This window comes from Serratia sp. Res13-Sevr-LER1-36-b (genome assembly GCF_015673035.1).
In the GTDB taxonomy this organism is placed as follows: domain Bacteria; phylum Pseudomonadota; class Gammaproteobacteria; order Enterobacterales; family Enterobacteriaceae; genus Chania; species Chania fonticola_C.
Window position 1 is genome coordinate 171,835 of record NZ_JADACK010000037.1, and the last position, 49,279, is coordinate 221,113.

The window sequence follows — 49,279 nt, forward strand, 5'->3', positions numbered from 1 at the left end:
CCATTGGCGTCATCAACGTGCCGCAATAGCCGGAGAACATGCCGATAGCCGCCATCACCGCGGGGTTACCACCATGTTGCAGTACCAGGATCGGAATACCGATACCCGCAGTGACAATCGGGAAGGCCGCAAACGCGTTCCCCATGATCATGGTCAACACGGCCATACCGATGGCATACACCGCTACGGCGATAAAGCGGTTATCTACCGCCAGGTATTCCTGCGTTAAGTGGGAGATGGCCGTACCAACGCCCGCAACGGTGAACAGCAGGCCAAGAGTAGCCAGGATCTGCGGCAGGATGAAGGCCCAGCCGATGGAATCCAACAGACGACGAGCTTCCTGCACTGGCTGCGACATTTTCTCACGGGTCATCTTCACCGCAATAACCAGGCCAAGCAAACAGCCGAGGGTCATGGAGAACAGCGTGATCAAGGTGGAGTGGTTACCGCTGCCAAACACCGCCTGTTGCAAGGCCGGGATATTATTGAACAGCAGCACACCGATCACCGTGACGACCGGGATCGCCAGCGCCGGGATAAACAGACGGTTGCCCAAGCGTTTGGCACTGGTTTCGCGCTCTTGCTGGCTGCGCTGATGATAGCTGCCAAGACGCACACCGCCAAAACCGGCGATCAGAGCCATCACCACCACCAGAACCCCCACGGTGATATGCAGCTGACGTTTGGCTTCGGCCCCTGAGCCAAACAGCCCATAAGTCCAATCCCCCACCAGGAAGATCAATCCATACAAGGCCCAGAACAGACCGGTAGAGATACGACGTGGGTTGGCCTTATCGCCAAACGACATCGCGGCGACGATCAGTAATACCGCGCCCGCCAGCCAATAGAGATATTGTTGTTGGAATATCATTGGCCTTCTCCCTTGGCCTGCAACGCAGCCTGGTTAAGTTTGCTCAGTTCAGCGTTGAGTTGCTTGTCCATGCGGTACAAACGGAACGAGTGGATCAGGAAGGCAAAGATCGCCGTTGGGATCCCCCACAGCGCAATGTGCAGCGGTTCGGTCTGAATACCGCCGGATTCCAGCATAAAGTTATGCATAAAGATGATCGCGCCAAAGGCGACAAAAATGTCTTCGCCAAAGAACAGCCCGACGTTATCGGTCGCGGCAGACATTGCCCGCAGACGATAGCGCACACGTTCCGGCAGTTCCCCATAGCGGTTTTCCGTGGCCCCCTCCGCCATCGGTGCCAACAGCGGACGTACCATCTGAGGTTGGCCGCCCAGGCTGGTCAGCCCCATTGCCGCCGTCACTTCACGCACAAACAGGTAAACGATCAGTAAACGCCCTGCGGTGGCACTTTTGATTTTGGCAATCCACGCCTGCGCACGCTCTTTCAAGCCGTGGCGCTCTAACAGCCCGATAATCGGCAGCGGCAACAGCAGGATCAGCGGCAGGTTACGGGTATTGAGAAAGCCCTCGCCGAGCTTTTCCAAAATGACATCCAGCGGCATCAAAGCTGCCAGCCCGGTGATAATACCGGCGGCGATCACCACCAGCACCGGGTTAAAACGCAATACAAATCCAACCACGATGGCAGCGATGCCTATCAGTGGCCAGAGGTTTACCGCTTGTTCCATATTAACGTCCCTCTTGTCGCCCTCGGTCTTACGGGCAATGTTGTGTTTGCTGTAGTCATTATTTTTTTATGTGGCGCTGACGCCAATCTGCTGCTGAGCAAAGCTCTCTCTCAGCTTCCTGGCATAGGCCAGCGCATGTTCCCCGTCGCCGTGCAGGCAAACGGTTTCAGCCTTGACGGAGGCCCAGCCCCCCTCAATGGTTCGTACACGCTGGTGGCGAACCATTTCCAGCGTCTGTTGCAATGCCAGTTCATCACTGGCGATCAGTGCCCCAGGTTGCCCACGAGGTACCAATGTTCCATCGGCCTGATAGCCACGATCGGCAAACACTTCCTGCCGCGTCGCCAACCCCAGTTTTTCACCTGCGCGGATCAGCTCACTGCCAGCCAACCCCACCAAGCGTAACGAAGGATCTACCGCATACACTGCACGAGCGATGGCTTCGGCCAGTTCAGGCTCCACCGCAGCCTGGTTGTAGAGCATGCCGTGCGGTTTCACATGCACCATCACGCCGCCTTCAGCACGGGTAATGGCGGCCAGCGCACCCAACTGATACACCACTTGGGCATACACCGTTTCTACCGGTAACTGCATCCGGGTGCGGCCGAAGTTTTCCCGATCCGGGAAACTGGGATGGGCACCAATCGCCACACCGTATTGCAACGCCCAGCGCACCGATTGGCGCATGGTCTGGGCATCCCCGGCATGGAAGCCGCAGGCAATATTGGCCGAGCTGACCAACTGCAACAACGCTTCGTCATTGGCGCAACCTTCACCGAGATCGGCATTCAAATCGACGATCATTTAACCCCCCAGGCAATCTGTTGAATAAAGTGATCCTGCTCAGCCTTGGCGCGCTGCGCCTCTGCCAGGGTGCAGGGGATAAAGTGAAGCGCATCCCCCAGGCGGATCTGCGCCAAGTGGAACAGATCGGCCTCGATCACGCAGGCAATACGCGGGTATCCCCCGGTAGTCTGAGCATCGGCCATCAAGACGATAGGCTGACCGTTGTGTGGAACCTGGATGACGCCAGGTATCAGGCCATGGGAGAGCATTTCCCGTTCAGTGGTGCGCGTCAGGGCACTACCACCGTGCAGGCGATAACCCATGCGGTTACTCTGCGGACTGAGCTGCCAAGCAGTGCGCCAGAAATCGTCCTGCGCCTGTTGGCTGAACTCGTCATATTCCGGCCCGGTCAACACCCTTATCCGGTTGCTGAACAGCGGCTGTTTCACGCCGATGACCGTAGTCGGCAGCGCCTGCGGCTTACCCGCTGGCAGCAGGTCGCCTTCCTTCAACTGCCGACCTTCCAATCCACCAAAGCCCGCTTTCAGATCGGTGCTGCGTGAGCCCAGCATCTCCGGCACATTGATGCCACCAGACACCGCCAGATAGCTACGCATCCCGCGTTTAGGCATCTTCAGCGTCAGTTGCTGGCCTTTTTTTACCGGATAGCGCCAGCCCGTCCACAAAGATTTGCCGTCCAACTGAGCATCGCAGCCCGCACCGGTCAGCGCAATCCACCCATTATGGGTAAATTCGGCACTGAATTGCCCCAGCGTGATCTCTAACCCGGCCGCTTCAGCCGGGTTGCCCACCAGCAGGTTGGCTATTTTCAGCGCGGGGATATCCAAAGCGCCGCCCTGGCTGATGCCCAAACGCCGGAAGCCGTTACGCCCCAGGTCCTGGACGGTGGTGTAAATACCAGCTCGCAAGATCTTCAGCATACGCCCCCCTTTTGCGGTACAAAGCGCACGTTATCGCCCGGGCGCAGCAGCGTCGGCGGCATTTCATTAGGATTAAACAGCGCCAGTGGCGTGCGGCCAATCAGTTGCCAACCACCCGGCGTAACCAGCGGATAGATCCCCGTCTGGCCGCCACCGATCCCCACAGAACCCGCAGCAACAGACAGACGCGGTTCCGCTCGGCGAGGAGTGGCCAGACGCTCTGGCATCCCTCCCAGATAGGTAAAACCAGGTTGGAAGCCCAGGAAATAAACCACATACGCGGTCGATGAATGGCATTCCACCACCTGTTGCGGCGTCATGCCGGTATGGCGCGCCACCTCATCCAGGTCTGGGCCATATTCACCCCCATAGATCACCGGGATATCGACATCGCGGGACTCTGGCACCAGACTTTCGTTGCCTTCCCATCCTTGACGCAGCAGTTCCAGCATCGCCTCGGCATCGGCCTGCGGCGTATACAGCAACAGCGTCAGGTTATTCATTCCCGGCACCACTTCCCGCACGTCAGTGTGGTGATTTAACTTTTCTGCCAATGCCCAGATGCGCTGCTGACTTTGCAGCGTCACCGGGGGTGCCAATTCAAGCACTACAGCGCGTTCCCCTAGCAGGTAATATTGTGCTCGTTGCACCCCTATCTCCTTATACTCGTCGTGTTTCAAGCCGCAGCATGACTGACCGCTCACGAACGAATGAGCGGGTCACTGGGTAGCAACTTGAAGTTCACAGGGTATTTTATTATTTGAAAAGCGTATCAGTTATGCGGGACGTAACGTCGGCTGTCAAGAGAGCAACCTTCGGGAATATAAGGGATTAGCAGCGCTAAAGGGTTCGTTTTACCGAACCCATAGGCAAATCAGGCCGGATTGGGGATATCGATAAAGGTGACGTCAAAGCCGTGATGTTGCGCTAACCACTCGCCTAACGCCTTGATCCCACCGCGTTCCGTCGCGTGATGGCCGGCGGCAAAAAAGTGCACCCCCATCTCCCGCGCCGTATGAATCGTTTGCTCAGAAACCTCTCCGCTGATAAACGCATCAACGCCAAATCGCGCAGCGCTGTCGATAAATCCCTGGCCGCCACCGGTACACCAGGCCACCCGACGGATTGCCTGCGGAGCATTATCGCCACAGTGCAGTACCGCGCGGCCAAGACGGCTTTCGATACGCTGTTGCAGTTCACCTGCACTGAGCGGTTGCTCAAATTCTCCGTGCGGCACCAAAGGCTCGATCTCGCCGATCACGCGGATGCCCAACGCCTTTGCCAACTGCGCGTTATTACCCAGTTCCGGGTGTGCATCCAGCGGTAAGTGGTAGCCATACAGATTGATATCATTGCTCAGCAGAGTTTTCAGCCGGTTACGCTTCATGCCGCGCACCGCGGGTGCTTCGTTTTTCCAGAAGTAACCATGATGCACCACTATGGCATCCGCCTGATGTTCCACCGCCGCATCCAACAATGCCTGGCAGGCCGTCACTCCCGTCACAATGCGCTGCACATGCGCCCGCCCTTCCACCTGTAGGCCATTTGGCGCGTAGTCCTGGAAGGCCGCACAGTTGAGTTCGCTGTTGATCAGATGTTCCAGATCTAGGTTATGCATAGTCATCTCACTCTCATTCAAAATTGTTGCCGATCGCCCTGTTCCATCAGGATAAATTTCACCCCCAGATCGTTGCCCTGATCCAGCTGTTGCTTGATGGTAGCACGCACATCTTCTCCCTGTTTCAAGCTGGGCTTGATGTGGCTGATGATCACCGGCAGATCTTTTAACGATCCCTCTCCGCCGCTGTACTGCTGTAGATTTTTCAGCTCTTTCAGTAGCCAGGCCGGGGTCAGATGACCATACAGGTGCTTGTCATCCACCTCGTTCGGGTAAGAGGCTTCGATAATCATGCCCTTTAGCTTCTTCTGCTCAATCAGCGGCCCCAACTCGCGCCAGGCGCTATCCAAATTACGAGACTGCTCCAGCGCGTCCGGCCCGGTATCGCCAAAGTAGGCAAATGATCCTTCACGGTCGGCCACCAGCAACATCGATGAGGGATAGCGATCGTGGCTAAGGGGGTACATCACCCCGCTCAAACCGGTCAGGCCCAGGGTGACACGCTGCAGCGGGCGTACCGTTTGCAAACGGTAAGTGCCCAGCCGCGAGCCATTACCGGCATCGGTAAAGTTGGGCCAGGCTTTCCAGTTAAAATAGTGATTGCGTAGCGTCAATACGGTATCGGCCTGCGCATAAACGGTTTTCTTACTGTCTTGCGGTGAACCGAGGATCAGCCCAGCGACGTGATCCAGATGGCCGTGGCTAATGAAGTAACCGCCAATCAGTTGACGGAAAATATAGCCCTGTGGGGTGTAGGGAGCCGCCAGCTCGGGTGTGACCTGAGGAAAACTGCCCTTTTCCAGCCCTTTGGCAATCCCCGGCAGCAGCGTCCCGGCATCCAGTGCCAGATACTGCGTCTGGCTATCACTGCGGATCAGATAAGAAGTCAGATTGCCGTCGCTGACGCCACCGTCGACGCCCAGCGCCACTACGTCAAAACCGGCCACGGCCAACGCGGAATAGCCGCCCAGGCACAGGGCCAGTAGTTTCTTCATCATCAGGAAGCTCCTTGCTGTTACTTTAAAGTCCCCCTCGCTTGGCCGCTTCAAAAGCCGCCAACGTCTCCAGCCGAGCCTGCTGGTGTTGGACTATCGGCGGCGGATAATTCAGAACCTGCTGCTGCTTTTCCGCCCAGCGATGGGGTTGATGGAGCTCATTGTCCGGTACATCCGCCAGTTCAGGCAACCATTTACGGATAAAAGTGCCTTTTGGATCAAAACGTTCGCCCTGAGTGGTCGGGTTAAAGATGCGGAAATAAGGTGCGGCATCGGTGCCAGTAGAGGCGGCCCACTGCCAGCCACCGTTGTTGGCGGCCAGATCGCCATCCAGCAATTGGGACATGAAATACTGTTCACCTGCGCGCCAGTCGATCAGCAAATCCTTGACCAGGAAGCTGGCCACGATCATCCGCAGGCGATTATGCATCCAGCCGGTTTGATTGAGCTGACGCATGGCAGCATCGACAATCGGGTAACCGGTATTGCCCTGTTGCCAGGCCAGTAACGCCGCGTCGTTGCGTTGCCAGCATACCTTATCCGTCCAGGTGATAAAGGGACGGTGCTTGCATAACGCAGGATACGCCACCATCAGATGACGATAAAATTCTCGCCAGATCAGCTCATTAAGCCAACAGAAAGCACCACTTTGCGGATCTTCCAGCACATCAGGGCACTCGACGCGCAGACGGTTGACGCACTGGCGCGGGGAAATAACGCCAATAGCCAGATAGGGTGACAGATTGCTGGTGCCGGCAATGGCGGGCAAATCGCGCTGTGCGGCATAGTCTTGCACCTGCTCGCGGCAGAAAGCACGCAGCCTGTGCAATGCTGCCTCTTCGCCTGCGGGATAGGCCTCTCCCACTTCAGCCAAGGGATAATCGAACGCCGCCGCTGCGGTAAAACCAACGGCTTCCCCACGCGGGCGTGGGGCTGGCAGAGAGCTCACATCGGACTCGGTCAACCGCTGGAGAAAGGCTTTGCGAAAGGGCGTATAGACCTTGTACATCTCGCCGTTGCCGGTTTGCACGCTGCCGGGGGGCAACAGCAGGCTATCATCAAAGCTGTGGCAGCTCACCTGCCCGGCCAACGCCTGCTCAAGGCGGGCGTCACGTTGACGCTCATTGATTTCATACTGACGGTTGTAAAACAGGGCCGAGACCTGCTGGCGCTGGCAGAACTCCACCAGCCAGTTAACCGAACCGGCAAAATCGTCGCCCTGATGGCAAATCAGTTCAATGCCCCGAGCCGCCAGCGCCGCTTGTACCTGTAGCAGATTAGCGTGAATAAACGCCGCCTGGCGTGGTGCCATATTGTGCTGCCGCCATTGCGCGGGTGTAGCGATAAATACCGCCATTACCTTGGCTTGCGGATCGCTACAGGCGGCGGAGAGGGCTTTATTGTCCGTAATGCGCAGATCGTTACGCAACCAGACCAGATGCGTGGTCATAACACTCCTTGCGGGTTAATGGCCGTAGCGCAGGCGCAGCGCCTCCGGGTAGGGCTCAAAATAGCGCTGTTGCGCCAGATAGCTATCAGGATATTCGGCCATGTAATGTTTTAACAGCGTAATCGGTGCCAGCAGCGGTTGCATGCCCTGGCGATAGTGGTCGATAAGCCTGGCCAATTCCTGGCGCTGAGAGCTGCTGAGCTGGCGGCGGAAGTAACCCTGAACATGCATCAAGACGTTGGTGTGGTTGCGCCGTGTCGCCTTGTGTTGCAATAGCCTCATCAGGCGCTGGCGATATTCCACCGCAAAAGCGTCCAGCGACTCCCAGCGTTCAATATCCGCGACGAAACGCCCCAGCTCCCGGTACTCCGGCTGTGAATGCGCCAACAGTGAAAGTTTATAACGGCTATGAAAAGCGATCAGCCCGCCACGAGTTAACCCCTGGCCCCACAGCATATTCAGTTCATAAAGGGCAAACACCCGTTCGACAAAGTTTTCCCGCAGCACGGGGTCGGTCAGACGACCATCTTCTTCTACCGGCAACCACGGCATTTGCTGGAGCAGTTCAGCGGCAAACAGCCCAACGCCACTTTTACGCGCCCCCAGGCCGTTCTCGTCCCAGAGCTTGACCCGCTCCATTCCGCAAGTAGGCGATTTTGCGCAGACTATGTAACCGCATAAATGTTGCAACTGGCTAACCCGCAGCTCAGAGAACTGTTGCATCCGTTCGGTAAGATCTACATTGGGGTCATTGCTGTGGAGCAGCCGCGTCTGCTGTTGGTTTTTAACCAAACGCAGTGCAGGCCGTGGCGTTGGCAAGCCAATCGCCATTTCGGGACAAATCGGCTCAAACGTGACATAGGGCGCCAATTGTTCCACGGCAAATTCGCAGCGTTTATGGCCGCCATCGAAACGCACCGCACTGCCCAACAGGCAAGCGCTGATTCCGATAGGGATCTTGTTGCTCATATCTTGTCTCCCACCAACGGGTTAATGCTAGAAGTGTAGAGGAGTTAATGCGTTACTGCGGCTTAAAACGCAAAAACCCCCGCCAAAGGGGCGAGGGTTCTTAGTATTGCAACGGGCCAGGATTAATAAAAATCGCAGGACGCCGTTTCTGCCTGTTGCAGCCAGACCGGTTTATTGCTGGTTTTTGACCAGACGCGGTGTAAATAGCTGTAAAAACGTGCGCGATCGGCACGGAACAGCATCACCGGCAAGGCAAGAACACCGACCAGAATCACTGCGCTACGGCGCAGGAGGACCCGATGCAACGGATAGGCTTGGTAGTTAGACATACGAACCTCCTTAAAAACATCCACGCCAGGTTGTCAGGACCCGACGCAATGCAAAACGATAAATGATGGCCAATTGGAAACTGAACAAAATATTACCGCATAGGGTGTAATTTTACAACTCATCCGACCACTAAAATGCGCAAAAAGAGCACAAAAAAGGCCTCCGCAACGTAATTTTGTTACATCAAGGTTAATAACTAACTTAACATTGGTTACATTGTGGTTTCTTGGCGTTGCCGGGGTCGTTAAACGGATTTTTATGCCAACACCCCCTCCGCCCACGCCCTTGCTGCGTATAAAACCGCCATTTTTTGCCGTTATTTCAATCATTTTTATACTTTTTTTACACCCGGCCACGCTATTTTTTCATCTTCTTTCTACTGCCCTCCCTACACTCAGGCTATCAAAAACAACACCTCTGGAGGTGTCCCGTGAGTTTCAGCGTTATTGGTGGTGCGCTGTTGGTTCTGCTGCTGTTGGGCTATCTGGTTTATGCCCTGTTTAATGCGGAGGACTTCTGATGGCAGCTTCAGCCTTCTTGTTGATCGCCAGCTTTGTGCTGGTGCTTCTGGTGCTGGCCCGTCCCCTGGGCAGCTTTATGGCTCGCCTGATCGAGGGAGAGCCGCTACCGGTGCTGCGCCATGTGGAAGCAGCCGTCTGGCGTTGCTGTGGTAATGACACCGCCGAGATGACCTGGTGGCAATACGCACTGGCGATCCTGTGGTTCAATATCCTCGGTTTGGTGCTGCTGTTGGTGCTGCTGATGGCACAGGGTTCCTTACCGCTCAACCCGCAAGGGTTCCCCGGTTTATCTTGGGATCTGGCGTTCAACACCGCCGTCAGCTTCGTCACCAATACCAACTGGCAGGCCTACAGCGGGGAAAACACCCTCAGCTATCTCAGCCAGATGGCCGGATTGACGGTACAGAACTTCCTGTCTGCCGCCACCGGTATCGCCGTTGCCTTTGCCCTGATCCGGGCCTTTGCACGCCGTTCCAGCGCCACCATCGGTAACGCCTGGATTGATATCCTGCGCATTACTCTCTATGTGCTGCTACCGCTGTCACTGCTGATCGCGCTGTTCTTCGTCAGCCAGGGAACATTGCAGAACTTCCTGCCTTACCTGCATGTGACCACGCTGGAAGGAGCACAGCAGACCTTGCCAATGGGGCCAGTGGCTTCTCAGGAAGCGATCAAGATGCTCGGCACCAACGGTGGCGGCTTCTTCGGTGCAAACTCGGCGCATCCGTTTGAAAACCCCACCGTATTGACCAACTTTGTGCAGATGCTGGCGATCTTCCTGATCCCTTGCGCCCTGTGCTTCGCCTTTGGTCAGGTGTCTGGTGAAAACCGTCAGGGTCACGCGCTGATCTGGGCCATGGCGCTGATCTTTATCGTTGCGGTGATCGTGGTGATGAACGCTGAACTGGCTGGCAACCCGCATCTGAGCGCGCTTGGCAGTAGCAGCAACATCAATATGGAAGGTAAAGAGTCCCGCTTTGGCATTCTCGCCAGCAGCATGTTCTCAGTGGTGACCACTGCGGCCTCCTGCGGTGCGGTCAACGCCATGCATGACTCCTTTACCGCGCTGGGTGGCATGGTGCCGATGTGGCTGATGCAGATTGGCGAGGTCGTGTTCGGCGGCGTCGGTTCCGGCCTGTACGGCATGCTGCTGTTCGTGCTGCTGACGGTGTTTATCGCCGGGCTGATGATTGGCCGCACGCCGGAATATCTCGGCAAGAAGATCGATGTTTATGACATGAAGATGACCGCGCTGGCAATCCTGGTGACGCCGACCTTGGTACTGCTGGGCACCGCGTTGGCAATTGCTACCGACGCTGGCCGTGCTGGCATCCTCAACCCAGGGGCGCATGGCTTCAGTGAAGTGCTGTATGCCTTCTCTTCGGCAGCCAACAACAACGGTAGCGCCTTTGCTGGCCTGAGCGTCAACACGCCGTTCTACAACCTGCTGCTGGCCTTGGCGATGTTTGTTGGCCGCTTCGGGGTGATCCTGCCGGTGCTGGCCATTGCGGGTTCGCTGTGTGTCAAAAAACGCCAACCGGCGGGTAACGGCACGCTGCCAACCTACGGGCCACTGTTTATCGGCCTGTTGGTCGGTACCATCCTGCTGGTCGGTGCCTTGACCTTTGTCCCAGCACTGGCGCTAGGCCCGGTAGCCGAACATTTACAACTGTGGTTGGCCAATTAACAGTCATAACAGAGAGAAGAACAAGATGACTCGCAAACAACGCGCACTGTTTGAACCGGCACTGATGCGTACCGCGCTGATCGATGCGGTGAAAAAGCTGGACCCACGCGTTCAGTGGCGTAACCCGGTGATGTTCGTGGTGTACCTCGGCAGTATCCTGACTTCAGTCATTTGGCTGGCGGTGCTTTCAGGCAACGCCGAAGGTAGCGCGGCCTTTACCGGCAGCATCGCCATGTGGCTGTGGTTTACCGTGCTGTTCGCCAACTTCGCCGAGGCGCTGGCGGAAGGACGCAGCAAGGCTCAGGCAGAAAGCCTGAAGGGCACCAAGAAAACCAGTTGGGCGAAGAAACTCGCCACGCCTAAGCGTGATGGTGCCACCGAGAAAGTCTCGGCCGAGAGCCTGCGTAAAGGGGATATCGTGCTGGTAGAAGCTGGCGATACTATCCCTTGCGATGGCGAAGTGCTGGAAGGCGGCGCATCGGTCGATGAAAGCGCCATCACCGGTGAATCTGCACCGGTGATCCGTGAATCCGGTGGTGACTTCTCCTCCGTGACCGGCGGGACGCGTATTCTGTCCGACTGGCTGGTGGTGCAGTGTAGCGTCAACCCAGGGGAAACCTTCCTCGACCGCATGATCGCCATGGTCGAAGGTGCCAAACGCCGTAAAACCCCAAACGAAGTGGCGCTGACTATTTTGCTGGTGGCGTTGACTATCGTGTTCGTACTGGCAACCGCAACCCTGTTCCCTTACTCGCAATACAGCGTGGAAGCCGCAGGCAGCGGCAGCATAGTGTCGATCACCGTGTTGGTGGCCTTGCTGGTCTGCCTGATCCCGACCACCATCGGTGGGCTATTGTCCGCTATCGGCGTCGCCGGGATGAGCCGCATGCTGGGGGCCAACGTGATTGCCACCAGCGGGCGCGCCGTTGAGGCCGCCGGTGACGTTGACGTATTGCTGTTGGACAAGACCGGCACCATCACCCTCGGTAACCGTCAGGCATCCGAATTCCTGCCGGCTCCTGGGGTAAAAGAGCAAGAGCTGGCGGATGCAGCCCAACTCTCTTCGCTAGCCGATGAAACGCCGGAAGGCCGCAGTATCGTGGTGCTGGCCAAGCAGCGCTTCAACCTGCGCGAACGTGATTTGCAGGCGTTGAATGCCACCTTCGTGCCTTTCTCTGCGCAAACCCGTATGAGCGGCGTCAACGTGCAGGACCGGATGATCCGTAAAGGGGCGGTGGACGCCATTCGCCGCCACGTCGAATCCAATAATGGCCACTTCCCACGTGCAGTAGATGAGTTGGTGGAAAGCGTCGCTCGTACCGGCGGTACGCCGTTGGTGGTCGCCGAAGGACCACGCGTGCTGGGGGTCGTGGCGCTGAAAGACATCGTCAAAGGCGGGATTAAAGAACGCTTTGCCGAACTGCGCAAGATGGGTATCAAGACGGTGATGATCACCGGGGATAACCGCCTGACCGCCGCCGCCATCGCAGCTGAAGCCGGTGTGGATGACTTCCTTTCGGAAGCCACGCCAGAGGCCAAACTGGCGCTGATCCGTCAGTATCAGGCGGAAGGACGCCTGGTTGCGATGACCGGCGACGGCACCAACGACGCCCCTGCACTGGCGCAGGCCGACGTGGCGGTTGCCATGAACTCGGGGACGCAGGCGGCCAAGGAAGCGGGCAACATGGTCGATCTGGACTCCAACCCGACCAAGCTGATCGAAGTGGTGCATATCGGTAAGCAGATGCTGATGACGCGTGGTTCACTGACCACCTTCAGTATCGCCAACGATGTGGCGAAGTACTTTGCCATTATCCCGGCGGCCTTCGCGGCAACCTATCCGCAGTTGAATGCGCTGAACGTGATGCAGTTGCACTCCCCCGCCTCGGCGATTATGTCGGCGGTGATCTTCAACGCTCTGGTGATCGTCTTCCTTATCCCACTGGCGTTGAAAGGGGTGAGTTACAAAGCAATGAGCGCCGCTGCTCTGCTGCGCCGTAACCTGTGGCTGTATGGTGTGGGTGGCCTGCTGGTACCGTTCGTGGGTATCAAGCTGATCGACCTGCTGCTGACCGCGCTGAATATGGCCGGCTAAGATAACGAGGAATTTATGATGTCTTATTTACGTCCTTCTCTGGTTATGCTGATCCTGCTGACAGCGATCACCGGTATCGCTTACCCATTACTCACCACTGGGCTGTCACAGTTGCTGTTCAGCGGAGCGGCCAACGGCTCGTTGCTATATCAAGGGGATAAAGCGGTCGGCTCGGCGTTGATTGGCCAGAACTTCACCCAACCGGGTTATTTCTGGGGTCGTCCTTCTGCCACCAGCGATTCGGCCTATAATGCGATGGCATCCGGCGGCAGTAATCTGGCTGCCACCAACCCGGCGCTGGATAAAGCGATCGGTGAGCGGGCAACGCAGCTGCGCCAGGCTAACCCAGCGATGAGCGGGCCGATCCCGGTCGATCTGCTGACCGCTTCCGGCAGTGGCCTGGATCCGCAGATTTCGCTGGCCGCCGCCAAGTACCAGGTAGCGCGTGTCGCCAACGCACGTCAGTTGCCACAGGAGCAGATTGCCAAACTGATTGATGAAAACACCGATCGTGCCACGCCCAATTTTATGGGGGAATCGGTGGTCAACGTGCTGAAGCTGAATATGGCGCTGGATGCGTTGAAATAACTGAAGACGTGATAAAAAGTAGCTAAATAAAGGGTTCGGCATTGCCGAACCCGCTTTGCATGGGTAAACAAGGAACTCTGATGGTGGATGACGAACTGCAACGCCCCGACCCAGACAGCCTGCTGGCGTTAGCCAATGAAAAGCCACGCGGCAAACTGAAAGTCTTCTTCGGGGCCTGCGCCGGGGTAGGTAAAACCTACGCCATGTTGCAGGAAGCTCAGCGGCAACGGGCGCAGGGGCTAGACGTGCTGATTGGCGTGGTGGAAACCCACGGCCGCCAGGAAACGGCAGCGTTGCTGCAAGGGCTGTCGATCCTGCCAGCAAAACGCATCCAACATCGTGGCCGCCAGGTGCAGGAGTTCGACCTCGATGCCGCTTTGGCACGCCATCCGGCCCTGATCCTGATGGATGAGCTGGCGCACAGTAACGCCCAAGGTTCACGCCATCCCAAACGTTGGCAGGATGTGGACGAACTGCTGGATGCCGGTATCGATGTGCTGACCACGGTTAACGTCCAGCATCTGGAAAGCCTGAACGACGTCGTCGGCGGCATCACCGGAGTACGGGTCAGGGAAACCGTGCCTGACCACGTGTTTGACGAAGCGACCGAAGTGGTGTTGGTGGACCTGCCCCCAGACGATCTGCGTCAGCGGCTCAACGAAGGCAAGGTCTATATCCCAGGCCAGGCTGAACGCGCCATCGAGCATTTCTTCCGTAAAGGTAACCTGATCGCCCTACGTGAGCTGGCACTACGCCGCACCGCCGACCGCGTTGACGATCAAATGCGGGCCTTCCGCGATAACCAGGGGCGTGAAAAGGTCTGGCACACCCGGGACAGCATCCTGTTATGCGTCGGCCATAACAGCGGTAGCGAAAAGCTGGTGCGCATCGCAGCAAGGCTCGCGGCACGCCTTGGTTGCCACTGGCATGCCGTGTATGTCGAAACCCCGAAGCTGCACCGCCTGCCGGAGAACCAACGGCGAGCCATCCTGCGCGCGTTGCGGCTGGCGCAAGAATTAGGGGCTGAAACCGCCACCCTTTCCGATCCTTCTGAAGAACGCGCGGTACTGCGCTATGCCCGGGAACATAACCTGGGCAAAATCATTATTGGCCGCCGTGGTGAACAGCGCTGGAAGCTGCGCGGCAGCTTTGCCGATCGCCTTGGCCAGCTTGGGCCGGATCTCGATCTGGTGATTGTAGCGCTGGATAACGATACGCCGCAGCCGCAGATAAAAGAGCACGATAATCGCGCCTTTAGCGAAAAATGGCGTTTCCAACTGCGGGGCTGCGCCGTCGCCGTAGCTTTGTGCGCTATCATCACGCTGCTGTCGCAATGGTTACTACCAGGCTTCGATTCGGCCAACCTGGTGATGGTTTATCTGCTGGGCGTAGCGATTGTTGCCCTGTTCTTTGGCCGCTGGCCTTCGGTGTTAGCCGCGGTAATCAACGTCGCCAGCTTCGATTTGTTCTTCGTGCAGCCCGAATGGTCGTTCGCCGTCAGTGATATGCAATATCTGCTGACCTTTGCCGTGATGCTGACCGTCGGTATCACCATTGGTAATCTGACCGCCGGGGTACGTTATCAGGCCCGGGTAGCACGCTATCGCGAACAACGGGCGCGCCATTTATATGAGATGTCTCGTGGGCTCAGCCAGGCGTTGAGCAGAGAAGATATTGCCAAAACCAGCCGTCATTTTATCTCCAGCAGCTTCCAGGCCAAAACCGTGCTGCTGCTGCCGCAGGAGGATGGCTCCCTGCAACAGATGGTGGGTGAAGAAGGCGGCTTGCTGTCGGTGGATGAAGCCATCGCCCGTTGGAGCTATGGCAAAGGTTTGCCCGCCGGGGCCGGTACCGACACCCTGCCCGGTGTGCCGTACCAACTGCTGCCGCTCAGCACCTCCAAACAGACCTTTGGCCTGCTGGCAATTGAGCCGAACAATGTGCGCCAGTTGATGGTGCCGGAGCAACAGCGGCTGTTACAGACCTTTGCGGTGCTGATCGCCAGCGCGCTGGAGCGCCTGCATCTGGCCCGCAGTGCCGAAGAGGCCAAGCTGGATGCCGAACGCGAACAGCTACGTAACTCGCTGCTGGCCGCCCTTTCTCACGATCTGCGGACTCCGCTTACCGTGCTGTTTGGTCAGGCAGAAATCCTGACGCTGGATCTGGCCACCGAAGGCTCCAGCCACGCCCCACAGGCCAGCCAAATCCGCCAGCAGGTGCTCAGTACCACCCGCCTGGTAAACAATCTGCTGGATATGGCACGCATTCAGTCCGGTGGTTTTAACCTGCGTAAAGAGTGGCAATCGCTGGAAGAGATCGTTGGGGCCTCGCTGCATATGCTGGAACCGCTGCTGGTATTGCACGAGATCAAAGTGGAATTGCCGCCAGAGATGGTGTTGATCAACTGTGATGGCAGCCTGTTAGAGAGGGTGTTCACCAACCTGGTGGAAAATGCCAATAAATATGCCGGTGCCGATGCTATCATCGGGATCCGCGCCCACGCAGTAAAGGACTGGCTGGAAGTGGAGGTTTGGGATAATGGCCCCGGCATCCCAGAGGAACAGACGCAACTGATATTTGACAAGTTCTCCCGTGGCAATAAAGAGTCGGCGATCCCCGGCGTCGGCTTGGGGTTAGCGATTTGTCGTGCCATTATTGAAGTACACGGCGGCCGCATCTGGGCGGAGAACCGCGCCGAAGGCGGAGCCAGTTTCCACTTTATGCTGCCGTTGGAAAAGCCACCCGAACTGGATGGAGCAGATTTTGACTTGTAACCAAAGAGTAGAGGCCCCGTGACCACATCGCCGACTAACATTCTGATTGTGGAAGACGAGAAAGAGATCCGTCGCTTCGTGCGCACCGCGCTGGAGAGCGAAGGGTTACGGGTATTTGAAAGTGAAACGCTGCAGCGTGGGCTGATAGAAGCTGGCACGCGCAAGCCGGATCTGATCATTCTTGATTTGGGGTTACCCGATGGCGACGGGCTGGACTACATTCGCGATCTGCGCCAATGGAGCGCCGTGCCGGTGATTGTCCTTTCCGCTCGCCATGCCGAAGAGGACAAGATTGCCGCGCTGGATGCGGGGGCCGATGACTATCTGAGCAAGCCGTTCGGCATTGGTGAACTGCTGGCTCGGGTGCGGGTTGCGCTACGCCGCCACGCCAATAGCCAACAGGAAAGCCCGTTGGTCAGCTTCTCCGATATCACCGTCGATCTGATCAACCGCAGCGTCATGCGTAACGGTGAAGATCTGCATCTGACGCCCATCGAGTTCCGTTTACTGTCCGAGTTGCTGGCCAACTCCGGTAAGGTGATCACCCAGCGGCAGCTACTCAGCCACGTCTGGGGACCCAATTACGTCGAACACAGCCACTATCTGCGCATCTATATGGGTCATCTGCGGCAAAAGCTGGAAAACGATCCGGCGCGGCCCAGGCATCTGCTTACTGAGACCGGCGTCGGCTATCGGTTTATGCCTTAATCCTGCGACGATGTTGGCCCCTTTTTCAGTCCGACCATAAACGCCTTAAACGAGTCACGCAGTGGCTCAAACAACGGATGCTTACGGTTTTCTATCATCACTTCTGAGAACAGCTTAAGCCCGACGGCAAAGGCCGCGCTGTTCTGTTCGCCAAAGTTCAGATCCTCTCGCCCTTGAATGCGCTCAACAATGGCCAGAATATCGTCGTGATTTTCTACCTCAAACACCAACTCCGGCTTGTCGACGGGTTCGCCTTTACGATCGGTCAGGGCTTCTACGGTAATGCGGAAACGGTGGCCTGGCATCAGTTATCCTCCTGTGGCTGTTTTGGCGATACCATTTCGGCTTCGATAGCTTCCACGGCGGTCAGTAGTGCCTGATTGATACGCCCGACCTGCTCCTGAGACAAATCCGCACGCATCATGTTGCCGCGCAGCAGATAGCGCAGGCGATTCATCACTTCGGAGATCCCTTCGGCCAGATTGCCCTCATGGCGATGGTCACGCCCAGCGCCAGCCAGGCGGGCAAAAATCACTTCGATGGCCGCCTGATGCTTTTGCAGCTCCTGCTTGCCGAGTTCGGTAATTTGGTAGCTCTTACGGCCATTGCCAGCCACCGCGGGCTCCAGGAAGTCTTGTTCTTCCAACAGCGTGAGGGTTGGATAAATCACACCTGGGCTTGGCACATACAGGCCGGAAGAAGCTTCTTCGATCGCCTTGATCAGCTCGTAGCCGTGGCTAGGTTTACGCTCTACCAGCGCCAGCAGCACCAAACGCAGATCGCCGTGCTCAAACAGGCGATGACGCCCGCGCCCGCCCCGGCCCTGTTCTTCACCACCACGGCCATGTTCTCCGCGGCCAGCAAAATGATGACGGCCGCCACGGCGGTGGTGGCAATGCCCCTCTTCCCGTTGGTCGTGGTGACGTGCAAATCGATTAAACATCATGATTGTTACCTCTTGATTGATGATATGAGCATCGACGCATTTAGATATATCTAACTACGTCGATGGCTCTAATCTAGATCGATATATCTAAATGCGCAAGAGGTAACCTGAAATTAGATATATCTAAATTACAGGCATAAAAAAAGCGCTGTAAAAACAGCGCCTTTTCATTATCGAGGGAGAGATTACTTGGCTGAAGCTAACACTTCGCTGACGATCTCGACCGCTTCATGCTCGATCTTCTCGCGGTGCTCGGCACCCAGGAAGCTTTCACAGTAGATCTTGTAAGCCTCTTCGGTACCCGATGGGCGAGCGGCAAACCAGCCGTTGTCGGTCATCACTTTCAGGCCGCCGATGGAAGCGCCGTTACCCGGAGCTGCCGTCAGACGCGCAGTGATAGGATCGCCCGCCAGGGTGCTGGCCTTGACCATTTCCGGTGACAGCTTGGACAACGCCGCTTTCTGTGCGGAGGTTGCCGGAGCCTGGATACGGTTGTAGCTTGGCGCGCCGAAGCGTTTGGCCAGATCGTTATAGTGATGCTGCGGGTTTTCACCGGTGACCGCGGTGATCTCTGCCGCCAGCAGGCACATGATGATGCCGTCTTTGTCGGTAGACCAAGGCGTGCCATCGAAGCGCAGGAACGAAGCCCCGGCGCTCTCTTCGCCGCCGAAGCCGAAGCTACCGTCGAACAGGCCGTCAACAAACCATTTGAAACCGACCGGCACTTCCACCAGCTTGCGGCCCAGATCGGCCACTACGCGGTCAATCATCGCGCTGGAAACCAGCGTTTTACCCACGGCAACGTTGGCACCCCATTGCGGGCGATGCTGGAACAGGTAATTGATGGCAACGGCCAGGTAGTGGTTCGGGTTCATCAGGCCCGCAGGCGTGACGATACCGTGGCGGTCATAGTCCGGATCGTTGGCAAACGCCAGATCGAACTTGTCGCGCAGGGCCAGCAGGCCCGCCATTGCCGATTCGGACGAGCAGTCCATGCGGATGATGCCGTCATGGTCGAGGTGCATAAAGCGGAAGGTCTGATCGATGGAGTCATTCACCAACGTCAGATCCAGCTTATAGTGCTCGGCAATCCGCTGCCAGTAGGCAATGCCGGAACCGCCAAGCGGGTCGACGCCCAGTTTCAGGCCCGCACGCTGAATGGCTGGCATATCGACGATGTCCACCAGCCCTTCCACGTAAGGTTGCACCAAATCCTGCGCATGCAGATGGCCGCCAGTCCAGGCTTTATCCAGCGATTGACGCTGTACGCCCTGCAGCTTGAGGCTCAGCAGTTCGTTGGCACGCTTTTCAATCACGGAAGTCAGGTTGGTATCGGCTGGGCCACCGTTTGGCGGGTTATATTTGATGCCGCCGTCTTCAGGTGGGTTATGCGAAGGCGTAATCACGATGCCGTCTGCCTGCGCGCCCCCTTTGCGGTTGAAGCACAAGATAGCGTGTGACACGGCAGGGGTTGGCGTAAAGCCGTTATTTTCCTGCACCACCACGTCAACGCCGTTGGCGGTCAGCACTTCCAGCACGGAAATAAAGGCGGGTTCGGACAGCGCATGGGTGTCTTTACCCACGTAGCAAGGGCCAGTGGTGCCCTGTTGACGACGCACTTCGGCAATGGCCTGAGCAATCGCCAGGATATGTGCTTCGTTAAAGCTCTGACGAAGCGCGCTGCCACGATGCCCTGAGGTACCGAATTTCACCGCATGTGCAGCATTACCGGCCTCTGGTTGCAGCACATAATACTGCGACGTCAGCTGGGCTACGTTGATCAAATCACTTTGCTGAGCGGGTTGCCCGGCACGTGGGTCATTAGCCATCGACTACTCCCTAAAATGCCAGTACTGTGGCCGGGCAATGAGTCGCTTACGGCCACCGTGACGGGCTGTTCGCTAAATTAGACGGTGCCGCAAACTTTCTCGATCAGTTCCGCTGGGAACTGCATGGCCTGCATGATGTGTTCGATCATGCTGCGTTTGCGGCCGGTGTTGGTATTGGTGATCACCCAGTAAGGCGTACCTGGCACATGCTTGGGCTTGGTATGCGTTCCGTTGGCCAACAGCGTTTGCTGATCGCCAGCAAAATAGGTACGGGTACGGCCATGCAACGAATCCGTTGCCGCGGCAAAGCCCGCCGCATCGAGGGTGTACAAGGTGGAAAGTACCAGCATAAAACGATTTACAGCTTTGCTCTGTTCGGCATATTCGTCCGATAGCAGCAGCTCGCGCACCGCACGCACGCGATCGCGTGGACGCTGTGCTGCAACGGCAGCCGCTGACGGCTCTGCCTGGCCACTGGCAACCACAGGAGCCGTGCGCACAGGCTGTCCTGCGGTAAACTTCAACATACGCCGTAAAATATCAGACGCACTTTCACCGATATGTTGCGTGTGGCTGGCAATATAACGGTAAAGTTCTTCGTCGACTTCAATAGTTTTCATCTTTATCCAGTACGTTTTTTCTACTTATGAACCTGAAGCCAATTGGTGCATTCAAGCCATGGGATTATAAGGTTAAAAGCGCGGGTGCGAACACTACAATGTTCTCCCAAACGGCAAAAGCAGACTTTAGCCAACCGCCTTGGCCGCCAAGCCCTCACCATACCATGAAATATCGGCAAAATTCTGCGGACCAACCAATAATCTCTCTAGCCATGTTAACCTAACTCATTATCTCAAGATCATGAACTTCACCATGAAATTACATTATCAATTATTGGCCGCAGAGGCTGCCACGCCAGCGAGCCTACCGATCGTGCTGATCCACGGCCTGTTTGGCAATCTGGATAACCTGGGCGTTCTGGCACGCGATCTGAACCAGCAGCATACGGTGATCAAGGTCGATCTGCGCAATCACGGGCTGTCACCGCGCGCGGCGGAGATGACCTACCCGGCGATGGCGCAGGATCTGTTGACGCTGTTAGACGACTTGCAAATCGAGCGAGCCATCGTAATCGGCCACTCAATGGGCGGCAAAGCAGCGATGGCGTTGACCGCGCTAGCCCCGGAGCGAATTGAACGGCTGGTGGCGATCGATATCGCCCCGGTGGATTACGACACTCGCCGCCATGACCAGATCTTTACCGCACTGCAAGCCGTCACCGATGCGGGTATCACCCAGCGTCAGCAGGCTGCGCAGCTCATGCGAGCCACGCTGGATGAAGAAGGCGTGATCCAGTTTCTGTTGAAATCTTTTCATGCTGGTAGTTGGCGGTTCAACCTGCCGGTGTTGATCGAGCAATATGAGAACATTATCGGCTGGCAAGAGGTTCCACCCTGGCCGCACCCGACGCTGTTTATCCGTGGTGGCCTCTCGCCTTACGTGCAGGATAGCTACCGCGATGACATCGCCCGTCAGTTCCCGCAGGCACGCGCCTATGTGGTTGCAGGCTCCGGTCACTGGGTCCATGCGGAGAAACCGGACGCCGTATTACGGGCAATCCACCGCTTTATTGACCAGCCCTGAGCTTAAATGGCGAAAAAACGCGCTAGAGAGAATAGCTTAGCGCGTTTGTCGCTAAGTTAGGCATTGTCGGCGCTCCATCTGCTGGGGTAATATGGCGCGCTATAATTTTGCCGCCCTGTCCAGGTGTGAAGCTGCACTTGGCTGGGGGTGAATTTGGGTTAGGGTTTATTGGCCCGAATTGTGTAAATCGAACCGTCTGGAAGCGTAAACCGCTTTTTGATGCAAACTCCCTTGCAGTAGCGCAACAATGGCAAAAGAACAAACGGATCGCACGACGCTGGATCTGTTCGCAGATGAACGCCGTCCAGGGCGCCCGAAAACCAACCCGCTTTCCCGTGATGAACAGCTTAGAATTAATAAGCGCAATCAGCTACGACGGGACAAAGTGCGTGGATTACGGCGTGTGGAGCTGAAAATCAACGCAGACGCGGTAGATGCTCTCAACAAACTGGCCGACCAGCGCAATATCAGCCGCAGCGAATTGATCGAACAAATGCTGTTGGCCCAACTGGCAGAAGAACAGCCAGAACACTGATCTCTGCCGCCGCACGCGCGGCACGGCGTTAAGGATGACGCCAGATCGGTTCCACCTCCGCAGAGGCATCGCATAAACGCGATAAAACCTCAGGGCAAATTTCTGGCATGATACGCATTTACGGCTGAGCAAGCCTGCCCTTGGCAGCGCCTCAGGCCGCGTTTACGCAACACATTCATTTGAATTAAAAGGTTATCTTTACTATGGCTCATGTAGGCATTTTCTTTGGCAGCGACACTGGCAATACCGAAAACATTGCCAAGATGATCCAAAAGACGCTTCAGCAAAAATTCGGCAACGACGTGGCAGAAATCCACGACATCGCCAAAAGCAGCAAAGAAGATCTGGCAGCGTTTGATATCCTGCTGCTCGGTATCCCAACCTGGTACTACGGCGAAGCCCAGTGCGACTGGGATGATTTCTTCCCGACGCTGGAAGACATCGACTTTAACGGCAAGCTGGTGGCGCTGTTTGGCTGTGGCGATCAGGAAGACTACGCGGAATATTTCTGCGATGCGATGGGCACCATCCGCGACATCATTGAACCACGCGGTGCGGCCATCGTCGGCCACTGGCCAACCAAAGGCTACCATTTTGAAGCCTCCAAGGGTCTGGCAGACGATGATCACTTTGTCGGGCTGGCCATTGACGAAGATCGTCAACCGGAGCTGACCAACGAACGTGTAGACGCCTGGGTCAAGCAAATCACTGAAGAGCTGAGCCTGGCCGAGATCGTCGGCTAAGCCTCTGCCCCGGCGGATACGTAACACATGGTGGGGGCGCCGTATAGCGCGCCCTTCTGTTATCGGCATCACGGATTAGAGCAATAGAAGCTACAAGTTTGTAACTTCCTACCTCGCCACGGTAGACTGAGATATCGGTTTATCCCATCCATCAAAGCTTTGCATGATTACCCTGTAAACGTGCAAAGATATGTTTGTTAACAACCGGCGGTTTCTATTTGCAGCAACCGGTTCTATAATGAGACGCAATTAACGCTTTGTGCCAACCGATGCCATAGGCGAGAACGCCTCAACTTGATTAGCATAGTAACAGGACTGAATCCGCATGACTGATAACAACTCCGCATTGAAGAAGGCTGGCTTAAAAGTCACTCTTCCGCGACTCAAAATCCTGGAAGTATTACAGGATCCGGCATGCCATCACGTCAGTGCGGAAGATCTGTACAAAAAACTGATAGATATGGGCGAAGAAATTGGCCTGGCCACGGTATACCGCGTGCTGAACCAGTTTGACGACGCAGGTATTGTGACCCGCCACAATTTTGAAGGTGGCAAGTCGGTTTTCGAACTGACTCAGCAACACCATCACGATCACCTGATTTGCCTGGACTGCGGCAAAGTGATCGAGTTCAGCGACGAATCCATCGAAGTGCGTCAGCGCGATATCGCCAAGCAACACGGTATCAAGCTCACCAACCACAGCCTGTACCTGTACGGCCACTGTGAAACCGGTGACTGCCGCGAGAACGAAACGCTGCACAACAAGAACTGATTCTGGCTCGCCAGAACGTGAAAACCGCCTAAATGGCGGTTTTTTTATGCCCGGATGACAGGCAAAAAAATCCCCGGACAGGCCCGGGGAAAAATATCCACTCAATTATCACAATTGCAGTTTGCTCTCACCTTGCACTATCTCCGCCCCTCTACCGACACGTAGGTGGGCGGAGTTCTCACTTACGCTTTCACTGGTTCGGCACGGCTGAAGCGTTTGCCATCCGGGCTGATTGCTCGGATTTGCACGTCACCCGCCACCGCTGGGCGCGCTTTATCGTCATAACGCTGCCACTGTTTGCCGCCGTCGGTGGAATATTCAATTCCCAGGCCCGGCAGAGCAATATTCGCCTCCAACTTGCCCCCGATGATACGAGCACCTGGGACCGGCAGGCGATAGCTCACGCCCGCTTTATCCATCTTGGCCAGTTCACGCTGCCCGATCAGGTTGGCAAAGCGCAGCCAGTCCTGATCCAGCGTTTTGGTATCGACCTGATGGGTTTCGCCACCTTTATACTCACGGCCAGCTTTGTAATCCTGCTCCCAGCTGGCACGGTGCCATGCACGTTCTGCAAGCGACACGGCACGTGGGTAAATCATGTATTCCATCTGCTGGTCGGTACGCACCACTTCGCTCCACAGTTGGGCGGAAAGACCATATGCGCCCGGCCACGGTTTGTCGCTCTTGGCGGCGAAGTGGTTACCGTCACGGTCAACCGAGGTTTCGGCGTTCTGCGGCAGGTTGTTCGGCGCAAAGCTGAAGATCTTCTGCTCGTCGCTGAAACGGGTGCCCCAGTAATAACCGTGTTCGTCCGGGCTGACTTCATACGGGAAGTCCATGTAGACGTAGTCCGGGTTAGAGATCACCACGTCATAACCCTTGTTCGCCCAGTCGTTAGCCGAGTCGAAGCCACCCCAGTACAGGGTATCCCAGAAGTTCACCGCCACATGCTTGGTCGCGAAGGCCTTCGAGTCTTTGGCATCTTTCAGGCCGTCCTGCCACGCCTGCATTCTGTCAATGCCGTGCGCTTTCACCAACTGGCTGACTTCCAGACCGAAGTAGCTTGGCAAGTGTTCCATATCTTCCACTTTGCCATCTTTGATGATGGCCTGACAAACCTGCGACTTGGCCCACGGCTTGTCTTCTTTGCTCAGATCGAGGATACCCTTGCCCGCTTCCGGGTTTTTCACGTCGGTATAGCCAGCGCCCAGACGGATGTTCTTCGCTTCGTCCCCACCAAAGTGCCAGGTTTTCAGCGGCTGACCGGCCTCTTTGTGCATCTGGGCCACTTCACCAATCACTTTGTCCACGAAGTTCTTGGAGGAATCCAGGCATGGGTTCAGGTAGCTCTGGCGGTTGAAGTACTGCACCGAGGTGGTATTGGAGGTATCAGTCGGATCCACCAGGCGGAACTCGTTGGCCTCTTTCCCTTTCCCTTCGGCAAGCAGCTTCTTGTAGCGAGCTTCCATGGAGGTAATCGCCGCACGGGCGTGCGCCGGCATGTCGATCTCAGGGATCACTTCAATCTGGCGTGCCTGAGCATATTTAACGATGTCGATATAGTCCTGACGGGAGAAGAAGCCACCGTGCGGTGCCGGGCCAGAGCCATATTGTGGCATCAGGCAGGTGGTCTCGCTCAGGTCATGACAACGCTGGCCGCCCACTTCAGTCAACTCTGGCAGGCCAGGGATCTCAATGCGCCAACCTTCGTCATCCGTCAGGTGGAAGTGGAATTTGTTCAGCTTGTAGGCTGCCATCTGATCCAGCAGGCGCAATACGGCGTCTTTTTGGTGGAAGTTACGCGCCACGTCCAGGAAGATGCCGCGGTATTGGAAGCGCGGTGCATCTTTGGCATCCAGCGTCGCGATCTTCTTGCTGCCATCCGAAGGGATTAGCGACAGGATGGATTGCAGACCATAGAACACCCCAGTCTGATCGAAACCGACGATCTCGGCACCTTTCTCGCCGATCTTCAGTTGGTAGGCACCTGGAACGGCCTGATCGCCTTTGAATGCCGCTGGCTTAATATCCGTCTTGATCGGATAACCGCTCACCTGGCTCTCAATGCCCAGCAGGGCAAAACGCTCGGCTGCCGCATCTGCCGCTGGTTTGGTCAAGGCGCTCAGTTCCAACGCCACGCCTTTGCTCAGGTCAATATCCTTCGAATGGACTTTAACTTCCATCGGGGTTGGGATGATTTGCCCACGCAGCGATGCCATCGGCAACACTTTCAGATCCTGGTTCTTGGTGAAGCGGCTTTCCGGCACCATCAGAATGTTGTTGTCATCCTTGGTACGCTTCCACTGGTCACCGGTGAACGGGGCAACAAACTGGTGAACATCTTCGGTATCGGTATTTGACAGGATCTTAGGCTGAGCATCGCCGGAAGTGGCATACCAGCGCGGCAGGAAGTCGGTGCGGAACAGCTGCCAGTATTCAGCGATAATCGGGATTTCCACCGCCTGATTGGCCGGGAAGCTGGTGAATTTGTCTGTCGGTTCCAGCTTATACAGATCGCCGGTAATGTGGGTGATTTTGAACTGGTCGTTATCAACCTTCAGCGTCTGGCGCGGGCTGTGGAAATAGATCGCCCAGTCTTTATCTTTGATTTCCTGATTGCCGTTGGTCAAGGTGATCAACACTTTGTGGCAGGACGCCCAGTCGGCCCCCAACTTGGCACAGTCCACGCCGTTCTCGGCAGCACGGTTGTCCAACATTTTCAAATTGACCTGCAACTGGCTGAGTTGATCAACCACCTGCTGGTTGGCCATGGCAGAACCTACGCTGCCCAATAGCCCAACGGTAGCCGTCAGGGCGGCGAGAGCACTCATCTTAAACTTGTTCATCTGCAACCTCTTGCGTAATCAGTTGTTGTTTGCGCGAATTTCTTTCCACAGCTTGCCGCATTTGGCGTCATACGCCTGGCCATTGCCGGTATGGGCGGCCTGGATGCAGCTTTGATAATCCAGCACTCGCACGGTTTCCTGCTCAGCAAACTGTTGGTGCTTTTTCTCTTGCTTCAACACGTTCAGCACCGCCTGGCAGGCCTGTAACTTCTCTGGGGAACCTTCCGCGGTATTGATACAGGCGCTGTAGGCCTGGCGCAGCTTGACATCTTCCGGTGGCGCGGCCGATTGCGAACAGGCGCTAAGCCCGGCAACCGCAGCGATAATCAGCATCAGTTTTTTCATGGTTAAAGTCCTGTGACCTTTCCCCGGCAGCCTGGCCACCGGGGAGCGCATTAGAAGATGGTGAACGGTGCGATAACGATGAATTTGACGTCTTTCTCGTCCTGGAAGATGTTGCCGTAACCGCCACCCCAGCTTGGAATATCGGAATGGTTGTCATACTGCGTGAAGTGCAGTTTGAACAGAGTGCCTTTGGCGCGCCCGTCCTGCATGGTGTACATTGCATCCAGGCTGTAAGCGCTCTCTCTCAGGCGCTGGCTCTGATCGTAAATCGGGTTGGTGCTTGGCTTGGCGTCCCAGGCATAAACGTAGGAAGCACCGACGGCCATGCCTGGCAGGTTCCAGTTGCTCAGGTCATACATCACGCCACCGAACACGGCTTTTTCGCCGTTGGCGTTAAAGTCGGAACGGTTATCCCACCAGATATCGAGGCGGCCATTTGAGGAGGCGTAGGTTGGGGTCATACGCTGCAGGAAGAAGCCTTGGTTACCTTCCGCCTTGACCATAGTACCTTCCAGACGCCAGTTGAACTGACCGGTGGTATAACCGAAGGTCAGCGCCTGCAACCACGCCAGGCCATCATAGATGCTGTTCGGATCGCGATTATCACCGATGCGGTCTTCTGCGCCGTAGAACTGGTAGCTGGTGGTCATTGGGTTGCCGGCCAGATCAAACTTGTAAGACGCCTTGGTGAAATACTGATTCACGTAGCCTTGCGCCTGGCCAAACGCGGCTTCCAGCACCAGGTCGTTTTTGAAATCGTATTTGGCACCCAACGAGTGCAGGTAGGAAACGTCGGTTTTGCGATCGTTCTGACGGAAGTCGTCCATCTCGATGTGCCAAGGCGCTTTGTACTTGTTGGTCCACATGTAGGAGAAACTCAGCGCACCTGAATCACCATAGTCAAAGTTGGCACCGGCTTCAGCACCCTGGTAGGTACCCGGCATAAAGCTCCAGTGCGGGGCCAGCAACGTTTGCCCGCTTGGCTGGATATAACCGGCACGCGCCCAGACCGGGCCGTACTTGAACTTACCGGCCGCTTTATACAGGCTGATACCGCTTTTATCGCCGGAGTAATCTTCGTCATAGGTACGGTTACGGCTGGAGAACGCGATTTCGTTCGGGTGGCCACTCTCGCTAGATTCGGCCATCTCGATGGCGGTGAACGCCGCCACATCGATACCAAACATGTCCGCCGCATAGCCGGAGGTGAAATCCAGGTTGGCGTTCCAGGTAGAGTGAGAGAGGTTGGTTTTAAAATCACCGGTTTCAACGTCTTTGCGATCGCGTTGACGTTGCCAGTAATAGACCCCACCGGTCAGCGTAGAATCGTCGATAAACCCTTCGGCTTGCGCTTCTGGGGCCATAACGAATCCGCTTCCTAATAGTGCACCCGCGACAGCGAGCGCCAGCGTTTTACGCTGAGCACCGTGCGTACCCATAAGAAAATTCCTCTTTGACTTTGACTTTAAAGTGCGCCCGCCTGCGTTCACCACTGCCCTGCACGGTCGCTAATAAAAAACCCTAATCGGGTAAAATTGTGCCGGGTGATAAAATTCACCTCGGCCTTGATACTGTAGCTAGACTATTTTTCGCGACGCGAATTATCAAATGAAAAGTGAGATAGATTTGTCAAAGTATGACAAGGTGCACACATTGATGATAATTCGTTACAATAATGAGCAAGGTCACTATTTATAAATAATTTCGAATAAAATCAGATAATAAAAGCTTAAAAAAGCTAATCCCCTGTGGATTGAAAGGTTTCAGCAAGCGAAAAACGCCGATTTGCTCTAAAAATGAGAGCGCTCTACAAATGATATTAATTCGCATCGCGAATATATAAGTCGAGATGATGAAAAATGATACGCAGTGACAACCAAGTTATTTCTTAGAAAAAAACAAGCGTGATCACCGCTAACTACAGGATGGGTTTTAGGTGTAAGCGCAACCTGTGTGCTCGGATTTAGGTGCAGAAATTTGTAGGGGACGAACATGTTCGTCCCCAGTGGGTCAGGCAGTTAACCCTCCGTCGAGGATCAGGCTCTGTCCTGTCATATAACGGCTGTCATCACCGATCAGAAATACCGCCGCCCTGGCGACTTCGCTGGCCTTGCCCAAACGCCTCAGCGGGATTTGTTTGCGCAGCGCCTTCAGCGCCTCCGGAGGGATCGCGTCTGTCATTTCACTGTGAATGATCCCAGGCAGCAGGCAATTCACCCGGATGTTAAAACGCGCCACCTCCAACGCCAGCGACTTGGCCAGGCCTATCATCGCCGATTTGCTGGCAGCGTAAGCCGTTTGCCCCACATTGCCCTTGATCCCCGTTACCGAAGACATCAGTACGATGGCACCTTCCCCCTGCGCCATCATGGCTGGCAGCAGGTGGCGGTTCCAGTAGAATACGGCATTGAGGTTAGTGTCGATCACCTGCCGCCAGCGCTCGCTCGTTTGTTGGATATGCAAACTGTCTTGGGCGATCCCCGCATTATGGATCACCGCCAAAGGCGCACCGAGTCGGGCCAGCAGCTCTGGTGCCACGAGGTTCACGGCTTGCTCATCACTGCCATCACAAACAACGCTTTCCACCCAGCCAGGCAAACCGGCGCAGGCCTCAATCACCTCGGCTGCGGGCGATTGATCGCTACGGCTGGTCAACACCACGTTCCATTGTTTGGCCAACTCTTCCACCAGCGCGCGGCCAATCCCCCGGCTACCGCCGGTCACTAATACCCATTGTCTGGTCATAGGCTTATTTTTGCTGTTCGGCCAGAGATTGGCACAGTTCACCCAGCGTCATATTGGGTTTATCGATAAACATTTCGGCACTCAACGTGGCGCCAAACTCACGCTTGGCCAAAACCATCAGTTCGACATAATCCAGGCTGTCGAGTTTTAACTGATGCAAGGGCATCTCTGGCGAGAGGTCGTCCATCTCGAGATCTTTGGCGTCACAGATCATTTCGCTGACGGTGAGGTAAATTTGTTGGTACTTTTCCATGGTATATCCTTATGTTATTCACTGACCAACGGCCAGGTTTTCAAGGTGACTGCCGTTGTTATCAGCGGCTGCGACAGCGTGTTAGCCTGGATCTCCACCCGTAATACCAGGCCGCTGTGTTTATCCCCCATGATCAACATTGGCGAAATCTGGTAGTACAGCCGCTCTGCAAGGTGAAAATGGGGATCGGGGGTAAAAAGTTGGGCACTGAAGTGGGTTTCATGGTGTGTCTGCACCACCGGGATCTGCGCGAACACGTCGATCAGCGTCTCGGCAGCCAATTCGGGAAACGCTGCGCTCAGCGTCGCCAGCGTTGCCGGGGATTGCACCAACAGCTGAAATAACAGCGCATCAAGGAATCCCCAAGTCTGAGTGATATCAGAGACCTCTCCTGGAAACCGGCGGGCCAGTGTCATCACTTCAGCCGCCGTCAGCGAGTGTTCCTTCACGCCAGCACTTGATGGCAAAAGTGGGGACGAAGTCAACGTACTGCTAAAACAGCGTTCTTGCGTGGTACTGTCCAGCAGTGCACCGGTCACCGAGCTTCCCTTGCTGGCAATTTGCAACTGATATGACGTCTGGCACAGCACTGGCTGGCGCAAACGTGCGCGGAAGGTACAGCCATCCTGATCCGGCGCTGTAGCCAACAGGGCTGTGCTCAGGTGGCGTTTCATATCCAGCATCGCACGCATCCCATGCACGCTCAGTTGCGCCACACCGATCTTGCGCGCCTGTTGCAGGTCAAAATGGATCGGATTGTAATCGCCAGAAAATGCTGCCCAGGCTTCGGCATCTTGCACGGTGTAAGTGAGCTCCATACTCATGCCTGCCCGATCACCAAAGCCGCATTGGCTCCGCCAAAACCAAAGCTCAGATTCAGCGTATTTTGTAACGCTGCAGAGCGATGCCCCTCACCGATGTAATCCAGATCGCATTGTGGATCGGCATTCTTCAGGTGGCAGGTCGCGGGCATCATCTGATGTTGCATGGCTTGCAGGCAAATAATGGATTCAAAACTGCCCGCCGCCGCAATAAGATGCCCGGAATAGGATTTGGTGCTGGAAAGCGGTGTGCTAAAAGCGGCTTCACCGAAGGCCAGTTTGATGGCCTGTGTTTCGTTCAGATCGTTGAGCGGCGTCGAGGTGCCATGCGCATTGATGTAGTCGATATCAGCCGCCGCCAATCCCGCCTGATCCAATGCTCGCGCGATAGTCTTGACCCGCGCAAGCTTGTCTTCGGCCGGGGCAGTAAAATCGACGGCATCGGAATAATTACCATAGCCTTTGATCTCGCCAAGGATAGTTGCCCCGCGAGCCAGCGCGGCTTCCCGTTCTTCCAGGCACAAAACGGCCGCCCCTTCTGACAGCACAAAGCCGTTGCGATCCAGGCTGAACGGGCAGCAGGCCTTGCGGATATCTTCCTGCTCGCTCGCCAACGCTCGAAGGATATCGATGTTCCACACTGCGGCATCGGTACGCAGCGACTCCCCAGCCCCGGCAAGCATCATGGAGGCGCGACCACTGCGGATCACCTCAAAAGCATCACCGATGGCGATCGTCCCGGTCGCACAGGCCGCAATCGGGCTGTTTTGATAACCGCGCAGGCCCCAGAACAGGCTGCACGCCGCCGTAGCCGCATTCGGCATCGACAGGAAACAGCCAAACGGTGACCCCAGCCCCGTGCGCAGATAGCCTTCATAATTCATATGGGTTTCATCCTGCCCTGCCCAGCCACTGCCCATAATCGTGCCGCACTCCAGCAGATCGTAATAGGCCGCCGGGCTGTCGCCCTGAAACGCCATGCCCATCGCCTCACGGGCCGCGGCCAACACCAGCCGGGCAAAACGCGGCAGGCGACGACGGATCGCCGCAGGAACCCCTTTCAAGCTTGGCTCCTCGTCGATCAGCCCCAGAAAACGCGACTGGATCCCCACGCTGGATTTATCGTAATAACGGTAACCTAGCTGATAATCCATGATCGCCGCCCAGCTTTGCGCTGCATTCATTCCCAGCGGCGTCACCGCCCCGTAACCGGTGACCACCACTCGGCGCGGCATTAAACCTTTATTCATGATTTCCCCCTTTCCCTGTCATTTTCTTTTGCCACACCGCCGCCCAGTGCCTGCCAGAGTTTCATGGTGGCATTGAGGTAGCTGTACTGCAGATCCGCCAGATTATTTTCAATGGTCAGCAGGGCATCTTCCGCATCCAGCAGAGTCTGGAAAGAAACGGCTCCCGCCTGGTATTGGCTAGTCGCCAGCGCTAAACGCTGCTGGCCTAGCTGCAGATTCTGCTGCTGGTTTTTCCTTTGCTGCTGATAGCCAAGCCGCTGCGTCATGGCGTTATCCACATCGGACAAGGCACTGTAGACCGTGCGACGAAACACAATCGCCGCTTGCTTGACATCCAGATCCGACTTTTCGATGGTGAGTTGTACGGTGTTCCATTCCACAAACGGTAAGGCAGCGTTAGCGCCCAATGTTCTGGCCGGGTTGCTGAACCATTGCTGGAAAACATTACTGGCAGCCCCGAGTGATGCACTCAACGAAAGCGTCGGATAAAAACTCAGGCGAGCCACATCCGAACCTGCCAACGCCGCGCGCAGCTGGCTTTCCGCCGCTTTCACATCCGGGCGGCGGGCGATAACCTCAACCGGCAGCATCTTGGCTATCGGTACATCCTGGTGGGTGTCCAGAGAAGATCGCTCTACCTGACGATCGGTGGGCGAGCGGTTGAACAGGATGGCCAACGCGTTGCGGGCCTCCTCGCGCTGTTGTTGCAACAGACGCAGCCGGTTTTCACGCTCAATCACCGATTGCTGCGCCTGCAATACATCAAGTTGCCCAGCCGCGCCTGCTGCGAAGCGGGACTGCACCATGTCGAGCGTCTGCTTACTGATTTCCAGCCCGGTCTGCTGCTGCGTGATCTGCTGATTGAGGCTGGCGATCTGCCAGTAATAGCGCGCGGTATCACCGATCAATATCAACGCGGTGTTTTGCCGATCCTGCTCCGAGGCCTCAACCTGCCACTGAGCCTGCTCTCTGGCCCGCGCCAGCTTGCCCCACAAATCCAATTCATAGCTCAGATCCAGCGAGGTGCGGTAAGACTCCGTCGGGGTGGTATTGCTGCGCAGATTTTTTTCATTGCTTGCACCGCCGCTAACCGCCACGTCCGGTGTCAGGTTGGTATCCGTTAACCCCGCAGCCAGCCGCGCCTGCTGTAGCTGCAATCCGGCAATCGCCAGATCGTTGTTACTGGTCAGCACCCGACCAATCAGGCTCGACAGTTGCGGATCGTCAAAGCTGTCCCACCAGCGTTGGCCGTGCTGTAAATAACCTGCCCCGCTCTCCTGCTGCCGCCATTCGGAGGGCACAGAAAGCATGGGCTGCTGATAGTCGCTTTTGACTAATGAGCCACATCCCGTGAGCAATAAAGGGAATAACAGTGTCCAGGAAAGTTTGCCCATCATCATTCGCGTGCCAGCGCCTCCGTAGGGTGAAGGCGCGCTGCATTACGCGCAGGGAAAAAGCCAAACCCCAGGCCGATCAGCGCCGAGAACCCGCAAGCCAGCACCATAGGTGGCCAGGTAAAGATCATGGAAAACTCCTGCGTTACCCAGGAGAAAATCACCCCGGCCAGCCCGGCACCAATAATGCCAATCAGCCCACCCAGCGAGCAGATCACCATCGCTTCGATCAGGAACTGGCGCATAATATCCGCAGGACGCGCCCCAACCGACAGGCGGATGCCGATCTCATGGGTTCGTTCTGTCACGGATACCAGCATGATATTCATCACGCCAACGCCCCCCACCAGCAGGGAAATTCCGGCGATGGCGGTGATTAGCAGCGTCATGGAGTCCGACGCCTTACGGATGGCCTGCGTCATCTGGTCATTGGTCTGGGTGAAAAAGTCACGCTGGCCATGCGCCTGCTCCAGTAATGCTTCTACACGGCCTTGCACATCACGCAATGAAATACCGTCGTTGACCCGCAAGGTTATCGATTCGATCGGCATATTGCCGGACATTCGTTCCAGCAACGCGGTGTAAGGCATCCACGCCCCAAGCATCATGCCGCTGAACTTGCCACCTTTACGCTCGGCAATACCGATCACCCGGTAAGGCGTACCCGCCAACTGGATGATCTCCCCCTCGGGCAGCTCATCTGGCTCAAACAGCGTGGTGCGCAGTTCTGGATCGATGATCACCACCGGTTCACGCTCGTCCAGATCACGCCCGGTAAAGCCGTTGCCGGAGAGGAAATGCAGGCCCTGCACGCGAAAATACGCGTTGCTGATGCCGGAAATCGACACCATGGCCTGCTTGCCTCCACGTACCGCTTTTACCGTATTGCTGACCACCGGCGATACGCTATCGACATAAGGTTGCTCCGCCAGCAGTTCGACATCGGACACCGTGAGCGCCCGCGCAAAATCGGGGCGGAGATTATCCCAGCCTAGTCCCGGCCGTATCTCCAGCGTGCTGGTGCCCAGCTGGCTGATTTCATTCAGAATACTTTGCCTAGCCCCTTCCCCGACCGCCATGGATGACACCACCGAAGAGATACCGATGATGATACCCAGCATCGACAAAAAGGCCCGGGCGCGGTGCCCTAACAAGGCACGCCAGGCCATCTTGACGGCCTCTTTCACGCTTTGCCAAAACCTTGTGCGGCCAGTAGCCACAGCAACCGGCAGCGCTGGCGGGGTCTCCAACGGCGCGACGGCATAGTTGGCCTGGTCGGAAATAATCTCACCGTCGCTGATTTCAATGATGCGCTGTGCCTGATTGGCGATATCACGATCGTGGGTCACGATAATCAAAGTGTGTCCTGCCTGGTGCAGTGCGTGCAGGATCCCCATTAGCTCCTGGCCACTGGCACGATCGAGCGCTCCCGTCGGTTCGTCAGCCAGAATGATTTCCGCCCCGTTCATCAGTGCCCGGGCGATACTGACCCGCTGTTGCTGCCCACCGGAAAGTTGAGCCGGTTTGTAATGGATACGCTGCTGCAACCCAAGCCGGGTCAGTAAATACTCGGCCCGTTGCTGACGCTCAGCCGTCGGCATCGCCGTATACAGAGCCGGAATGGCGACGTTTTCAGCGGCGCTGAGGTACGGCATCAAATGATAGCGCTGGAAAATAAACCCAATGTACTGGCTGCGTAATTGAGCCAACTGTTCGCTACTGGCCTCTGGGGTGGAAATTCCCTTGATGGACATCTCCCCCTGCGTCGGCTTATCCAGGCAGCCAATAATATTCATCAGCGTGGATTTCCCCGATCCGGAAGCGCCGATGATCGCCACCATTTCTCCCCGCTGAATAGTGAGTGAGATAGATTTCAACACCGCCACCGTCTGCAATCCGGACACAAAATGGCGAGATACGCCACTCAGGGCGATTAAAGGCTCACAATGTTCAGCCATGATGATCGCTTCCCGGCACCGAGGAGCTCAGCACCACGCGATCTCCCTCGTTGAGCCCTTCTTTAACTTCGGCAAACTGCCGGTCATTAAGCCCAATACGGACCCAACGTAGCTCAAGCTGCTTGCCATTCATCACCTGCACCTGATAGTGGTCCGCATCCCGCTGTGCTCCAAAGGCGGCAACCGGCACACGCAGGATATTCCTGGCCTGTTCGGTGATGATAAACACCTGGGCAGTCATTGAGGTTCGTAGCAAACGCTGGGCGTTGGCGATCACAAACACGCCGTTGTAATACACCGCAGAGGCTTGTTGGCTGGAGGAAGTCGCAAGATTGTCGTCCAGCAAGGCCTCCCCAGGCGCATCCTGGATCGAGCCCATCACACTCTCATAGCGCTTTTTCGGATCGGCAACCACGTAAAACCACAGTGGCTGCCCAACGCGAACCTTGAGGATGTCCGTTTCTGAAATGCGGGTATGCACTGACATGGTATCGACATCCGCCAATACCAAAATGGTGGGTACGGTTTGAGAAGAGACAATGGTTTGCCCTTCTTTGGTGACAATCCCCAACACTTCACCATCTATCGGCGCGACAATGCGGGTAAAGCCCAGGTTGGCGCGGGCCGTTTCCAGCTCCATCTGTGCCTGAACGATTTGGGCATCATTCACCTTTAGCTGGGCGACCTGCGTCTGGAGCTGGGCCTGGGCTTTCTGCAACTCACTTTTTATGCCGGAACCTTCGCGATCCATTCTGCGCTGCCGGGTCAGTTCCTGCTGATACTGTTTGAGCATCGCCTGAGTGACCTGTTTCTGCGCCTGAGCGCTTTGTAATGCCGCCTCCGATTTCCGCAGCGCATTCTGCTGCAACGTGGGATCAATTTCTGCCAACAGTTGCCCGCGAGTGACGCGATCCCCCTGTTTCACATACAGCTTTTGCAGTTGTCCGTTGACCTGCGCCCCGACGCTGACTTGCAGCAACGGTTTAAGTACCCCGGTAGCCAGCACCGTTTTCTCAATATCACCGCGGGTAATTTCGACAGTATTGAGGGCACCATCCGATGTTGGCGTCATGGCATACCAGACAACCGCACCGCTCATTGCGGCCAATGCCAGTACAGCCATCAGCACCTTCTTCCCTGTCATTTTAATCTTCATGAGTATGCTGCCGCTGTCAGGTCTGGTTGCGGTGCGAACAGGGTATCAACCTGCTTCATACCCCCATTGTCCATGCGATAAACCCGATCAAACATCGACAGCACGCTTTCGCTGTGTGTCACGGTGATCAGCGTTTTGTGCTGTTCACGGCAATGGGCCAGCAAGGTCGTCATCACCTGATGCGCCGTATTTTCATCCAGGTTGGCCGTGGGTTCATCCAGCACCAGCACCGGGCAGTTACTGTACATTGCCCGTGCCAATAACAGGCGTTGGCGCTGCCCCAGGGACAATCCGGCATGGCTTTCACGGATCAGGGCATTAAGGCCACCCGGCAGTTTTTCTACGACCGAGTGCAGATTCAGCCCCTCAAGGGAACGCTTAATCCGCTGGTGTTGGTGCTCATCCACGTTCTCATCAAACAACGTGATGTTCTCTAGCACCGAGGCATTGAACAGAATATCTTCCTGACTTTGCAGGAAGAACAAGGTGTGTATCTGCCGATAATCGACCGGCTGACCATCGACCACCACCTCACCTTGCTGTGGAGCCATCAGGCCGGTCATCACTTTCAGCAGCGTGCTTTTGCCCGTCCCCGACTCGCCGACAATGGCAATCCGTTGGCCGGGTTGCAGCGATATCGACAAATCATGCAGCACCGGCAGTTGGGCATCATAGGCAAAGACAATATGGCGAAAACTCAACCGAGAGCTGAACTGCGGGAGCGTCTTAGGCGCCGCTTCATGTTCAGAACTGGAAGGAAACAGATCCCGCGCACGGGTATCGATGACGTGCAGCTGGTTCTTCTGCAAAATGGCGTAGAATATTTTGGTGATATACGAGGTGAAAATCTCCCGCACAAAACTGTAGGCGAAAAACTCCCCCAGCGTCAGGACACCCTTTTTCAACAATGGCAACGCCAGCAGCATGAAAAACACCATCTCCAGGCTGCCGATCAGCTGATACAGGCTGCTTTTGACCTGCTCATAGATCCTCTGCTGCTGTTGGCAGGTAAACAGAGACAGCGCGTAGCGGGCAAACACGCTTTTGCGCTGGCTATCCAGCCCTGCGGATTTGATGGTGGAAAAACCCTGGATGCTTTCCAGAATAAAGTCGCTTTGCTCCGCCGTTTTTACCTGCAACTGCTGGGTATAATAGCGATCGCGGTAGATGGCCCAGATGCTGATCAATCCCATTAGCGTAACGCCAACGCCAGAGACCATCGCCAGCAGCGGGCTCATGTAACACATGACGCCTAACGCGATAGCGCCGATAATCCAATCGGTACGCAGGCCGTTATCCAGCTCGATCTTGATGCCGGATGCCAGCTGCCAGTTGGAAAAGCGGCTGAACACGTCGCCCGGTGCACGTTTGGCAAAGAAGTTGAGAGAATTACCGAGCAACCGCGAGAAACCGGCTACGCTGTTGACCACCACAAAGCGTTTGATAAACCGCTCCGTAACCCAACGCACGGCGAAAGCCAGCAGGGTAGAAACAAAAAACGCCAGCAGGAAATAAAAATACGGGAAATCGGCGTCACCCGCCGAGGAGTAAACCTGATTGATGGCGCTGCCCACCATTGTCGGCATGATGAACAGGGTTAAGGAAATCAGAAAGGCCAGCACCATCAGCCGATAGATACCCGGCATCCTGGCGGTCTCTTTCAGGCTCATACACTCCAAAGCTTTGAAACCCGTACTGCGCTTTTTATCTGCCTGTGCCTTTGGGTCGAGTTGTCTTTCACTATCCAGCACCAGCGCGTAGCCGCTGATTTCCAGTTTTAATGCATCGATGGGCAACAGCTGCTGGCCTATTGCCGGGTTCATCACGCAGACATAGTTGCCTTGGCGGTACGCCAACAGCACATAGTGGCTGGCACCATAGTGTAAAATGGCAGGCAGGGGCAGTTCCGCCAGCTCACCATGGTCGAAAATAACCGGGTAAGCGGGTATGGCCAGCTCAGAGAGAATGGTACATAACGTGGTCAACGAGGTGCCATGCTGCGACGCAGGATAGCGTTCACGCAAGTTCTCCAGAGGGGCATCGATGCCCTGCGTCTGCGCCAGCATGGCGATACAGGCCAACCCACACTCATTGGTTTCACCTTGAAAAACCTGCGTTGGGATTATCTTTTCCATGATCTGACTTCTTCAATTTCCAGATTATTCATTGATAAAAAATAACGAATGCGAGTGCCATAACAGCCAGTCTTCAGGATGCCGGGCTATCGACGTTTCAATGATTTCCGGCAGCCTGGCTTTCAGGCTGCGAGCCTGCACCGGCGGTTCAATATGGATTTTTAGTTCCCGGTCGTAGTACAGGTAATAAAAAACCACCTGCGCCGATAGCGCCCGGGCAATGCGTATCACTCCGCTGTGCAGATTGGCAGGGCGATCAAAAAGCCGACAAGGTAGTTTTGCCGTTGCTGCCGTATTGGCATTGACGGTGTAATCGGGGGTGATATCAGGGAAGATCATGATGTTCCGCCGATGATCCGCTGCCTCCATGATCGCCGCCATCAGGTTGCCGGCAATTTCCCGGCTATCGTCATGGATCGAACAATAAGCAAGGTTGACCTTCCCTAGCTGGCGAACCTTTTCCTGATAGATTTCCACACTGCTGGAAACGATCACCGTTGCCTGACCAGGGAAAGCCGCTCCCCCAACCATCCCGGCCAACACATCGGAAACCATATGCAACGGAGCTAGCACCACCGGCGAACCGGCCTGATGCAAAGGCTCAACCACGGCATTCAACTGCGCTTTACAACGTTCCATCTGAGCCTGTATCTGTGGGCTTTGCCCATAGGTAGCGGCCAGATCCAATAGCCGCCGACGATAGCTCACCCCGGCAAAATCCAATTTACGGCCATCGCCAAGCAAGCACTGCTTATTGGCGGCGGCCACAAAAGCACGCCTACGCTCCCCCCGGTCGCCCAACCGCAACCCTCTGCCCCACGCCGCCAGCACAAGAAACCAACGATAATCACCGTGCTGCAATAACCAACAGGCGACGCTTCTCTGTGCTTTGCGCAAGGGCGCCAGACTACGCATCAGCGTTGCCAGGCTATTTCGCCATGCCAGATAGGCCCACACAGCAAAGAAACGCATTAGGGCTCCAGCGGTTTGTCATGCTGCAACAACGACAGCAAGTGGTCAGCAAACTCGGGGAACTCACGATCCTGCAATGCCAGCCATTTCCTGTTGACGATAAAGCTCGGCGTTGCGTCTATGTTGTAATAGCGGGAGACCTCGGTCATATAGTTCAACAAGGCTTGCACCTGCGGGGTCTGGCTAACACGAGCGTACTCCGCGAGATCGATATTTTGTTCCTGAAGCCAGATATCACGATTTTTAGGGTTACTCAGATCGATCTTGTCCCGGATAATCGCGTCATAGGCGCTCTGACGGTGCTGCGGTTCAATGCCCATCACCGTTAACGTCGCAAACAACGAGGAGAAACTGGCCAAACCATTCATCTGCTCGTTATTGATATGCAAACGGACCAACTTGCTCCCGGCAGGCATCCGCGCTTCCAGCTTATCCAGGTTTGCTTCATTCAGGGCGCAGTAGTGGCAGCCATAAGAGAAGAGTTCGATAAGGGTATTGCCTTCTTCGATCGGACTATTGTTAACATTATTATTATCGAAAGCGATCAGGCTTTGCTGTTCATCATTAGTGTTCAATACAAAATAGTGAAAATAGGCTGTCGTCATGAGTGATGAAACAATAATAACCACTAACGTATACAGGGTAATAAACAGAGGGGTTCTGAACATAAAAACTCGTCCTAAAAAGGCCTGGCAATTAGCTTTATTGTTGCGAAACAGGCTGACACGAAAAAATCGCATCAGCACTGAAATAAACGCTGAATAATGTTCCATGTTTACCTGCCCTTACTGGACACAGGCTTGAGCGTAACTCGGACTCAATAACCCTCTATTCAAGGGTAGTAAGGGCGGTGGCAGCAGGATACCGTTACTCAGTATTACTGCTCAATAATACCGCAATTGGCCAGCGCAGTAGGTTTGGAGTCCTGGCTGATGACTTTACCGGTTTTGTCGGTACAGGTGGTTACCATATTGCACTTGAAACCAGAGGCGACATATTTGGTAGTACAGGTTTTACAGGTACCGCCGACGATTGAGTTGGCTTGAGAAACAGTAAGCTTTTTCACAACATAATCCTTATATAGTGAGTATAAATCAGCCTTGGCATTATCTATCCCAATAGAAAAAAAGCCATGCTTAGTATAAAGGCACAATAAAATATGCCTTTATTAAAGCATGCTGATTATTATTTACTACCCTGTATTTCGGGCAAGAATAGCCGATCAACTAACGCAGATCAATAAATTTATGGCTAATACACAGAGCGCCAAAATATAAGTATAAGTGGTCGCAACCATTCGTTATTTCGATATTTAGTAATAGGAATAAGCCAAGGTGAGCTACTCAAAATTTACGCAAAATAAAATGCGGGCCAGATAAATTCCGTGAGTTTATTACCCTAGCTTTATTATGGGCATATAGTGACAGTTAACAGAACGCAGGCCAAATGACCAAAATCAGGAACAGGCAGCGGGAAGGGCAACAACTTGAGGGTAGCATTCAAAGCAAAACAGAAGATGTCTCTTGACCAGAAGATCCGATCAAGAGACAAACAGGCAAGGAAACGCGCTAGGCTTGGCTAAGCTTAAGCGCCAATCTTGGCCCAGGTATCACGCAGGCCTACAGTGCGGTTAAACACCAAGCGCTCGGCCGTAGAATAGCGGCTGTCTGCGCAGAAATAGCCTTCACGCTCGAACTGGTAGGCTTTTTCCGGCTGGGCAGTTGCCAGGCTTGGCTCAACAAAGCCTTGCTTGATAATCAGCGATTCCGGGTTGATGGTGGCGAGGAAGTCCTCTGCCGCCGCCGGGTTAGCCACGCTGAACAGACGATCGTACAGGCGAATTTCTGCCGGTAAGGCGTGTGCCGCAGACACCCAGTGGATCACGCCTTTCACCTTGCGGCCATCGGCAGGATCTTTGCTCAGTGTATCTGGATCGTAGGTGCAGAAAATGGTGGTGATTTCACCCTCTGCATCCTTCTCTACGCGCTCAGCCTTGATCACATACGCATTACGTAGGCGCACTTCTTTACCCAGCACCAGGCGTTTGTACTGCTTGTTGGCTTCTTCACGGAAGTCTGCACGATCGATATACACTTCACGGCTGAATGGCACTTCACGGCTGCCCATTTCCGGCTGGTTCGGGTGGTTAGGCATGGTCACCATTTCCACGTCTTGCGACATGTTCTCGATGATCACCTTCACCGGATCCAGCACGGCCATGGCGCGCGGTGCGTGCTCATTCAGATCGTCACGAATACAGGACTCCAGCGCCATCATCTCGACGTTATTGTCCTGTTTGGTGACGCCGATACGCTGGCAGAACTCGCGAATGGAGGCAGCCGTGTAGCCACGACGACGCAGGCCAGACACGGTTGGCATACGTGGGTCATCCCAGCCTTCAACGATCTTCTCGGTCACCAGCTGGCTCAGCTTGCGCTTGGACATGATGGCGTATTCGAGATTCAGGCGTGAGAATTCGTACTGACGCGGATGGCAAGGGATGGTGATGTTATCCAGCACCCAGTCGTACAGACGGCGGTTATCCTGGAACTCCAGGGTACACAGCGAATGGGTGATCCCTTCCAGCGCATCGGAAATGCAGTGGGTGAAATCGTACATCGGGTAGATGCACCATTTGTTGCCGGTCTGATGGTGCTCCGCAAACTTGATGCGGTAGATCACCGGATCGCGCATCACGATAAACGGCGAGGCCATATCGATCTTGGCACGCAGGCAAGCGGTGCCCTCGGCAAACTCACCGTTACGCATCTTCTCAAACAGCGCCAGGTTCTCTTCAACCGTGCGGGTACGGTACGGGCTGTCTTTGCCCGGAGCCGTCAACGAGCCACGATATTCACGGATCTGCTCGGGAGAAAGCTCGTCAACATAGGCCAGGCCTTTGTTGATCAGCTCAACCGCATACTGGTGCAGTTGATCGAAATAGTCCGAGGAATAACGAACGTCGCCGCTCCAGGTAAAGCCTAACCACTCCACATCGTGCTTGATGGAGTCGACAAATTCGATGTCTTCTTTTACCGGGTTGGTGTCATCGAAGCGCAGGTTACATTGGCCCTGATAATCCTTGGCGATACCAAAGTTCAGGCAAATGGACTTGGCATGGCCGATATGCAGATAGCCATTAGGCTCCGGTGGGAAACGTGTATGAACCGACGTATGCTTCCCTGATGCCAGATCTTCATCAATGATCTGACGGATAAAATTGGTTGGGCGGGCTTCTGCCTCACTCATGTCACTATTCCTCAAATGCAAAGCGCTACACATATAACCTTCTATGTTCCAATAAGCCGCGCCCAGAAACAACCGTTATTCGTCAAGTTCCCATGGTGCAAAAACAAAAAAAGCGGGAAAAGATCGCTCTTTTCCCGCTGATACGGCTCACCGCCCGTTTAACGCCCGGGCGAAGCCAGGGTTAAACCCAACTTATTTCTGGATCTCGAACAGCTTGGTCTGGCCAGCAACCACATTGCCGGTTGCCAGTGCCGTCAGGCCAGCATAGTCATCAGCATTGCTGACCACTACCGGGCTGATCATCGAGCGCGCATTGGCGTTCAGGTATTCCAGATCCATTTCCAGGATTGGCTGACCTGCTTTCACCTCAGCACCCTCTTCCACCAGGCGTTTGAAGCCCTGACCGTTCAGCGCCACGGTGTCGATACCCATGTGCACGACGATCTCCGCGCCCTTGTCTGTTTCCAGGCAGAAAGCGTGGTTGGTGTTGAAGATCTTCACCACGGTGCCATCAGCTGGTGCCACGACGGTTTTATCGGTTGGGCGAATAGCCACACCGTCACCGACCGCTTTGCTGGCGAAGGCTTCGTCCGGCACCTGATCCAGAGCCACCACTTCACCGGTTACCGGCGCCACCAGCGCTTCCAACACGGTTTTAGCGGCGTTAGGTACGGCCTGCGGTTTAACTTCTGCCGCAGCGGCTGCGGCGGCTGGAGCAGAGGCTGCCGCTACCGGGCCTGCTGCAATCACTTTGGTCATCGCACTGGCAATCAGTTCGGCACGAGTCCCGACAATCACCTGCACGCTTTGCTTGTTCAGACGGATCACGCCAGAAGCACCCAGGCGTTTAGCCAGAGCATCGTTCACCAACGCAGAATCTTTAACGTTCAGACGCAGACGGGTGATACAGGCATCGATCCCGGTCAGGTTGTCAGAACCCCCGATGGCGCTCACATAACGACGAGCCAGGGTAGTGGTTTCATCTTCGTTCTTACCCGCAGCGGTATCCACGTCATAACCGTCGGTTTCGTCACCGGCAACCGCCAGTTCACGGCCTGGGGTCATCAGGTTGAATTTTTTGATGGTGAAGCGGAAGACCACGTAGTAGATAGCGAAGAACACCAGGCCTTGCGGGATCAGCATGTACCAGTGGGTCGCCAGTGGGTTACGCGTTGACAACGCCATATCCACCAGACCGGCACTGAAACCAAAACCGGCAATCCACTGCATGCTGGCTGCGATATATACGGAGATACCGGTCAGAATGGCGTGGATCACATACAGCACAGGAGCAACGAACATGAAGGAGAATTCCAGCGGCTCGGTGATCCCGGTGAAGAAGGCAGCGAACGCCCCCGCCATCATGATACCCAGCACTTTCGCTTTGTTCTCAGGACGCGCGCAGTGGTAGATGGCCAGTGCTGCACCCGGCAGACCGAACATCATGATTGGGAAGAAACCTGCCTGGTAACGACCGGTGATACCGACCGTGGCTTTACCCGCTTCAATAGACTGCGAGCCACCCAGGAAGTTAGGAATATCGTTAATACCGGCAACGTCAAACCAGAATACCGAGTTCAGCGCATGGTGCAGACCGACCGGAATCAACAGACGGTTGAAGAAGGCGTAGATACCGGCACCGGCAGAGCCGAGCTTTTGGATCTGCTCACCGAAGCTGACCAGACCGTTGAACACCACCGGCCAGATGTACATCAGGATGAAGGCAACCAGGATCATCAGGAAAGAGATCAGGATTGGCACCAGACGGCGGCCGCTGAAGAACGACAGCGCTTTCGGCAGTTCAACACCGCTGAAACGGTTGTAGACTTCGGCAGAAATGATACCCACCAGGATACCCACGAACTGGTTCTCAATTTTGCCAAAGGCGGCAGGAACCTGATCGAGAGGGATCTTCTGAATCATTGACACGGCGGCAGGTGAACACAGCGTGGTCACTACCAGGAAACCGACAAAACCGGTCAGTGCAGCGGCACCGTCTTTGTCTTTGGACATACCGTAAGCCACACCAATGGCGAACAGGACCGACATATGATCGATAATGGCCGAACCGGATTTGATGAACAAGGCTGCCAGAGCATTGTCCCCACCCCAGCTAACCGGGTCAATCCAGTAGCCGACACCCATCAGGATGGCCGCGGCAGGCAGTGTGGCTACCGGAACCATCAAGGCCCGACCCACCTTTTGTAAATAACTAAGAATGTTCACCTTTTCCCCCTATTCGTCCGATGCCGGACCCTATTGGCAGTTTATTGAGATAACTCACTACCTTTTTAGAAATAACGCTTGGCACGTATCACTCATGCGGAGTGTAAAAAAATTATTTCGTATCGCAAATTAAAACCTCCTTTTTTGTGACAAATGTCACCAAAAAGTAGTGTTAAACTGCCACATTGCTAGCCATCGCACAAAACTTATTTTATCATTCAAAAAATCAACGGACAGTAATCCCGAATACCCGCTTCACAAAGCTGAGTTACGCTTTAAGCTACGGTTTGTTGCCCGTACCAGTATAGACACAGTTTATTCTACCTAGAGGTGTACGATGAGACTTATCCCACTACAAGACACTATTCAAGTCGGCAAATGGGCCGCACGCCATATCGTTCAGCGTATCAATGCCTTCAAACCGACCGCAGATCGCCCGTTCGTCCTTGGCCTGCCAACCGGTGGCACCCCGCTGGAAGCCTACAAACACCTGATCGCGATGCACAAAGCCGGTGAAGTCAGCTTCAAGCACGTCGTGACCTTCAACATGGATGAATATGTTGGCCTGCCGCAGGAACACCCGGAAAGCTACCACACCTTCATGTACCGTAACTTCTTCGACCACGTTGATATCCCACGTGAAAATATCAACCTGCTGAACGGCAACGCACCAGACGTTGACGAAGAGTGCCGTCAGTACGAAGCCAAAATGAAATCCTACGGCAAAGTTAACCTGTTCATGGGCGGCGTGGGCTTCGATGGCCACATTGCGTTCAACGAACCAGCGTCTTCCCTGGCTTCACGCACCCGTATCAAAACGCTGACCGAAGAAACCCGTATCGCCAACTCCCGCTTCTTCGATGGTGACGTGAGCCAGGTGCCAAAATATGCTCTGACCGTTGGCGTAGGTACCTTGCTGGATGCGGAAGAAGTGATGATCCTGGTCACCGGCCGTGGCAAGGCACAGGCGCTGGAAGCCGCAGTGGAAGGCAGCATCAACCACCTGTGGACCATTAGCTGCCTGCAGCTGCATGCCAAAGCCGTGGTGGTTTGTGACGAACCGTCCACCATGGAACTGAAGGTGAAAACCGTTAAGTATTTCCGCGAGTTGGAAGCGGAAAGCGTTAATAGTCTTTAATTTTTTGCAGGGGGCTACATGTTCGCTTTAACCCAATGCCGGATTTTTACCGGCCATGACGTGCTTGATGACCATGCGGTAGTGATTGCTGATGGCCTGATTGAACGAGTCTGCCCACTGGCCGAACTGCCAGCAGGCATCGAAACGCGCGATCTGGGTGGCGCCATCTTAGCCCCCGGTTTTATCGACGTGCAGCTTAACGGCTGCGGCGGCGTGCAATTTAACGACTCACTGGAAGCTATCTCGGAAACCACGCTGGAAATCATGCAGCGCGCCAACGAGAAATCCGGCTGTACCAGCTATCTGCCAACGCTGATCACCTGCAGCGACGATTATATGAAGCACGGCATCAACGTGATGCGCGCTTATCTGAAGAACCATCCCAATCAGGCCCTTGGCCTGCATCTGGAAGGGCCGTACCTGAGCCTGGAGAAGAAAGGCACCCACAACCCGGCGTTTATCCGCAAGCCTACCAGCGAGATGATCGACTACCTGTGTGCCAACGCCGACGTGATCAGCAAAGTGACCCTGGCGCCAGAAATGGTGGAACCCCACTTTATCAAACAGCTGAGTGACGCCGGTATCGTGGTGTCCGCTGGCCACTCCAACGCCACCTATGATCAGGCACGCGTGGGTTTCGCCGCAGGCATTACCTTCGCCACCCATCTGTACAATGCCATGCCGTACATCAGCGGCCGCGAACCGGGCCTGATGGGCGCGATCTTCGACACGCCAGAAGTGTATACCGGCATCATTGCCGATGGGCACCACGTGGCCTGGGCGAGTATCCGTAACGCCAAGCGGGTAAAAGGTGATAAATTGGTGCTGGTTACCGATGCTACTGCACCAGCAGGCGCGGATATCGATCAGTTTATTTTCGCGGGTAAAACCATTTATTATCGTGACGGCCTGTGCGTTGACGAAAACGGCACTCTGAGCGGCTCCGCACTGACCATGATCGAAGCGGTGCAGAACAGCGTAGAGCATGTCGGTATCGCACTGGACGAAGCGCTGCGTATGGCAACGCTCTACCCGGCTCGCGCTATCGGTGTCGAACAACGTTTAGGCACCATCGAAGCCGGCAAGGTCGCCAACCTGACCGCCTTTACCCGTGATTACCAAATCACCAAGACCCTCGTTAACGGCAACGAGGTTTAATCCATGAACAGCGAGTAGAATTATTGATGAGCACTGGCGGACAAGCACAAATAGGGAATGTTGACTTAGTTAAGCAACTCAACGGCGCAGCAGTGTATCGCCTGATCGACCAGCAAGGCCCGATCTCGCGCATTCAGATTGCCGAACTCAGTCAGCTTGCCCCCGCCAGCGTCACTAAAATTACTCGCCAACTGTTGGAGCGCGGGCTGATCAAAGAGGTCGATCAGCAAGCCTCCACCGGTGGCCGCCGTGCCATTTCCATTGTCAGTGAAACCCGCAATTTTCACACCGTTGCCGTCCGCCTGGGCCGCCATGATGCCACTATCACCCTGTACGATATGGGCGGTAAGTCGCTCGGAGAGGAGCACTATCCTCTGCCGGAACGCACCCAGGAGACACTGGAAAACGCACTGCTCAACGCCATTGCGCAGTTTATCGAAAGCTACCAGCGCAAATTGCGCGAACTGATCGCCATTGCCGTGATCCTGCCTGGCCTGGTCGATCCTGCTTTAGGCGTAGTGCGCTATATGCCGCACATCAGCGTCGATAACTGGGCGTTGGTCGATCATCTTCAGCAACGCTTCAACGTCACCAGTTTTGTCGGCCACGATATCCGCAGCCTGGCCTTGGCGGAGCACTACTTCGGGGCTACCCGTGATTGTGAAGACTCCATTCTGGTGCGCCTGCACCGGGGCACAGGCGCCGGGATCATCGTCAACGGCAAAATCTTCCTCGGCAATAACGGCAACGTGGGAGAGATTGGTCATATTCAAATCGATCCCCTCGGCGAGCGCTGCCACTGCGGTAACTTCGGCTGCCTGGAAACCGTGGCAGCCAACGCTGCTATCGAACAACGCGTACGCCACCTGCTGAGTCAGGGCTACCCAAGCAAAATGACGCTGGACGACTGTAGCATTGCCGCCATCTGCAAAGCCGCCAATCGCGGAGATTTGCTGGCCAGCGAAGTGATCGAACACGTTGGCCGCTATCTGGGCAAGGCGGTAGCCATCGCCATCAACCTGTTCAACCCGCAAAAAGTGGTGATCGCCGGTGAAATCACCGAAGCGGACAAAGTGCTGTTACCCGCCATCCAAAGCTGCATCAACACTCAGGTGCTGAAGGATTTCCGCAGAAACCTGCCGGTGGTCACTTCCGAACTCAATCATCGTTCAGCGATCGGTGCTTTTGCCCTGGCGAAACGGGCAATGCTCAACGGTGTACTTCTCCAACGGCTGTTAGAAAGTTAAACTGCCTGTTTGGCAGGGATGCACTTCTGGCTTTTTTGCCCTGCCGTTTATCATGAGACCAGCAACAATGACTATCAAAAACGTGATATGTGACATCGACGGCGTGCTGCTGCATGACAATACCCCGATCCCTGGAGCCGATCTGTTCCTGGCTCGTATTCAGGAGCAGGGAATGCCGCTGGTGGTGCTAACCAACTACCCTTCGCAAACCGCCCAGGACCTGGCCAACCGCTTTGCCGCCGCTGGCCTGGACGTGCCAGAAAGCGCGTTTTATACCTCAGCGATGGCGACGGCCGATTTCCTGCGCCGCCAGGAAGGTAAAAAAGCCTATGTGGTGGGCGAAGGTGCACTGATCCACGAACTCTACAAAGCCGGCTTTACCATCACCGATATCAACCCGGATTTCGTGATCGTGGGTGAGACCCGTTCCTACAACTGGGACATGATGCATAAAGCGGCCTTCTTCGTGAACAACGGGGCGCGGTTTATTGCCACCAACCCGGATACCCATGGCCATGGTTTCACACCAGCCTGTGGGGCTCTGTGTGCGCCGATCGAGAAGATCACCGGCCGTAAGCCGTTTTATGTCGGCAAGCCTAGCCCGTGGATTATCCGCGCCGCACTGAACAAGATGCAGGGACATTCGGAAGAGACGGTCATTATCGGGGACAACCTGCGTACCGATATCCTGGCTGGCTTCCAGGCCGGGTTGGAAACCGTACTGGTGCTGTCTGGCGTCTCAAACCTGAACGATGTTGAATCCATGCCGTTCCGCCCGAGCCATATCTTCCCTTCCGTGGCGGATATCACTATTTTTTAAGCCGCAAGCAATGGCCCCTCACCCTAGCCCTCTCCC

44 protein-coding genes (1 of these 44 cut by a window edge) are annotated in these 49,279 nt (G+C 55.5%); 14 read left to right on the forward strand and 30 right to left on the reverse strand.

Going from position 1 to position 49,279, the window contains the following annotated elements:
* The 10 genes from IMQ33_RS21890 to IMQ33_RS21935 all read right to left on the reverse strand — a co-directional run.
* Positions 1 to 871, reverse strand: the 5' portion of a protein-coding gene (locus IMQ33_RS21890; protein ID WP_024483152.1) for a DUF979 domain-containing protein. 137 nt of this gene lie to the left of the window's left edge; only the first 871 of its 1,008 coding nucleotides appear in the window; the start codon lies at positions 869 to 871; its stop codon lies beyond the left edge, outside the window.
* Positions 868 to 1,599 carry a DUF969 domain-containing protein gene (locus tag IMQ33_RS21895; RefSeq protein ID WP_021805279.1) on the reverse strand — a complete coding sequence of 244 codons (732 nt, stop codon included), beginning with the start codon at positions 1,597 to 1,599 and terminating at the stop codon, positions 868 to 870. Before IMQ33_RS21895 ends, IMQ33_RS21890 begins: the two co-directional genes overlap by 4 nt.
* A 66-nt stretch (positions 1,600 to 1,665) precedes the next feature.
* A complete protein-coding gene (pxpA, locus tag IMQ33_RS21900; protein ID WP_074027941.1) occupies positions 1,666 to 2,403 on the reverse strand; it encodes a 5-oxoprolinase subunit PxpA in 738 nt (245 codons plus the stop codon).
* The gene (gene pxpC, locus IMQ33_RS21905; protein ID WP_024529340.1) at positions 2,400 to 3,326 is read right to left on the reverse strand and encodes a 5-oxoprolinase subunit PxpC; all 927 of its coding nucleotides are present in this window, start codon (positions 3,324 to 3,326) and stop codon (positions 2,400 to 2,402) included. Before pxpC ends, pxpA begins: the two co-directional genes overlap by 4 nt.
* A complete protein-coding gene (gene pxpB, locus IMQ33_RS21910; RefSeq protein WP_024483155.1) occupies positions 3,320 to 3,976 on the reverse strand; it encodes a 5-oxoprolinase subunit PxpB in 657 nt (218 codons plus the stop codon). The genes pxpC and pxpB overlap by 7 nt, the downstream gene beginning before the upstream one ends.
* Positions 3,977 to 4,200: 224 nt before the next feature.
* A complete protein-coding gene (locus IMQ33_RS21915; RefSeq protein ID WP_024529338.1) occupies positions 4,201 to 4,944 on the reverse strand; it encodes a type 2 GTP cyclohydrolase I in 744 nt (247 codons plus the stop codon).
* A 17-nt stretch (positions 4,945 to 4,961) separates the two neighbouring features.
* The gene (locus IMQ33_RS21920) at positions 4,962 to 5,942 is read right to left on the reverse strand and encodes an MBL fold metallo-hydrolase (RefSeq protein WP_098928205.1); all 981 of its coding nucleotides are present in this window, start codon (positions 5,940 to 5,942) and stop codon (positions 4,962 to 4,964) included.
* 22 nt (positions 5,943 to 5,964) lie between these two features.
* Positions 5,965 to 7,389 (reverse strand): deoxyribodipyrimidine photo-lyase, encoded by a 1,425-nt coding sequence (gene phrB / locus IMQ33_RS21925; protein ID WP_196062015.1) that lies wholly within the window; start codon positions 7,387 to 7,389, stop codon positions 5,965 to 5,967.
* A 15-nt stretch (positions 7,390 to 7,404) separates the two neighbouring features.
* Positions 7,405 to 8,358: a 2-thiouracil desulfurase family protein gene (locus IMQ33_RS21930; protein WP_196062016.1), complete on the reverse strand. Its 954-nt coding sequence runs from the start codon at positions 8,356 to 8,358 to the stop codon at positions 7,405 to 7,407.
* 122 nt (positions 8,359 to 8,480) lie between these two features.
* Entirely contained in the window at positions 8,481 to 8,687 is a 207-nt protein-coding gene (locus tag IMQ33_RS21935; RefSeq protein ID WP_024529334.1) for a YbfA family protein, read from the reverse strand.
* Positions 8,688 to 9,118: 431 nt separating this feature from the next.
* On the opposite strand from IMQ33_RS21935, the gene IMQ33_RS26440 reads away from it, so the two are divergent.
* From IMQ33_RS26440 to kdpE, 6 genes are all read left to right on the forward strand, one after another.
* Positions 9,119 to 9,208 (forward strand): K(+)-transporting ATPase subunit F, encoded by a 90-nt coding sequence (locus tag IMQ33_RS26440; protein ID WP_037375124.1) that lies wholly within the window; start codon positions 9,119 to 9,121, stop codon positions 9,206 to 9,208.
* Positions 9,208 to 10,896 (forward strand): potassium-transporting ATPase subunit KdpA, encoded by a 1,689-nt coding sequence (gene kdpA / locus IMQ33_RS21945; RefSeq protein WP_065686432.1) that lies wholly within the window; start codon positions 9,208 to 9,210, stop codon positions 10,894 to 10,896. The genes IMQ33_RS26440 and kdpA overlap by 1 nt, the downstream gene beginning before the upstream one ends.
* Positions 10,897 to 10,921: 25 nt before the next feature.
* A complete protein-coding gene (gene kdpB / locus IMQ33_RS21950; RefSeq protein ID WP_024529332.1) occupies positions 10,922 to 12,991 on the forward strand; it encodes a potassium-transporting ATPase subunit KdpB in 2,070 nt (689 codons plus the stop codon).
* Positions 12,992 to 13,009: 18 nt separating this feature from the next.
* The gene (gene kdpC / locus IMQ33_RS21955; RefSeq protein ID WP_024529331.1) at positions 13,010 to 13,579 is read left to right on the forward strand and encodes a potassium-transporting ATPase subunit KdpC; all 570 of its coding nucleotides are present in this window, start codon (positions 13,010 to 13,012) and stop codon (positions 13,577 to 13,579) included.
* 80 nt (positions 13,580 to 13,659) lie between these two features.
* Positions 13,660 to 16,353 carry a two-component system sensor histidine kinase KdpD gene (gene kdpD, locus IMQ33_RS21960; protein WP_065686430.1) on the forward strand — a complete coding sequence of 898 codons (2,694 nt, stop codon included), beginning with the start codon at positions 13,660 to 13,662 and terminating at the stop codon, positions 16,351 to 16,353.
* A gap of 18 nt (positions 16,354 to 16,371) precedes the next feature.
* Complete coding sequence (gene kdpE / locus IMQ33_RS21965; RefSeq protein WP_161712467.1) at positions 16,372 to 17,061, forward strand: two-component system response regulator KdpE; 690 nt, start codon at positions 16,372 to 16,374, stop codon at positions 17,059 to 17,061.
* Here kdpE and IMQ33_RS21970 read toward each other — a convergent pair.
* From IMQ33_RS21970 to seqA, 4 genes are all read right to left on the reverse strand, one after another.
* Positions 17,058 to 17,366 carry a DUF3861 domain-containing protein gene (locus tag IMQ33_RS21970; RefSeq protein WP_065686428.1) on the reverse strand — a complete coding sequence of 103 codons (309 nt, stop codon included), beginning with the start codon at positions 17,364 to 17,366 and terminating at the stop codon, positions 17,058 to 17,060. The genes kdpE and IMQ33_RS21970 overlap by 4 nt on opposite strands.
* Positions 17,366 to 18,004 (reverse strand): PadR family transcriptional regulator, encoded by a 639-nt coding sequence (locus IMQ33_RS21975; protein WP_065686483.1) that lies wholly within the window; start codon positions 18,002 to 18,004, stop codon positions 17,366 to 17,368. The genes IMQ33_RS21970 and IMQ33_RS21975 overlap by 1 nt, the downstream gene beginning before the upstream one ends.
* A gap of 188 nt (positions 18,005 to 18,192) precedes the next feature.
* Positions 18,193 to 19,836 (reverse strand): phosphoglucomutase (alpha-D-glucose-1,6-bisphosphate-dependent), encoded by a 1,644-nt coding sequence (pgm, locus tag IMQ33_RS21980; protein WP_065686427.1) that lies wholly within the window; start codon positions 19,834 to 19,836, stop codon positions 18,193 to 18,195.
* 77 nt (positions 19,837 to 19,913) lie between these two features.
* Positions 19,914 to 20,456 carry a replication initiation negative regulator SeqA gene (gene seqA / locus IMQ33_RS21985; RefSeq protein ID WP_021805296.1) on the reverse strand — a complete coding sequence of 181 codons (543 nt, stop codon included), beginning with the start codon at positions 20,454 to 20,456 and terminating at the stop codon, positions 19,914 to 19,916.
* A gap of 241 nt (positions 20,457 to 20,697) precedes the next feature.
* On the opposite strand from seqA, the gene ybfF reads away from it, so the two are divergent.
* The 4 genes from ybfF to fur all read left to right on the forward strand — a co-directional run bounded on the left by ybfF (position 20,698) and on the right by fur (position 23,530).
* Complete coding sequence (ybfF, locus tag IMQ33_RS21990) at positions 20,698 to 21,480, forward strand: esterase (RefSeq protein WP_024483170.1); 783 nt, start codon at positions 20,698 to 20,700, stop codon at positions 21,478 to 21,480.
* A gap of 247 nt (positions 21,481 to 21,727) precedes the next feature.
* Positions 21,728 to 22,015 (forward strand): LexA regulated protein, encoded by a 288-nt coding sequence (gene ybfE, locus IMQ33_RS21995; protein WP_021805298.1) that lies wholly within the window; start codon positions 21,728 to 21,730, stop codon positions 22,013 to 22,015.
* A gap of 203 nt (positions 22,016 to 22,218) precedes the next feature.
* The gene (gene fldA, locus IMQ33_RS22000; RefSeq protein WP_024483171.1) at positions 22,219 to 22,758 is read left to right on the forward strand and encodes a flavodoxin FldA; all 540 of its coding nucleotides are present in this window, start codon (positions 22,219 to 22,221) and stop codon (positions 22,756 to 22,758) included.
* A gap of 325 nt (positions 22,759 to 23,083) precedes the next feature.
* On the forward strand, positions 23,084 to 23,530 hold the full coding sequence (fur, locus tag IMQ33_RS22005; protein WP_021805300.1) for a ferric iron uptake transcriptional regulator: 447 nt from the start codon (positions 23,084 to 23,086) through the stop codon (positions 23,528 to 23,530).
* A gap of 182 nt (positions 23,531 to 23,712) precedes the next feature.
* Here fur and IMQ33_RS22010 read toward each other — a convergent pair whose 3' ends face one another.
* The 16 genes from IMQ33_RS22010 to nagE form a co-directional block, all read right to left on the reverse strand.
* Complete coding sequence (locus IMQ33_RS22010; protein WP_196062017.1) at positions 23,713 to 26,376, reverse strand: beta-N-acetylhexosaminidase; 2,664 nt, start codon at positions 26,374 to 26,376, stop codon at positions 23,713 to 23,715.
* 18 nt (positions 26,377 to 26,394) lie between these two features.
* Positions 26,395 to 26,721: a ChiQ/YbfN family lipoprotein gene (gene chiQ, locus IMQ33_RS22015; protein ID WP_065686425.1), complete on the reverse strand. Its 327-nt coding sequence runs from the start codon at positions 26,719 to 26,721 to the stop codon at positions 26,395 to 26,397.
* A 50-nt stretch (positions 26,722 to 26,771) separates the two neighbouring features.
* On the reverse strand, positions 26,772 to 28,160 hold the full coding sequence (locus tag IMQ33_RS22020) for an OprD family outer membrane porin (RefSeq protein ID WP_065686424.1): 1,389 nt from the start codon (positions 28,158 to 28,160) through the stop codon (positions 26,772 to 26,774).
* Positions 28,161 to 28,731: 571 nt separating this feature from the next.
* Positions 28,732 to 29,466, reverse strand: a complete 735-nt coding sequence (gene fabG / locus IMQ33_RS22025) for a 3-oxoacyl-ACP reductase FabG (protein WP_196062018.1) — start codon at positions 29,464 to 29,466, stop codon at positions 28,732 to 28,734.
* A 4-nt stretch (positions 29,467 to 29,470) separates the two neighbouring features.
* Positions 29,471 to 29,719, reverse strand: coding sequence for an acyl carrier protein (locus IMQ33_RS22030; protein WP_065686422.1), 249 nt, complete (start codon positions 29,717 to 29,719; stop codon positions 29,471 to 29,473).
* A gap of 14 nt (positions 29,720 to 29,733) precedes the next feature.
* A complete protein-coding gene (locus IMQ33_RS22035) occupies positions 29,734 to 30,537 on the reverse strand; it encodes a MaoC/PaaZ C-terminal domain-containing protein (protein ID WP_065686421.1) in 804 nt (267 codons plus the stop codon).
* Positions 30,538 to 30,539: 2 nt separating this feature from the next.
* Positions 30,540 to 31,790, reverse strand: coding sequence for a beta-ketoacyl-[acyl-carrier-protein] synthase family protein (locus IMQ33_RS22040; RefSeq protein ID WP_065686420.1), 1,251 nt, complete (start codon positions 31,788 to 31,790; stop codon positions 30,540 to 30,542).
* Positions 31,787 to 33,187, reverse strand: coding sequence for an efflux transporter outer membrane subunit (locus IMQ33_RS22045; RefSeq protein ID WP_196062023.1), 1,401 nt, complete (start codon positions 33,185 to 33,187; stop codon positions 31,787 to 31,789). The genes IMQ33_RS22040 and IMQ33_RS22045 overlap by 4 nt, the downstream gene beginning before the upstream one ends.
* On the reverse strand, positions 33,187 to 35,142 hold the full coding sequence (locus IMQ33_RS22050; RefSeq protein ID WP_065686419.1) for an ABC transporter permease: 1,956 nt from the start codon (positions 35,140 to 35,142) through the stop codon (positions 33,187 to 33,189). Before IMQ33_RS22050 ends, IMQ33_RS22045 begins: the two co-directional genes overlap by 1 nt.
* Positions 35,135 to 36,298 (reverse strand): efflux RND transporter periplasmic adaptor subunit, encoded by a 1,164-nt coding sequence (locus tag IMQ33_RS22055; protein WP_098928223.1) that lies wholly within the window; start codon positions 36,296 to 36,298, stop codon positions 35,135 to 35,137. The genes IMQ33_RS22050 and IMQ33_RS22055 overlap by 8 nt, the downstream gene beginning before the upstream one ends.
* Positions 36,295 to 38,433, reverse strand: coding sequence for a peptidase domain-containing ABC transporter (locus tag IMQ33_RS22060; protein WP_196062019.1), 2,139 nt, complete (start codon positions 38,431 to 38,433; stop codon positions 36,295 to 36,297). The genes IMQ33_RS22055 and IMQ33_RS22060 overlap by 4 nt, the downstream gene beginning before the upstream one ends.
* Before the next feature lie 24 nt (positions 38,434 to 38,457).
* Positions 38,458 to 39,405 (reverse strand): ABC transporter, encoded by a 948-nt coding sequence (locus IMQ33_RS22065; RefSeq protein ID WP_065686416.1) that lies wholly within the window; start codon positions 39,403 to 39,405, stop codon positions 38,458 to 38,460.
* Positions 39,405 to 40,073 carry a thioredoxin domain-containing protein gene (locus IMQ33_RS22070; RefSeq protein ID WP_161740461.1) on the reverse strand — a complete coding sequence of 223 codons (669 nt, stop codon included), beginning with the start codon at positions 40,071 to 40,073 and terminating at the stop codon, positions 39,405 to 39,407. The genes IMQ33_RS22065 and IMQ33_RS22070 overlap by 1 nt, the downstream gene beginning before the upstream one ends.
* Positions 40,074 to 40,282: 209 nt before the next feature.
* Positions 40,283 to 40,471: a DUF4762 family protein gene (locus tag IMQ33_RS22075; protein WP_021805314.1), complete on the reverse strand. Its 189-nt coding sequence runs from the start codon at positions 40,469 to 40,471 to the stop codon at positions 40,283 to 40,285.
* Between the two features lie 518 nt (positions 40,472 to 40,989).
* Positions 40,990 to 42,654: a glutamine--tRNA ligase gene (gene glnS / locus IMQ33_RS22080; protein ID WP_196062020.1), complete on the reverse strand. Its 1,665-nt coding sequence runs from the start codon at positions 42,652 to 42,654 to the stop codon at positions 40,990 to 40,992.
* Positions 42,655 to 42,846: 192 nt separating this feature from the next.
* A complete protein-coding gene (nagE, locus tag IMQ33_RS22085) occupies positions 42,847 to 44,880 on the reverse strand; it encodes an N-acetylglucosamine-specific PTS transporter subunit IIBC (RefSeq protein WP_065686414.1) in 2,034 nt (677 codons plus the stop codon).
* A 337-nt stretch (positions 44,881 to 45,217) separates the two neighbouring features.
* Here nagE and nagB point away from each other — a divergent pair, with 337 nt between their 5' ends.
* The 4 genes from nagB (at position 45,218) to IMQ33_RS22105 (ending at position 49,243) form a co-directional block, all read left to right on the forward strand.
* Positions 45,218 to 46,018, forward strand: coding sequence for a glucosamine-6-phosphate deaminase (nagB, locus tag IMQ33_RS22090; protein ID WP_196062021.1), 801 nt, complete (start codon positions 45,218 to 45,220; stop codon positions 46,016 to 46,018).
* A gap of 18 nt (positions 46,019 to 46,036) precedes the next feature.
* Complete coding sequence (gene nagA / locus IMQ33_RS22095) at positions 46,037 to 47,176, forward strand: N-acetylglucosamine-6-phosphate deacetylase (RefSeq protein WP_021805318.1); 1,140 nt, start codon at positions 46,037 to 46,039, stop codon at positions 47,174 to 47,176.
* A gap of 26 nt (positions 47,177 to 47,202) precedes the next feature.
* Positions 47,203 to 48,423, forward strand: coding sequence for an N-acetylglucosamine repressor (locus IMQ33_RS22100; RefSeq protein WP_065686412.1), 1,221 nt, complete (start codon positions 47,203 to 47,205; stop codon positions 48,421 to 48,423).
* 67 nt (positions 48,424 to 48,490) lie between these two features.
* The gene (locus IMQ33_RS22105; protein ID WP_065686411.1) at positions 48,491 to 49,243 is read left to right on the forward strand and encodes an HAD-IIA family hydrolase; all 753 of its coding nucleotides are present in this window, start codon (positions 48,491 to 48,493) and stop codon (positions 49,241 to 49,243) included.
* Positions 49,244 to 49,279 lie beyond the last annotated feature (36 nt).

Coding starts and splice junctions, on each gene's coding strand:
- pxpA (WP_074027941.1), bottom strand. CDS start 2,403: ATGATCGTCGATTTGAATGCCGATCTCGGTGAAGGTTGCGCCAATGAC.
- fur (WP_021805300.1), top strand. CDS start 23,084: ATGACTGATAACAACTCCGCATTGAAGAAGGCTGGCTTAAAAGTCACT.
- IMQ33_RS22045 (WP_196062023.1), bottom strand. CDS start 33,187: ATGATGGGCAAACTTTCCTGGACACTGTTATTCCCTTTATTGCTCACG.
- IMQ33_RS22055 (WP_098928223.1), bottom strand. CDS start 36,298: ATGAAGATTAAAATGACAGGGAAGAAGGTGCTGATGGCTGTACTGGCA.
- fabG (WP_196062018.1), bottom strand. CDS start 29,466: ATGACCAGACAATGGGTATTAGTGACCGGCGGTAGCCGGGGGATTGGC.
- IMQ33_RS21895 (WP_021805279.1), bottom strand. CDS start 1,599: ATGGAACAAGCGGTAAACCTCTGGCCACTGATAGGCATCGCTGCCATC.
- seqA (WP_021805296.1), bottom strand. CDS start 20,456: ATGAAAACTATTGAAGTCGACGAAGAACTTTACCGTTATATTGCCAGC.
- kdpD (WP_065686430.1), top strand. CDS start 13,660: ATGGTGGATGACGAACTGCAACGCCCCGACCCAGACAGCCTGCTGGCG.
- IMQ33_RS22020 (WP_065686424.1), bottom strand. CDS start 28,160: ATGGGTACGCACGGTGCTCAGCGTAAAACGCTGGCGCTCGCTGTCGCG.
- kdpC (WP_024529331.1), top strand. CDS start 13,010: ATGTCTTATTTACGTCCTTCTCTGGTTATGCTGATCCTGCTGACAGCG.
- pxpC (WP_024529340.1), bottom strand. CDS start 3,326: ATGCTGAAGATCTTGCGAGCTGGTATTTACACCACCGTCCAGGACCTG.
- phrB (WP_196062015.1), bottom strand. CDS start 7,389: ATGACCACGCATCTGGTCTGGTTGCGTAACGATCTGCGCATTACGGAC.
- ybfF (WP_024483170.1), top strand. CDS start 20,698: ATGAACTTCACCATGAAATTACATTATCAATTATTGGCCGCAGAGGCT.
- IMQ33_RS22050 (WP_065686419.1), bottom strand. CDS start 35,142: ATGGCTGAACATTGTGAGCCTTTAATCGCCCTGAGTGGCGTATCTCGC.
- chiQ (WP_065686425.1), bottom strand. CDS start 26,721: ATGAAAAAACTGATGCTGATTATCGCTGCGGTTGCCGGGCTTAGCGCC.
- IMQ33_RS22070 (WP_161740461.1), bottom strand. CDS start 40,073: ATGTTCAGAACCCCTCTGTTTATTACCCTGTATACGTTAGTGGTTATT.
- IMQ33_RS22010 (WP_196062017.1), bottom strand. CDS start 26,376: ATGAACAAGTTTAAGATGAGTGCTCTCGCCGCCCTGACGGCTACCGTT.
- kdpB (WP_024529332.1), top strand. CDS start 10,922: ATGACTCGCAAACAACGCGCACTGTTTGAACCGGCACTGATGCGTACC.
- glnS (WP_196062020.1), bottom strand. CDS start 42,654: ATGAGTGAGGCAGAAGCCCGCCCAACCAATTTTATCCGTCAGATCATT.
- ybfE (WP_021805298.1), top strand. CDS start 21,728: ATGGCAAAAGAACAAACGGATCGCACGACGCTGGATCTGTTCGCAGAT.
- IMQ33_RS21930 (WP_196062016.1), bottom strand. CDS start 8,358: ATGAGCAACAAGATCCCTATCGGAATCAGCGCTTGCCTGTTGGGCAGT.
- IMQ33_RS22100 (WP_065686412.1), top strand. CDS start 47,203: ATGAGCACTGGCGGACAAGCACAAATAGGGAATGTTGACTTAGTTAAG.
- IMQ33_RS21915 (WP_024529338.1), bottom strand. CDS start 4,944: ATGCATAACCTAGATCTGGAACATCTGATCAACAGCGAACTCAACTGT.
- pgm (WP_065686427.1), bottom strand. CDS start 19,836: ATGGCTAATGACCCACGTGCCGGGCAACCCGCTCAGCAAAGTGATTTG.
- IMQ33_RS22030 (WP_065686422.1), bottom strand. CDS start 29,719: ATGGAAAAGTACCAACAAATTTACCTCACCGTCAGCGAAATGATCTGT.
- fldA (WP_024483171.1), top strand. CDS start 22,219: ATGGCTCATGTAGGCATTTTCTTTGGCAGCGACACTGGCAATACCGAA.
- IMQ33_RS22035 (WP_065686421.1), bottom strand. CDS start 30,537: ATGGAGCTCACTTACACCGTGCAAGATGCCGAAGCCTGGGCAGCATTT.
- IMQ33_RS21920 (WP_098928205.1), bottom strand. CDS start 5,942: ATGATGAAGAAACTACTGGCCCTGTGCCTGGGCGGCTATTCCGCGTTG.
- IMQ33_RS21935 (WP_024529334.1), bottom strand. CDS start 8,687: ATGTCTAACTACCAAGCCTATCCGTTGCATCGGGTCCTCCTGCGCCGT.
- IMQ33_RS22105 (WP_065686411.1), top strand. CDS start 48,491: ATGACTATCAAAAACGTGATATGTGACATCGACGGCGTGCTGCTGCAT.
- IMQ33_RS22060 (WP_196062019.1), bottom strand. CDS start 38,433: ATGGAAAAGATAATCCCAACGCAGGTTTTTCAAGGTGAAACCAATGAG.
- IMQ33_RS21970 (WP_065686428.1), bottom strand. CDS start 17,366: ATGCCAGGCCACCGTTTCCGCATTACCGTAGAAGCCCTGACCGATCGT.
- IMQ33_RS22065 (WP_065686416.1), bottom strand. CDS start 39,405: ATGCGTTTCTTTGCTGTGTGGGCCTATCTGGCATGGCGAAATAGCCTG.
- IMQ33_RS21975 (WP_065686483.1), bottom strand. CDS start 18,004: ATGTTTAATCGATTTGCACGTCACCACGACCAACGGGAAGAGGGGCAT.
- nagB (WP_196062021.1), top strand. CDS start 45,218: ATGAGACTTATCCCACTACAAGACACTATTCAAGTCGGCAAATGGGCC.
- kdpA (WP_065686432.1), top strand. CDS start 9,208: ATGGCAGCTTCAGCCTTCTTGTTGATCGCCAGCTTTGTGCTGGTGCTT.
- IMQ33_RS22040 (WP_065686420.1), bottom strand. CDS start 31,790: ATGAATAAAGGTTTAATGCCGCGCCGAGTGGTGGTCACCGGTTACGGG.
- nagA (WP_021805318.1), top strand. CDS start 46,037: ATGTTCGCTTTAACCCAATGCCGGATTTTTACCGGCCATGACGTGCTT.